General features: G+C 60.1%; 53 protein-coding genes and 2 tRNA genes (2 of these 55 running past the window's edge). 29 read left to right on the top strand and 26 right to left on the bottom strand.

Going from position 1 to position 57,671, the window contains the following annotated elements; genetic code table 11:
• The 3 genes in view from CGS49_RS07980 to CGS49_RS07970 are tightly spaced (at most 52 nt apart) and all read right to left on the bottom strand, a layout consistent with a single transcriptional unit that may run on beyond the window.
• Positions 1–361 carry the 5' end (the start) of a CPBP family intramembrane glutamic endopeptidase gene (locus CGS49_RS07980; protein WP_097801330.1) on the bottom strand. Its footprint begins 479 nt before the window's first position, so 361 of the gene's 840 nt are visible here — the first part of the coding sequence; it begins with the start codon at positions 359–361; its stop codon lies off the left edge, out of view.
• A gap of 52 nt (positions 362–413) precedes the next feature.
• Positions 414–818 carry a hypothetical protein gene (locus CGS49_RS07975; protein WP_097801329.1) on the bottom strand — a complete coding sequence of 135 codons (405 nt, stop codon included), beginning with the start codon at positions 816–818 and terminating at the stop codon, positions 414–416.
• Entirely contained in the window at positions 818–2,041 is a 1,224-nt protein-coding gene (locus CGS49_RS07970) for a glycosyltransferase family 39 protein (RefSeq protein WP_179859054.1), read from the bottom strand. Before CGS49_RS07970 ends, CGS49_RS07975 begins: the two co-directional genes overlap by 1 nt.
• A 261-nt stretch (positions 2,042–2,302) precedes the next feature.
• On the opposite strand from CGS49_RS07970, the gene CGS49_RS07965 reads away from it, so the two are divergent.
• From CGS49_RS07965 to CGS49_RS07955, 3 genes are all read left to right on the top strand, one after another.
• Positions 2,303–2,938, top strand: coding sequence for a TetR/AcrR family transcriptional regulator (locus CGS49_RS07965; protein WP_097801327.1), 636 nt, complete (start codon positions 2,303–2,305; stop codon positions 2,936–2,938).
• 103 nt (positions 2,939–3,041) lie between these two features.
• Positions 3,042–3,791 (top strand): ABC transporter ATP-binding protein, encoded by a 750-nt coding sequence (locus tag CGS49_RS07960; protein WP_097801326.1) that lies wholly within the window; start codon positions 3,042–3,044, stop codon positions 3,789–3,791.
• Entirely contained in the window at positions 3,776–4,972 is a 1,197-nt protein-coding gene (locus CGS49_RS07955) for an ABC transporter permease (protein ID WP_143405838.1), read from the top strand. The genes CGS49_RS07960 and CGS49_RS07955 overlap by 16 nt, the downstream gene beginning before the upstream one ends.
• Positions 4,973–5,046: 74 nt before the next feature.
• Here the strand turns inward: CGS49_RS07955 and CGS49_RS07950 are convergent, their stop codons facing one another.
• Entirely contained in the window at positions 5,047–6,363 is a 1,317-nt protein-coding gene (locus CGS49_RS07950; RefSeq protein WP_097801324.1) for a sensor histidine kinase, read from the bottom strand.
• 21 nt (positions 6,364–6,384) lie between these two features.
• Entirely contained in the window at positions 6,385–7,101 is a 717-nt protein-coding gene (locus tag CGS49_RS07945; RefSeq protein WP_097801323.1) for a LytR/AlgR family response regulator transcription factor, read from the bottom strand.
• 623 nt (positions 7,102–7,724) lie between these two features.
• Here CGS49_RS07945 and CGS49_RS07940 point away from each other — a divergent pair.
• The 13 genes from CGS49_RS07940 to CGS49_RS07880 all read left to right on the top strand — a co-directional run bounded on the left by CGS49_RS07940 (position 7,725) and on the right by CGS49_RS07880 (position 22,466).
• Positions 7,725–9,191 (top strand): aminotransferase class I/II-fold pyridoxal phosphate-dependent enzyme, encoded by a 1,467-nt coding sequence (locus CGS49_RS07940; RefSeq protein WP_097801322.1) that lies wholly within the window; start codon positions 7,725–7,727, stop codon positions 9,189–9,191.
• Between the two features lie 13 nt (positions 9,192–9,204).
• Positions 9,205–10,062, top strand: a complete 858-nt coding sequence (gene speE / locus CGS49_RS07935) for a polyamine aminopropyltransferase (protein ID WP_097801321.1) — start codon at positions 9,205–9,207, stop codon at positions 10,060–10,062.
• Positions 10,062–10,937 (top strand): agmatinase, encoded by an 876-nt coding sequence (speB, locus tag CGS49_RS07930; RefSeq protein WP_097801320.1) that lies wholly within the window; start codon positions 10,062–10,064, stop codon positions 10,935–10,937. The genes speE and speB overlap by 1 nt, the downstream gene beginning before the upstream one ends.
• 84 nt (positions 10,938–11,021) lie before the next feature.
• Positions 11,022–12,281, top strand: coding sequence for a saccharopine dehydrogenase family protein (locus CGS49_RS07925; protein ID WP_097801319.1), 1,260 nt, complete (start codon positions 11,022–11,024; stop codon positions 12,279–12,281).
• Positions 12,281–13,498, top strand: a complete 1,218-nt coding sequence (locus tag CGS49_RS07920) for a carboxynorspermidine decarboxylase (RefSeq protein WP_097801318.1) — start codon at positions 12,281–12,283, stop codon at positions 13,496–13,498. Before CGS49_RS07925 ends, CGS49_RS07920 begins: the two co-directional genes overlap by 1 nt.
• Positions 13,499–13,767: 269 nt before the next feature.
• On the top strand, positions 13,768–14,985 hold the full coding sequence (locus tag CGS49_RS07915) for an ABC transporter substrate-binding protein (protein ID WP_097801317.1): 1,218 nt from the start codon (positions 13,768–13,770) through the stop codon (positions 14,983–14,985).
• 95 nt (positions 14,986–15,080) lie between these two features.
• Positions 15,081–15,959 (top strand): branched-chain amino acid ABC transporter permease, encoded by an 879-nt coding sequence (locus CGS49_RS07910; protein WP_097801316.1) that lies wholly within the window; start codon positions 15,081–15,083, stop codon positions 15,957–15,959.
• Positions 15,959–17,119 carry a branched-chain amino acid ABC transporter permease gene (locus tag CGS49_RS07905; protein ID WP_097801315.1) on the top strand — a complete coding sequence of 387 codons (1,161 nt, stop codon included), beginning with the start codon at positions 15,959–15,961 and terminating at the stop codon, positions 17,117–17,119. Before CGS49_RS07910 ends, CGS49_RS07905 begins: the two co-directional genes overlap by 1 nt.
• Positions 17,116–17,958 (top strand): ABC transporter ATP-binding protein, encoded by an 843-nt coding sequence (locus CGS49_RS07900; protein ID WP_097801314.1) that lies wholly within the window; start codon positions 17,116–17,118, stop codon positions 17,956–17,958. The genes CGS49_RS07905 and CGS49_RS07900 overlap by 4 nt, the downstream gene beginning before the upstream one ends.
• Positions 17,951–18,673, top strand: coding sequence for an ABC transporter ATP-binding protein (locus CGS49_RS07895; protein WP_097801313.1), 723 nt, complete (start codon positions 17,951–17,953; stop codon positions 18,671–18,673). Before CGS49_RS07900 ends, CGS49_RS07895 begins: the two co-directional genes overlap by 8 nt.
• A 148-nt stretch (positions 18,674–18,821) precedes the next feature.
• Positions 18,822–20,477 (top strand): acetolactate synthase large subunit, encoded by a 1,656-nt coding sequence (locus CGS49_RS07890; RefSeq protein ID WP_097801312.1) that lies wholly within the window; start codon positions 18,822–18,824, stop codon positions 20,475–20,477.
• Positions 20,478–20,635: 158 nt separating this feature from the next.
• Positions 20,636–21,469, top strand: a complete 834-nt coding sequence (locus CGS49_RS07885; protein ID WP_097801311.1) for a hypothetical protein — start codon at positions 20,636–20,638, stop codon at positions 21,467–21,469.
• A gap of 52 nt (positions 21,470–21,521) precedes the next feature.
• Entirely contained in the window at positions 21,522–22,466 is a 945-nt protein-coding gene (locus CGS49_RS07880) for a glycosyltransferase family 2 protein (RefSeq protein ID WP_097801310.1), read from the top strand.
• Between the two features lie 123 nt (positions 22,467–22,589).
• Here the strand turns inward: CGS49_RS07880 and CGS49_RS07875 are convergent, their stop codons facing one another.
• The 4 genes from CGS49_RS07875 to CGS49_RS07860 form a co-directional block, all read right to left on the bottom strand.
• Complete coding sequence (locus tag CGS49_RS07875; RefSeq protein WP_097801309.1) at positions 22,590–23,363, bottom strand: amino acid ABC transporter permease; 774 nt, start codon at positions 23,361–23,363, stop codon at positions 22,590–22,592.
• Between the two features lies 1 nt (position 23,364).
• Entirely contained in the window at positions 23,365–24,102 is a 738-nt protein-coding gene (locus CGS49_RS07870; protein ID WP_097801308.1) for an amino acid ABC transporter permease, read from the bottom strand.
• Between the two features lie 43 nt (positions 24,103–24,145).
• Positions 24,146–25,057, bottom strand: coding sequence for a substrate-binding domain-containing protein (locus tag CGS49_RS07865; protein WP_097801307.1), 912 nt, complete (start codon positions 25,055–25,057; stop codon positions 24,146–24,148).
• Positions 25,058–25,178: 121 nt separating this feature from the next.
• Positions 25,179–25,904 (bottom strand): amino acid ABC transporter ATP-binding protein, encoded by a 726-nt coding sequence (locus CGS49_RS07860; protein ID WP_097801306.1) that lies wholly within the window; start codon positions 25,902–25,904, stop codon positions 25,179–25,181.
• Positions 25,905–26,259: 355 nt separating this feature from the next.
• Here CGS49_RS07860 and CGS49_RS07855 point away from each other — a divergent pair, with 355 nt between their 5' ends.
• Positions 26,260–27,057, top strand: coding sequence for a YoaK family protein (locus tag CGS49_RS07855; protein ID WP_097801305.1), 798 nt, complete (start codon positions 26,260–26,262; stop codon positions 27,055–27,057).
• 52 nt (positions 27,058–27,109) lie between these two features.
• Here CGS49_RS07855 and CGS49_RS07850 read toward each other — a convergent pair whose 3' ends face one another.
• On the bottom strand, positions 27,110–28,012 hold the full coding sequence (locus CGS49_RS07850; protein WP_097801304.1) for a LysR family transcriptional regulator: 903 nt from the start codon (positions 28,010–28,012) through the stop codon (positions 27,110–27,112).
• Positions 28,013–28,171: 159 nt separating this feature from the next.
• On the opposite strand from CGS49_RS07850, the gene CGS49_RS07845 reads away from it, so the two are divergent.
• The 3 genes from CGS49_RS07845 to pyrB are packed head-to-tail and all read left to right on the top strand — an operon-like array spanning position 28,172 to position 31,647.
• Positions 28,172–29,395: an argininosuccinate synthase gene (locus tag CGS49_RS07845; protein ID WP_097801303.1), complete on the top strand. Its 1,224-nt coding sequence runs from the start codon at positions 28,172–28,174 to the stop codon at positions 29,393–29,395.
• A gap of 6 nt (positions 29,396–29,401) precedes the next feature.
• A complete protein-coding gene (locus CGS49_RS07840; RefSeq protein WP_097801302.1) occupies positions 29,402–30,703 on the top strand; it encodes an adenylosuccinate synthase in 1,302 nt (433 codons plus the stop codon).
• Positions 30,694–31,647, top strand: a complete 954-nt coding sequence (gene pyrB / locus CGS49_RS07835) for an aspartate carbamoyltransferase (protein ID WP_097801301.1) — start codon at positions 30,694–30,696, stop codon at positions 31,645–31,647. The genes CGS49_RS07840 and pyrB overlap by 10 nt, the downstream gene beginning before the upstream one ends.
• An 84-nt stretch (positions 31,648–31,731) precedes the next feature.
• Here pyrB and CGS49_RS14015 read toward each other — a convergent pair whose 3' ends face one another.
• The 5 genes from CGS49_RS14015 to CGS49_RS07815 all read right to left on the bottom strand — a co-directional run bounded on the left by CGS49_RS14015 (position 31,732) and on the right by CGS49_RS07815 (position 35,757).
• Positions 31,732–31,923, bottom strand: a complete 192-nt coding sequence (locus tag CGS49_RS14015) for a hypothetical protein (protein ID WP_143405837.1) — start codon at positions 31,921–31,923, stop codon at positions 31,732–31,734.
• Between the two features lie 411 nt (positions 31,924–32,334).
• Positions 32,335–32,421 (bottom strand) — tRNA-Leu (locus CGS49_RS07830).
• A 207-nt stretch (positions 32,422–32,628) separates the two neighbouring features.
• Positions 32,629–33,951, bottom strand: a complete 1,323-nt coding sequence (locus CGS49_RS07825) for an ArsB/NhaD family transporter (protein WP_097801300.1) — start codon at positions 33,949–33,951, stop codon at positions 32,629–32,631.
• Positions 33,948–34,685, bottom strand: coding sequence for a response regulator transcription factor (locus CGS49_RS07820; RefSeq protein WP_097801299.1), 738 nt, complete (start codon positions 34,683–34,685; stop codon positions 33,948–33,950). The genes CGS49_RS07825 and CGS49_RS07820 overlap by 4 nt, the downstream gene beginning before the upstream one ends.
• On the bottom strand, positions 34,675–35,757 hold the full coding sequence (locus tag CGS49_RS07815; protein ID WP_097801298.1) for a sensor histidine kinase: 1,083 nt from the start codon (positions 35,755–35,757) through the stop codon (positions 34,675–34,677). Before CGS49_RS07815 ends, CGS49_RS07820 begins: the two co-directional genes overlap by 11 nt.
• Before the next feature lie 162 nt (positions 35,758–35,919).
• Between CGS49_RS07815 and CGS49_RS07810 the strand changes: the two genes are divergently transcribed.
• From CGS49_RS07810 to CGS49_RS07800, 3 genes are all read left to right on the top strand, one after another.
• A complete protein-coding gene (locus tag CGS49_RS07810; protein WP_097801297.1) occupies positions 35,920–36,885 on the top strand; it encodes a helix-turn-helix domain-containing protein in 966 nt (321 codons plus the stop codon).
• 179 nt (positions 36,886–37,064) lie between these two features.
• Positions 37,065–38,087, top strand: coding sequence for a threonine aldolase family protein (locus CGS49_RS07805; RefSeq protein WP_097801296.1), 1,023 nt, complete (start codon positions 37,065–37,067; stop codon positions 38,085–38,087).
• 170 nt (positions 38,088–38,257) lie between these two features.
• Positions 38,258–38,773, top strand: a complete 516-nt coding sequence (locus CGS49_RS07800) for a PTS sugar transporter subunit IIA (RefSeq protein WP_097801295.1) — start codon at positions 38,258–38,260, stop codon at positions 38,771–38,773.
• Between the two features lie 316 nt (positions 38,774–39,089).
• Here CGS49_RS07800 and CGS49_RS07795 read toward each other — a convergent pair whose 3' ends face one another.
• Positions 39,090–39,734: a YczE/YyaS/YitT family protein gene (locus tag CGS49_RS07795; protein WP_097801294.1), complete on the bottom strand. Its 645-nt coding sequence runs from the start codon at positions 39,732–39,734 to the stop codon at positions 39,090–39,092.
• Positions 39,735–39,780: 46 nt separating this feature from the next.
• Positions 39,781–40,725, bottom strand: coding sequence for a GTP-binding protein (locus CGS49_RS07790; protein ID WP_097801293.1), 945 nt, complete (start codon positions 40,723–40,725; stop codon positions 39,781–39,783).
• Positions 40,726–40,923: 198 nt separating this feature from the next.
• Here CGS49_RS07790 and CGS49_RS07785 point away from each other — a divergent pair, with 198 nt between their 5' ends.
• The gene (locus CGS49_RS07785; protein WP_097801292.1) at positions 40,924–42,138 is read left to right on the top strand and encodes a MalY/PatB family protein; all 1,215 of its coding nucleotides are present in this window, start codon (positions 40,924–40,926) and stop codon (positions 42,136–42,138) included.
• A gap of 76 nt (positions 42,139–42,214) precedes the next feature.
• Here the strand turns inward: CGS49_RS07785 and CGS49_RS07780 are convergent, their stop codons facing one another.
• The 6 genes from CGS49_RS07780 to CGS49_RS07755 all read right to left on the bottom strand — a co-directional run bounded on the left by CGS49_RS07780 (position 42,215) and on the right by CGS49_RS07755 (position 45,327).
• Positions 42,215–42,487: a type II toxin-antitoxin system YafQ family toxin gene (locus tag CGS49_RS07780; RefSeq protein ID WP_097801291.1), complete on the bottom strand. Its 273-nt coding sequence runs from the start codon at positions 42,485–42,487 to the stop codon at positions 42,215–42,217.
• Positions 42,480–42,704: a hypothetical protein gene (locus CGS49_RS07775; protein WP_097801290.1), complete on the bottom strand. Its 225-nt coding sequence runs from the start codon at positions 42,702–42,704 to the stop codon at positions 42,480–42,482. Before CGS49_RS07775 ends, CGS49_RS07780 begins: the two co-directional genes overlap by 8 nt.
• Positions 42,705–42,859: 155 nt before the next feature.
• Positions 42,860–42,936 (bottom strand) — tRNA-Met (locus tag CGS49_RS07770).
• An 87-nt stretch (positions 42,937–43,023) separates the two neighbouring features.
• The gene (locus tag CGS49_RS07765) at positions 43,024–44,172 is read right to left on the bottom strand and encodes a DUF4349 domain-containing protein (RefSeq protein ID WP_097801289.1); all 1,149 of its coding nucleotides are present in this window, start codon (positions 44,170–44,172) and stop codon (positions 43,024–43,026) included.
• Entirely contained in the window at positions 44,159–44,650 is a 492-nt protein-coding gene (locus CGS49_RS07760; RefSeq protein ID WP_097801288.1) for an RNA polymerase sigma factor, read from the bottom strand. Before CGS49_RS07760 ends, CGS49_RS07765 begins: the two co-directional genes overlap by 14 nt.
• Positions 44,651–44,751: 101 nt before the next feature.
• Entirely contained in the window at positions 44,752–45,327 is a 576-nt protein-coding gene (locus CGS49_RS07755) for a hypothetical protein (RefSeq protein WP_242975413.1), read from the bottom strand.
• 191 nt (positions 45,328–45,518) lie between these two features.
• Between CGS49_RS07755 and CGS49_RS07750 the strand changes: the two genes are divergently transcribed.
• Positions 45,519–46,082 carry a biotin transporter BioY gene (locus CGS49_RS07750; RefSeq protein WP_097801287.1) on the top strand — a complete coding sequence of 188 codons (564 nt, stop codon included), beginning with the start codon at positions 45,519–45,521 and terminating at the stop codon, positions 46,080–46,082.
• 268 nt (positions 46,083–46,350) lie between these two features.
• On the opposite strand, the gene argF is transcribed toward CGS49_RS07750, so the two are convergent.
• The 3 genes from argF to CGS49_RS07735 form a co-directional block, all read right to left on the bottom strand.
• Entirely contained in the window at positions 46,351–47,349 is a 999-nt protein-coding gene (gene argF / locus CGS49_RS07745; RefSeq protein ID WP_097801286.1) for an ornithine carbamoyltransferase, read from the bottom strand.
• A 93-nt stretch (positions 47,350–47,442) separates the two neighbouring features.
• On the bottom strand, positions 47,443–47,922 hold the full coding sequence (locus tag CGS49_RS07740; protein ID WP_097801285.1) for a deoxycytidylate deaminase: 480 nt from the start codon (positions 47,920–47,922) through the stop codon (positions 47,443–47,445).
• A 151-nt stretch (positions 47,923–48,073) separates the two neighbouring features.
• Positions 48,074–49,996: a hypothetical protein gene (locus tag CGS49_RS07735; protein WP_143405836.1), complete on the bottom strand. Its 1,923-nt coding sequence runs from the start codon at positions 49,994–49,996 to the stop codon at positions 48,074–48,076.
• Positions 49,997–50,168: 172 nt separating this feature from the next.
• On the opposite strand from CGS49_RS07735, the gene CGS49_RS14550 reads away from it, so the two are divergent.
• The 4 genes from CGS49_RS14550 to CGS49_RS07720 all read left to right on the top strand — a co-directional run.
• Positions 50,169–50,300 carry a hypothetical protein gene (locus CGS49_RS14550; RefSeq protein ID WP_275542719.1) on the top strand — a complete coding sequence of 44 codons (132 nt, stop codon included), beginning with the start codon at positions 50,169–50,171 and terminating at the stop codon, positions 50,298–50,300.
• 384 nt (positions 50,301–50,684) lie between these two features.
• On the top strand, positions 50,685–52,769 hold the full coding sequence (locus CGS49_RS07730; RefSeq protein ID WP_097801283.1) for an elongation factor G: 2,085 nt from the start codon (positions 50,685–50,687) through the stop codon (positions 52,767–52,769).
• 368 nt (positions 52,770–53,137) lie between these two features.
• Entirely contained in the window at positions 53,138–55,429 is a 2,292-nt protein-coding gene (locus CGS49_RS07725) for a hypothetical protein (RefSeq protein ID WP_097801282.1), read from the top strand.
• 405 nt (positions 55,430–55,834) lie between these two features.
• Positions 55,835–57,671 carry the 5' portion of a hypothetical protein gene (locus CGS49_RS07720; protein ID WP_097801281.1) on the top strand. It continues 587 nt past the right edge of the window, so the window shows 1,837 of its 2,424 coding nt (coding positions 1–1,837); it begins with the start codon at positions 55,835–55,837; the stop codon falls past the right edge of the window.

Genomic DNA, 57,671 nt, shown 5'->3' with positions numbered 1-57,671 from the left:
TGCGCGGCAGCGGCAGCAGCGCCCGGTCGTCCGGCCGCTCGAACATCAGCGAGCCCGCCAGGCTGTAGCCGATCATCACCAGCGGGTACATGCCCACCAGCAGGCCATTGAAAAAACCGCTGCCGCGCCGCCGCAGCAGCCCGAGGCGGCCAGTCTTTTGCAGCACCAGCACCACCACCAGCGTGCCCACAAGCTCCTGCAGGCCGCTGTAAAGATAGCCGTCCAGGGCGGAAAAATCTGCCCGGGCAAAGAGCAGTACAAAGGTAAAGACCAGGTCCGATACGAACAGGCTGCCGAGGAACAGCACCTCGACCAGGATGCAGAACAGGACCGGGTGCGCGTTGCGCAGTCGTTTGAGCATGAGGGAGACCTCCTGAGCGATCGTTTGATTTTTTATTGATGGTGCCGCATACTTATTTTTTCAGCACCCAGATCTGAGAAAATTCCTGCGTATCCAGCATTTCAACGGATGTATATCCGCCCAGCCGTGCGATTTTCTCTGCTGACACCTGATTTTCCTGCGTGATCTGCTCCACTTCGCCTGGAGTGACGAATTGCCACAGGCCGCGCCCGCAAATGAACACCACCATGGAATCACTCTCACCGGTGCAATATTCCCGGAGCAGCGTGCTGGAAGTGTCCTGCACCGCACAAATCTCTTTGAAGTGCAGATACTCCGGGAGCTCCGATGTGAATGCCGTCATATCTCCGATCAGCGACACACACTGCGCGTCGCTGTACTGTTCCAGTTCTTCATTCACCTTCCGGTTACCAATGTACATCCGCTCCGGCGTCAACACAAAGGCCAGCACAAGCATCAGTGCACACACACAGCCTGTGTGATTTTCTTTCGTGCATTCTGTCCCAGCGTATCCAGCACAGCAAAAAAGCCACAGCCGCAAAAGAGTGCTTCCAGCGGCTGCAGATGGTATACATACCGCAGGGATTTATACGGCGAGATCACTGCAATCACGATGAACGCAGCCAGCGCCGGGATCGTTATTAGTTTTGCGCGGGGTGCAATCAGCACAGTCTGCCGCAGTTTTCCCGGAAGAAATCTTTTCGTCAATGCCACAAGGAGCAGCAGCGCCATGATCCCCGCGCCCACGCCAAACTCCACAATGCTCCATCCCGTCAATTCCAACGGGCCCTTGGGGTACTGGCTCAAGTTCAGGATATTATCCGTTGTAGTGTCCAGCGAGACCGTCGATTGGGAGTGCAGCTGCGCAAGCCAACAGGGGAATGTAAGCATCATTCCGCCAACACCAGCCAAAGCCGCCGCTGAAAACTGCACCACATGTTTCCACTCCCGCCGCAGCATGAGGTAAAAATCATACACTGCACACAATAAAAATGCATAGATCACATAGAAATACTGCGTGAGCATTCCAAGATAAATGACGATGCCGATCAACAGATACCGGACAAGCGTCGGCCTGCGCAGAGCCTTTGCCAGCAGCAGCGCCAACATGGTGGTAAACAGGGTCAGAAGCATATACATTCGTATCATCGTTGCATTTGAGATTGCCTCTCCACTGAATGCATACAGCGCGCAGACGAACAGCGACTTTTTCCAACTGTTCTCCCCTTCAAAAATCTCCATGCCAAGTGCATACAATGCCGCAATGGTGCCGCCGAACAGTGCAAAATTCAGACCAAGGCCAGTCCATTTTGTAAAGCTGCCCGGGAACAGCGAGCAAACCGTGTGCAATAAAAAGTAGAATACCGGCGGGTGGACATCCTGCGTCTGATTATAATAAACCGACGCATAGTCGAAGCGTTGGCCCTCCTGCACAGCAACATAGGACATAAAGTCCTCCCGACTGTAAATGTGTTCGGCGCTCGTGCCGCTGTACGCGCGTTCACCGTTATAATACCAACTCAAAAACGGCGCATAATCGCTGTTTGAAAGTCCATAAGAATAAAGTTCATCCGCAAAAAATCCTTCTTTGCGCACTGCCCACCAGCCACAAAAGCAGACCAACATGGCAAGGAACACAAGGATCCACCGCGTTTTCATTCTCTGTTCTGTCTGTTTCATACTGTTCCTCATTTTTCCCGTCCGGCTCTCTTTCCGCATTTCACGCTGCATCCGGGCTCTTTGCAAAACCGATATGCGCTGCCCAGCCATTGCCGTTCGATGTTTGTTTTGTGTCTATTCTAGCACACTTTTGGCAAAAACGATAGGGGGCAGCGGAAGTGCAGCCACCCGCTCCGCCCTGTCCGGGCAAGTTTGCTCTTGACAAGGTCCGTTCGTTTATGCTAACATAACGGTGTTATCCAGCTTGATACAGGAGACTGCATGAAAGACGAACGCGAAACCAAAGAAAAGCTGCTGCAGAGCGCCCGGGCCGAGTTTCTGGCCAAGGGGTACCAGGGCGCTTCCCTGCGCAGCATCTGCAAAGCCTCCGGCGTGACCACCGGTGCGCTGTATTTCTTTTTTAAGGATAAGGACGATCTGTTCACCTCGCTGGTGGCCCCGCAGCTGAACACCCTCAAAGCCATGCTCACCGAGCACATGCGGCAGGAGCTGCTGGTGCTGGACAGCGGCGAGGACGCGGCGGAGAACGATTTCCGCGACGATGCCTATGCGTCCCAGCAGGTGCTGCACCTGCTGTACCAGAACTACGACCTGTTTCTGCTGCTGCTCACCGGCAGCTACGGCTCCAGCCTGGAACACTTTGTGGACGAGCTGGTGGCCATCTCGGAGGAGCACTACCGCAAGCTGGCCGACCGGCAGGCCGCGCTGCTGGGCGTGACCCCGCCGCAGGACTACACCATCCACTGGCTGGCCCACATGCAGATCGACGCCTTTGTGCACCTGCTCACCCACGAGCCGGACGAGCAGAAGGCCCTGGCCCACCTGCAGGACATCCTGCAGTATATGCTCAGCGGCTGGAACGGCCTGTTCCAGCCCCCCGTCAGCCCCGGCCCCTGAATCCGCCGCTTTTTCCATGGCGCATTTGCTGCGTCATGGTTTTTATAAGCCCTTTTACATAACAGTGTTATGCTGTGTAAACTTTTTGAGGAGGAACGGAATCATGTATCTGGAAGTAAACGACCTGTGCAAGAGCTACGGCGAAGGCGGCAGCTACACGCAGGTGCTGAAAAATGTCTCATTGGAGGTGCATCAGGGTGACATGTGCGTCATTCAGGGCACCAGCGGCTCAGGCAAATCCACCCTGCTCAACTGCATCGGCGGGCTGGACACGGTGGACAGCGGCTCCATCGTGGTGGACGGCAAGGAGATCGTGGGCCTGAACGCAAAGCAGCTCTCGGATTACCGCCGGGAGGAGCTGGGCTTCGTGTTCCAGTTCTACGATCTCGTGCCGGACCTGACCGTGCAGGAGAACATTCAGGTGTGCCAGTACCTCACCCGCAGCCCGCTGGACCTCGGCGAGCTTTTGCAGGTGCTTGGCCTGACCGAGCACAAGAACAAGTTCCCGGCCCAGCTTTCGGGCGGCCAGCAGCAGCGCTGCGCCATCGCCCGGGCCCTCATCAAAAATCCGCGCCTGCTGCTCTGCGACGAGCCCACCGGCGCGCTGGACAGCAAGACCTCGCGGGAGATCCTCACCCTGCTGGAGCGGGTGAACGCCCAGTACGGCACCACCATGCTCATCGTCACCCACAACAACGCCATCAAGAACATGGTGCATCAGGTGGTCCTCCTGAAGGACGGCCAGATCCACAAGAACTACCGCAACGAGGTGCGCACCCCCGCTGCCTGTATTACTCCCTGCCGCAGCTGGGCGTCCGGCTGCCGGGCCTGCTGCTGGTGTATGCACTGGTGATGCCGCCGGTGATCGCGGCTGCCGTCAACTGCATCGTCATCCGCAAGTCGCTCAGCCGCACCGCCCTTTCACTGCTGCGCAGTGAGCAGAAGGCCAGCCACGCCAGCAGGATCTCCCGCATCGACCTGGGGCACCTGAGCTTCCTGCCCCGGTTCCAGCTGCGCCAGCTGCTGCGGGAGCTGCGCTCGGCCTTTGCGGTGCTGGGCGGCATGTTCATCTGCCTGCTGGTGCTGATGATCGCGCTGGACTGCTATGTTTACTGCGACAACTTCAACCGGCGCAGCATTCTGGAGACCACCTACGAATACTGCTACACCTACAAATACCCCACCGAGGAGGTGCCGGAGGGCGGCACCCCGGCCTACGCTGAGACCCTCCGCCAGACTTCCTACGGCTACGATCTGGATGTGACCATGCTGGGCATCGACCCGGGCTGCCCCTATTTCCCGGAGGTGGCCCCCACCGCCAAAAAGAGCGAGGTGGTCATTGCCAGCTCTGTGGCCCAGAAATTCGGTGTGGGCAAGGGCGATGTGCTGGTGCTGCGGGACGAAGTGAACGACGTGAACTACGCCTTCACGGTGACGGACGTGGTCCATTACGCCAGCGAGCTCTATATCTTCATGGACCGTGACGCCATGCAGGAGCTGTTCGGCCGCAGCGACGACTACTACAACACGGTGTTCTCCGACCACGCGCTGGACATCGACACCGGGCTGCTGTACGCCACCGTCAGCCGCCAGAACATCGAGCAGGCCTCGGCGGTGTTCACCGACCTGATGATGCCCATGGTCATCCTGGTCAGCGTGCTCTCGGTGGTCATCTTCCTGGTGGTGCTGTACCTGATGATCAAGGTGATGATCGACCGCGCATCCTATTCCATCTCGCTGCTGAAGGTGTTCGGCTACTGCACCGGCGAAGTGCGGCGGCTGTATCTGGACGGCAACTTTGTGGTGGTGGCGCTGGGCGCGCTGGTGTGCATCCCGGCCGCAAAGGGGCTGATGGACATCATCTACCCCTACTTCGTGTCCAACGTTGCCGCCGGGCTGGAGCTGAGCTTCCCGCCGCAGCTGTACGCCGTCATCTACGCAGGCGTGCTGGCGTGCTACCTGCTCATCGACCTGGTGCTGGTGCGCAGGCTCGACCGCATGACCCCTGCCGAAGTGCTCAAGAACCGGGAGTAACTCTCCCACATACAAAAAGACCTCCGCAGCCGCCCGAAACGGACGAAACTGCGGAGGTTTTTGTCTTATTTGTCTTACAGGTTCAGCAGCACATTCACCCGGAACACATGGTTCTGGGTCTCGATGTTCAGGCTGCCGCTGTATTTGTGCACTGCCGTCTCGATGGACACCAGCCCGACGCCCACGCCCTCGTGCTTGGTGGAGTGCAAAATGCCGCTCTGCTTTTTCAGCACGCCGTCGTAGTTGTTCTCCACCACAATGCCCAGCATGGCGGGGCTCAGCATCCGGGCCATCACCCGCACCTGCCGCTGCTCGGGCGGCAGCCGCTGGCTGGCGTGCAGGGCGTTCTCCAGCAGATTGCCCAGCATCGTGCACAGGTCGGCTTCCGGCAGCGGCAGCTGGCGGGGCAGCTCCAGCTTCCACTCGATGGGCGTTGCCTGCTGCTTTGCCTCGTTGTCGTAGTGCCCGGCCAGGGCATCCACGGCGGCGTTGGCACACAGCGCAGACCGCTGTTCGCTCAGCTCGCTCTCATACTGGTGCAGGTAGCTTTTCAGCTCCTCCAGCTGCCCGGCCTCGGTCAGGCCCGCAATGACGTGCAGGTGCTGGCGGAAGTCGTGCCGCAGGCGGCGGGTGTTTTCCATGTAGGTCCGCAGCTCAGTATACCGGCGGGCTTCCATGCCCAGCAGCTGGTTTTCGCGGTCCAGCTGGGAACTGCGGGTAAACTCCTTCGCCACGCGGTACATCTCGTACAGCAGCAGAAAGATGCCGAACAGCGAGATGGACACCGCCAGCACCGCGATGATCATCACCCGGTTCATCAGCACAATGGCAGAGTCCTTCGGCATACAGTACATCAGGTAGACGGCATAGATGGCGGGCAGCGGCCAGGCCGACTGCCAGAACGCTTCGCCGCGGTACTCCCGCAGCAGCCACCGGCTCCACTTGACCACGGTGAACCAGAACAGGGTGCACAGCACTGCCGCCAGCACCATGCGCAGCAGCGAAGTGGAAAGCAGGCAGACCGTCCCGGGGTTGTCCGCCTCCGCCCGAGCGTTCAGGATGCTGGAAAGCAGCGAACACACGGCCATCATCACGGCAGAGATGGAGAACAGAAAGGCCGTCTGGCTCACGGTCACTTCCGCGTTCATGCGCCAGCGCAAAAGCCAGAAGGTGCACAGCACGATGGGCAGAAGCAAAAAGTTGCTGTCCAGCTCAAAGATCGTGCACAGCGCAGCGCACACCAGGCACACGGCCGTGATGCCGACCGCCGCGATGCAGGCGGTGCGCCTGGGGCTGCGCACCTTTTCCCACAGGCAGGCCAGGCACAGAAAGCCGCTGGGGTACAGCAGGGCATAATCCAGAAAATAACGTCCGAAGATGGCAGCGTTCACGGCGGCGGCTCCTTTCCTGGCTCACAGTTCCCGCCGCATGTGGCGGAACTGGTACTGGGTAAAATGGGCGAACAGGGCGTTTTTGTCTTTCTGCCGCACGGGCAGGCGGGTGCCGTCCAGCATTTCAATGCAGTCGTCCTCAAAGCGCAGCACCTTATCCATGTTGATGACGATGCCGCGGTTGCAGCTCATAAAATTTTCTTCGGTGCGCAGTTTTTCTTCCACCTGCGCAAAGCCGCACGCGGCCCGGCACTCGCCGTCCTCGCTCACCACCCGGACGAAATGGTTCTGCGCCATGGCGTACAGCACCTTGCGCAGCGGCAGCTGCACGGTCTGGCGGGCAATGCGCACTTCCAGCTCCGGCTCGGTGCGGCAGAGCACCCGCCGCAGCTCGGCAGCAAGTTTGCGGAACTTTTCTTCCTCATAGGGTTTGAGCAGGTAATCGAACGGGTGCACCGGGAAGGCGTCCCACACATATTCCGGCGAGGAGGTCACGAACACGATGAGCACTTCTGGGTCTGCCCGGCGCAGCTGCTGGGCGGTCTCGATGCCGCTGGTGCCCTCCATACAGATATCCAGAAACACAAGGTCATCCTTCCGGGCGGGCATCTGCTGCAGGTAGGCATCCCCGCTGGGGAAAATGCCGCACTCCACTGCCCCAAGCTCCTGCCGGACCAATGCCTGCAGCCGCTGCGCATCCGGCTGCAGGTCCTCCACGATGGCGATCTGCAATGCCACGTTTTTCCCTCACTTTCCACTTCTTGTCATTTTTATTATAGCACACTTCCCGGGGAAAAGAACCTGCCGTTTGCGCACAAAACGACGCCATTCGCGCACAAAACCGAGCAAAGATCCAGCAAAGAAAAAGTGATACTTTGTGAAAAATCTTTGACATTTTTTGTAAAACGCCTTGACAAGCAAAAAACGGCATGGTATGCTAACACACGATTTTGAGAGGCGACGTAGAACAGGGTCTTTTCAAAGCAATTTACTCAAGGACCGCCCAGCGGGGCTAAGGCCATACGGACAGCCGGGTCCACTGCCGACCGGCGGCGCAAGCTGCCATTATTGATTGAGTTGAAAGCTCAAATTTTATAAGTTGGTTCCTTTACAACCATGAAATTGCGCACCCGGTGCGCAGACTTGTGAAACGGTCAATAAGAGTAGTAAAAGTGTAATTGCTATATAGACTCTCGTCATCCCGTCTTTTTGAATCATGCGAAGTGGGCGTTCTCCGGCGCAATGGCCGGGGGGATTCTGCCCGCGCCTTCAAATGATCGTTCAAAGCGCAGGTCTGCACCTTTGTGTGCGGCCTGCGCTTTTTGTTTTGCGCCGAAGGGACCAGGGACGGAGGAAAAAGCATGAGTGAAAATCGTACACGGTTCCGGCTGAACCAGAACCGTGCGCCCATCTACGAAGCACTGGAACGCTTCCGCCAGATGCGTGTGGTGCCCTTTGACGTGCCCGGCCACAAGCGGGGCCGCGGCAACCCGGAGCTGACGGCCTTTCTGGGCCAGCAGTGCGTGGGCGTGGACGTGAACAGCATGAAGCCGTTGGACAACCTCTGCCACCCGGTATCGGTTATCCGGGAAGCAGAAGAACTGGCGGCCGACGCCTTTGGCGCGGCCCACGCCTTTCTGATGGTGGGCGGCACCACCAGCAGTGTGCAGAGCATGGTGCTCACCGCCTGCAAGCGGGGCGATGAGATCATCCTGCCCCGCAACGTGCACCGCAGCGTGCTGAACGCGCTGGTGCTGTGCGGTGCCATCCCGGTGTATGTGAACCCCGAGGTGGACAAGCGCCTGGGCATCTCGCTGGGCATGAAGCGCGAGCAGGTGGAAAAGGCCATCAAAGAGCACCCCAACGCCGTGGCCGTGCTGGTGAACAATCCCACCTACTACGGCATCTGCTCAGACCTGCGCGCCATCGTCAAGATGGCCCACGATGCGGGCATGCTCTGCCTTGCCGACGAAGCCCACGGCACCCACTTCTACTTTGGCGGCGGCCTGCCCGTTTCTGCCATGGCAGCAGGCGCGGATATGGCCTCCGTCTCCATGCACAAGAGCGGCGGCAGCCTGACCCAGTCCAGCCTGCTGCTCATCGGGCCCAACGTGCACCCGGGCTATGTGCGGCAGATCATCAACCTGACCCAGACCACCTCCGGCAGCTACCTGCTGATGTCCAGTCTGGACATTTCCCGCCGCAATCTGGCGCTGCGGGGTCGGCAGGTCTTTCATCAGGTGGCCGACATGGCCGAGTATGCCCGCGAGGAGATCAACGCCGTGGGCGGCTACTACGCCTTTGGCAAGGAGCTGTGCAACGGCAACTCTGTCTTTGATTTTGACACCACCAAGCTCAGCGTCCACACGCTGGACATCGGCCTTGCCGGTATTGAGGTGTACGATATCCTCCGCGACGAGTACGATATCCAGATCGAGTTCGGCGATATCGGCAACATTCTGGCCTATCTCTCCATCGGCGACCGCCCGCAGGAGATCGAGCGGCTGGTGAGCGCGCTGGCCGAGATCAAGCGCCGCTACCACACCGACGGCACCGGCCTGCTGAGTCAGGAATACATTGACCCCGTGGTGGCCGCCAGCCCACAGGAGGCCTTCTATGCCCCCAAAAAGAGCCTGCCGCTGCGCGAGACCGAGGGCATGGTGTGCAGCGAGTTCGTCATGTGCTACCCGCCGGGAATCCCCATTCTGGCCCCGGGCGAGCGCATCACCAAAGAAATTCTCAACTACATTGAGTACGCCAAGGCCAAGGGCTGCAGCATGACCGGCCCCGAGGACCCCGACATTTTACACCTGAACGTTCTGGCGTAAAGGAGGAACCTTTATGGAATTCTGGTTTTCCGAGTTTCACACCCCGGACGTGAAGCACAGCATCCGGGTGAATAAACAGCTCTACTCCAAGCAGAGCGACTACCAGCGCATCGATATCTTTGAGACGCCCGAGTTCGGCCGGGTGCTCACACTGGACGGCAACGTGATGCTCACCGAGCGCGACGAGTTCATCTACGATGAAATGATCGTCCATGTGCCCATGGCGGTGCACAAGGAGGCCAAGGATATCCTCGTCATCGGTGCCGGGGACGGCGGCGTGGTGCGGGAGCTGACCCGCTACGACCGGGTGGAGCGCATCGACCTGGTGGAGATGGACCCGCAGGTGGTGGAAGCCTGCCGTGCCTACCTGCCCGGCAATGCCTGCCGCATGGATGACCGCCGGGTGCACATCTACTTTGAGAACGCCCTGAAGTTCATCCGCCGCTGTGAGGAGGAATACGACCTGATCATCGTGGATTCCTCGGACCCCTTCGGCCCCAGCGAAGGCCTGTTCACCCGCGAGTTCTACGGCTGCTGCTTCAACGCCCTGAAAGACGACGGCATCATGGTCAACCAGCAGGGCAGCCCCTTCTACGCCGAGGACGCCAGCGCCATGCAGCGCAGCCACAAGCGCATCGCGTCCACCTTTCCCATCAGCCGCGTGTATCAGGCCCACATCCCCACCTTTGCCGCAGGCTACTGGCTATTCGGCTTTGCCAGCAAGAAGTACCACCCCATCGACGACCTGGATGCCGCAGCGTGGAAAGCGCTGAACATGCGCACCCGCTATTACACCACCCGGCTGCACGTCGGGGCATTCTACCTGCCGGCATTCCTTGAGGAAATGCTGCGGGAAGTGGAGGAACACTGATGCAACCCAATGTTGAGACCTTCATCGGCTGCGACAGCAGCTACCGTGCCGCCAGCATCGTGCTGTACGGCGCGCCTTACGATTCCACCACCAGCTACCGCCCGGGTGCACGCTTTGGCCCGGCGGCCATCCGGCACGAAAGCTATGGTCTGGAGACCTACAGTCCCTACCAGAACGCCGACCTGACCGATTTTGACGTCTTCGACAGCGGCGACTTGGAGCTGTGCTTCGGCTCCAGTGAGAGCGCCCTTGCGGACATCGAGGCCCGGGCAGAGGAAATTTTGCACGACGGCAAGTTCCCGCTGCTGCTGGGCGGCGAACATCTGGTGACCCTGGGTGCCGTGCGGGCCGCCGTGAAGAAATACCCGGACCTGCACATCGTCCACTTTGATGCCCACGCTGACCTGCGGGACGACTACCTTGGTGCAAAGCTGAGCCATGCCTGTGTGCTGCGCCGCTGCCACGAGCTGGTGGGCGACGGGCATATCCACCAGTTCTGCATCCGCAGCGGTGACCGCGCCGAGTTTGAGTTCGCGGCCCAGCACACCGAGATGCACAAATTCGACTTTACCGGCCTTGCCGAGCTGACCGAACAGCTGTGTGCAAGCAAGGTGCCGGTGTATCTCACCATTGACCTGGACTGCCTGGACCCCTCCTGCTTCCCCGGCACCGGTACTCCGGAGGCTGGCGGCGTCAGCTTTTTGCAGCTGCTGGACGCCATCCGCACCGTGACCAAAGCAAACATCGTGGCGGCTGACCTCAACGAGCTGGCTCCCACGCTGGACACCACCGGCGTTTCCACCGCCACCGCCTGCAAGGTGCTGCGAGAGACCCTCATTGCCCTCGACAAGGGCTGGCCCGGGTTTCAGGTCTAAACTGTAACTGTATGCAGAGTCCGGGCCGCAGGCCCCAGGTCTGCTTTTCTGAATTCACTGTAAAAAATCAAAGGAGAACCCAACATGAGCAAAGTTCTGATCATCGGCTGCGGCGGCGTGGCCTCCGTTGCCATCCACAAGTGCTGCCAGGTGCCCGAAGTGTTTACCGAGATCTGCATTGCCAGCCGCACCAAGGCAAAGTGCGACAAGCTGGCTGCAGAGCTGGCCCCGAAGACCACGACTAAAATCACCACCGCTCAGGTGGACGCCGACAAGACTGAGGAAGTGATCGCCCTCATCAAGGCGTATCAGCCCGACCTCGTGATGAACATCGCCCTGCCCTATCAGGACCTGACCATCATGGACGCCTGCCTTGCCTGCGGCGTCAACTACATGGACACCGCCAACTATGAGCCCGAGAACACCGACGACCCCGAATGGCGTGCCATCTATGAGAAGCGCTGCAAGGAAGCCGGCTTCTCCGCTTACTTTGACTACAGCTGGCAGTGGGCCTATGCCAAAAAGTTTGAGGAAGCCGGCCTGACTGCTCTGCTGGGCAGCGGCTTTGACCCGGGCGTGACCCAGGCTTACTGCGCTTATGCCAAGAAGCACGAGTTCGATACCATTGACACCATCGACATTCTGGACTGCAACGGCGGCGACCATGGCTATGCCTTTGCCACCAACTTCAACCCCGAGATCAACCTGCGCGAAGTGTCCGCACCCGGCAGCTACTGGGAGAACGGCCACTGGGTGGAGATCCCGGCCATGAGCATCAAGCGGGAATACAACTTCGACAAAGTGGGCCAGAAGGATATGTACCTGCTGCACCACGAGGAGATCGAGTCGCTGGCAAAGAACATCCCGGAGGCAAAGCGCATCCGCTTCTTTATGACCTTTGGTCAGAGCTATCTGGATCACATGCGCTGTCTGGAGGACGTGGGCATGCTGTCCACCACCCCGGTCAACTTCAATGGGCAGGAGATCGTGCCCATCCAGTTCCTGAAGGCTCTGCTGCCGGACCCCGCAAGCCTTGGCCCCCGCACCAAGGGCAAGACCAACATCGGCTGCATCTTCACCGGCAAAAAGGACGGCAAGGAAAAGACCTACTACATCTACAACGTCTGCGACCATCAGGAGTGCTACAAGGAAGTCGGCTCTCAGGCTATCAGCTACACCACCGGCGTGCCTGCCATGTGCGGCGCGCTGATGCTGCTGACCGGCAAGTGGACCACCAAGGGCGTGCACACCGTGGAGGAGTTTGATCCGGACCCGTATCTGGACGCTCTGGACAAGTACGGCCTGCCCCGCTCCGAGAGCCACAGCCCGGCTCTGGTGGACTGATGCGGGTGCGCGACAGCCGCCCGCCCTTTGCGGGGCTGGCAAACCTGTCCGAGGAGCAGCTGCACCGCCTGCCCACCCCCTGCTACCTGCTGGACGAAGGGCAGCTGCGCCGCAATGGTGAGATTCTGTTTGGCGTGCAGCAGCGCACCGGCTGCAAGATTCTGCTGGCGCAGAAGGCGTTCTCCAACTTTGACGTCTACCCGGTGCTGGCCCCTTACCTTGCGGGCACCGAGGCCAGCGGCCTGTACGAGAGCCGTTTGGGCAGAGAAGAACTGCCGGAGAAAGAGAATCATGTGTTCTGCGCCGCCTACCGGGCAGACGAGTTCACCGAGCTGCTGCACTACGCGGACCACATCGTGTTCAACTCGCCCCGGCAGCTGGCAAAGTTCGGCCCGGCGGCAAAGGCAGCGGGCAAAAGCATTGGTCTGCGCATCAACCCGGAGTGTTCCACGCAGGAGGGCCACGCCATCTATGACCCCTGCGCCCCCGGCAGTCGTCTGGGTACCACCCGCGCCCAGTGGGACGCCGCCGTGGCGGCGCACCCGGAGCTGACCGCCCTGCTGGACGGTCTGCACTTTCATACCCTGTGCGAGCAGGACGCGGATGCACTGGCCACGACACTGGCGGCGGTGGAGGAGAAGTTCAGGGACCTGCTGCCCCGGATGAAGTGGCTCAACTTCGGCGGCGGGCACCACATCACCCGCCCCGGTTACGACCTTGCCACGCTGGAACAGTGCATCACTGAGACGCAGAAAAAGTACGGTGTGCAGGTGTATCTGGAACCGGGTGAAGCCTGGGCGCTGAACGCCGGGTATCTGGTCACCACGGTGCTGGACACCCTGTGCAATGGCGAGACGAACCTTGCCATTCTGGACATGTCCGCTGCCTGCCACACGCCGGATGTCATTGAGATGCCCTACCGCCCGCCCCTGCTGGACGCAGGTGAGCCGGAAGAAAAGCCGTGCACCATCCGCTTGGGTGGGCCCACCTGTCTTGCCGGAGATGTCATCGGGGACTACAGCTTTGACGCTCCTCTTACCGAGGGGGATAAGCTCATCTTTGGCGATATGGCCATTTACACCACCTGCAAGAACAACACCTTCAACGGCATGCCCCTGCCGCCCATCTGGGCACTGGCCGAGGACGGCTCCTGCCGGGAGCTGGTGCGGTTCGGCTACCGCGATTTTAAAATGCGCCTCGGGAACGCGGCTAGATAAAGTCCGACCTTTTGTGCGAAACTGTATTTGTAGCAAGGGCAGTTTGTATCAAAACCGCCCAAAATGCACGCTATTCAAGTACAGTTTCTTTTTATCATCTGACGAAAATTTGAAAAAAATCAAATTTAGCCTAGACAAGTTCCTTTTCATGTGCTAAAACATTGCTAAGAAACCCGCAACGATGCAGGATCTGAGGATCACTGCGCCGCTGCGGGTTTTTCTTGTTTTATCTGGGAAAGTGTTAAGAAATAATAGAGGAGGCATTTCTTATGAAGGCATTCATTTCTCGTCGTGATTTCCTGAAGGCGGCAGGCGTCACCGCTGCGGCCGCAGCTCTGGCAGGCTGCTCGTCTTCGAGTGGCTCCGCCAGCGGTTCTGCTGCAGGCGGCAAGACCATCAAGATCGGTGTGTTTGAGCCGGCTTCCGGTGATAACGGCGCAGGCGGCAAGCAGGAAGTGCTGGCCATCGAGTACGCCAACAGCATTGCGCCCACCGTGGACATCGGCGGCGAGACCTACAATGTGGAGCTGGTGGAAGTGGATAACCAGTCCAGCACCGACAAGGCCGTGACCGCCGCACAGGAACTGGTCTCCAAGAAGGTCTCCATCGTGCTGGGCAACTACGGTTCCGGCTGCTCCATCGCAGCAGCCCCCACCTTCCAGGCTGCTTCCATCCCGGCCATCGGCTGCTCCTGCACCAACCCCGCCGTGACCGAGGCAAACCCCTATTACTTCCGTGTCTGCTTCCTGGACCCGTTCCAGGGTTCCGTTATGGCCAGCTTTGCCAAGGATCAGTTTGGTGCTTCCAACGCTTATGTGCTGAGTATGCTGGGCGAGGATTACGGTTCCGGCCTTGCCACCTACTTTGTGAACGCCTTTGAAGCACTGGGCGGCACCGTGACCAACGAGCAGTTCCCCGAGGGCACCTCCGACTTCTCCGCTTACATCCAGAACGCCATCAACGCCGGTGCGGATGTCATCTTTGCCCCCTGCGCCACCACCTATGCGGCACAGATCATCACCCAGGCGGCTTCGGCAGGCTTCGATAAGCCCATCACCGCAGGCGACACCTGGGAGTCCAGCGTCATTCTGGATGCCCAGAAGGGCACCGATGTGCAGGTGTACTGCTCCACCTTCTTTGATGAGAACGATGACTCCGGCATTGCCAAGGAGTTCGTCACCGGCTTCAAGGAGTGGCTGAACGCCGACAGCCAGAAGCTGACCAACAACGGCGGCAACGACATCGTGGCCGCTGTCTCGGCACTGGGCTACGACGGTTACATGGTGGCTCTGGAAGCCATCAAGGCCGCAGGCAGCACCGACGGCACCGCCATCCGGGACGCTTTGTACGGTGTGAACTACGACGGCGTGACCGGCAGCATCACCTTTGACCAGACCACCGGCGACGCCAACAAGGACATGGCCTACATCAAGAAGGCCGCTGACGGTGCCTTCGAGTTCGTCAAGACCCAAAGCGTGGAAGACTGATAAGCTTTTAAAACAGCAGAACGCAGGCAGGAAAACTCCTGTCTGCGCTTTGCTTGTATCCTGATAAAAGATGTAAGAAATGGAGGGTTCCCCTTATGGCTGCAAAGTTTCTGCCCTATCTGCTGGCGGGCATCTCGGTGGGCGGCCAGTATGCGCTGATCGCCATCGGCTACACGATGGTGTACGGCATCCTGCGCCTCATCAACTTTGCCCACGGCGATATCTTTACGGTGGCAGGCTTTCTGATGGTGTACGCCACCGCTTCCCTGCCGCTGACCGTTTCCATCCCGCTGGTCATTGCGGCCACCGTGCTGCTGGGCATCGCGGTGGAGAAAGTGGCTTACAAGCCCCTGCGCACCGCACCGCGCATGTCCGTTATGATCTCCGCCATCGGCATGTCTTACCTGCTGCAAAACCTGATGTGGTACGTCACCGGCGGCCTGGCCAAGCAGTACCCCGCCCTGCCCTGGATCAGTGACACCGTCACGGTGCTTGGCTGCCAGACCAAGCGGGTGACGGTCATCACGCCGTTCCTCGTCATCGTGCTGGTGGCGGCCCTTGTTACCCTGATCCAGAAGACCAAGATCGGCATGGCCATGCGTGCCGCTTCCCGCGATTTTGAGACCGCCCAGCTCATGGGCATCAAGATCAACAACGTCATCTCCTTTACCTTTGCGGTGGGCAGCTTCCTGGCGGCCATCGGCTCCATGATGTACTTCTCGAACTACACCGCCGTCACCCCCACCGTGGGTGCCATGCCGGGCCTGAAAGCCTTTGTGGCCGCCGTGTTCGGCGGCATCGGCTCCATCCCGGGTGCCGTCATCGGCGGCTTCCTCATTGGCATCTGCGAAAGTCTTATCAAGGGTGCCGGTGCCACCACCTTCAGTGATGCCTTCACCTTTGCTTTGCTGATCGTGGTGCTGGCCGTCAAGCCCACCGGCCTGTTCAGTGAAAACCTGACCGAGAAAGTGTGATGACCATGAAACAAGAGAAAAAACGCATCTATCTCCGGGCGGCGCTGGGCCTCATCGCTCTGCTGGCCGTGCTGCTGGCGCTGGATAACCTGAGCTTTGTGCCCTCCATGCTGCTGACGGTGCTGCGCAAAGGCGCCATTTACGCACTGGTGGCCGTCTCCATGAACCTGCTGAACGGCTTTACCGGCCTGTTCAGCTTGGGCCAGGCAGGCTTTATGCTGCTGGGTGCCTACACCTACGCCATCCTCACCATCCCTGCCGCATCGCAGAAGTCCATCTACCAGCGCTACGCAAACGGCGGCATCGGCTTTTCCATCCCGGAACTGCTCTCGAAGCCCCTGGGCGGTTTCGGCCTGCTGCTGGGCGTCATCTTCTGCCTGATCCTTGCGGGATGCATCGCAGCGCTGTTCGCCTTCCTCATCGGCCTGCCGGTGCTGAAGCTGAAAAGCGACTACCTTGCCATCGCCACCCTGGGCTTTGCGGAGATCATCCGCGCCGCCGTGGTGTACGAGGGCTTTGGCCCGCTGACCAACGGCTCCAACCTGCTGTACGGCTTCACCAGCTTTTCCAATTTCAACATCACACTGGGCGGCTTCACCCTGCATCTGGAAACGGTGATGCCCTTCCTGTTCTCGGGCATCTGCATTGCCATCATCCTGCTGCTCATCAACTCCACCTACGGCCGCGCCTTCAAGGCCATCCGTGACGATGAGATCGCCGCCGAGGCCATGGGCATCAACCTTGCCAGCCACAAGCGCATGAGCTTTATCATTAGCAGCTTCTTTGCCGGCATCTCCGGCGCGATGCTGGCCATGTATCAGGCCAGCGTGCAGGCCACCACCTTCAAGTCCAGCATGACCTATGAGATTTTGCTCATCGTGGTCATCGGCGGCATCGGCTCGGTGTCCGGCTCCATCATCGCGTCCTTCCTGTTCATTGCAAGCTCCGAATGGCTGCTGCGCTTTTTGGACAACGAGACCTGGATCGGCGGCTTCCGGGTGCCGCTGCTGCGCTCCGGCTTCCGCATGGTGGTGTTCAGCGTCATCATTATGGCGGTGGTGCTGTTCTTCCGCAAGGGCATCATGGGCGACCGGGAACTGTTCCAGAAAAAGCCTGCATCCGCGGCAAAGGCTGCCAAGAAGGAGGTGCGTTCCAAATGAGTGAAAATGTATTGACCATTGAAAACGCCACCATGCAGTTTGGCGGCGTGGTGGCCGTGGACAACCTGAACCTGAAAGTAGACAAGAACCAGATCGTCTCCCTGATCGGCCCCAACGGTGCGGGCAAGACCACGGCGTTCAACGTTGTGACGGGCGTGTATGCCCCCACCAACGGCGCGGTGTGGTTCGAGGGACGCAAGATCATCGAGAACACGCCCCACGGCAAGATGAAAAAGCTCTACAAGGGCCAGAACGCGGGCCAGTATTCCCACATCATTGCGCCCACGCCGGATAAGATCACCCAGATGGGCATTGCCCGCACCTTCCAGAACATCCGTCTGTGGAAAAGCCAGACCGTGTTCGAGAACGTGCTCATCGCCAAGCACTGCCGCCGGTCGGCGAACCTGCTCAGCGCCACCTTCCGGCTGAACGCCGACGAGGAAAAGCGCCAGCGCGAGGAGTGCGAGGAGCTTTTGAAGGTGCTGGGCCTTGAGGATGTGCGGGACGAGCTGGCCACCGGCCTGCCCTACGGCCTGCAGCGCCGGGTGGAGATCGCACGCGCACTGGCCACTCAGCCGAAGCTGCTGCTGCTGGACGAGCCCGCCGCCGGTATGAACCCGCAGGAGACCGAAGAACTGACCGCGTTCATCGACCGCATCCGCACCGATTTCAACCTGACCGTGTTCATGATCGAGCACCACATGGATCTGGTCATGGATATTTCCGACCGGGTGTATGTGCTGGACTTTGGCCGCCTGATCGCCGAGGGCACACCGGCCGAGGTGCAGAACGATCCGCGGGTCATTGATGCTTATCTGGGGGTGGACGAAGATGCTTGAGATCAAGGATTTACATGTTTCCTACGGCGGCATTCAGGCCCTGCGCGGTGTGTCGCTGAATGTACCCGATGACAAAATCGTCACCCTGATCGGTGCCAACGGCGCGGGCAAATCCACCCTGATGCGCACCATCTCCGGCCTTGTCAAGGCGCAGAGCGGTTCCATCCTGTGGAACGGGCAGGAGCTGCTGGGCAAGCCCATTGACCAGATCGTGGCCAGCGGCATTGCCATGTCGCCGGAGGGCCGCCGGGTGTTCGCCGACCTGACCGTCGTCGAAAACCTGAAGATCGGTGCCTACCTGCGCAAGGACAAGGCCGAGACCGAAAAAGACCTGGAGTGGGTCTACAGCCTGTTCCCCCGCCTGAAGGAGCGCAGCTGGCAGAGCGCCGGCACCCTTTCCGGCGGCGAGCAGCAGATGCTGGCCGTGGGCCGCGCCCTGATGAGCAAGCCCAAACTCCTGATGCTGGACGAGCCCAGCCTGGGCCTTGCGCCCATCGTAGTGCGGGAGATCTTTGACATCATCCGCACTGTGAATCAGCAGGGCATCACCGTGCTGCTGAACGAGCAGAACGCCAACATGGCTCTGAAAGTGGCCGACTACGCCTATGTGCTGGAGACCGGCACCCTGACCCTCTCCGGCACCGGTGCCGAGCTGCTGGCCGACGAAAACGTCAAGGCCGCTTACCTCGGCAAAAAGCGCGCCGACCGCGCCTGAATTTCCCCTGGGCAGCAGCGTATTTTTGTGGAAGTTTGCTCTTGTGGAAACCGCGCAAAAAAGGTAGAATAATAGCTGCAAAGGCAGTGTGGCCCAGACGGGCTGCACTGCCTTTTTTCTTTTTTGAATGATAGGAGTAATCGTAAAAATGCAGGAAAAACAGAAAACCACCGCCCAGGTCCTTGTGGACTGTCTGGAAGCGGAAGGTGTGGACGTGATGTTCGGAATCCCCGGCGAGGAAACGCTGGACCTGATGTTTGCCATCCGGGACAGCCATATCCGCTTTATCCCGGTGCGCCACGAGCAGGGCGCGGCCTTTATGGCGGATGTCTACGGCCGTCTGACCGGCCGGGCAGGCGTGTGCCTGTCCACCCTGGGCCCCGGTGCAACGAACCTTGTCACTGGCGTAGCCGACGCCTATCTGGACGGCGCACCGCTGGTGGCCATCACCGGGCAGGTGGGCACCGACCGGATGCAGCTGACCAGCCACCAGTACCTGGACCTGACCGCCATGTTCGAGCCGATCACCAAGCGCTCCAAGCAGATCATCCGGCCCGACACGGTGGGTGAGATCGTGCGGCTGGCCTTCAAGCACGCCGAAAAAGGCAAGCCTGGTGCCACCCACATCGACCTGCCCCAGAACATTGCCAAGATGCCAGCCGACGCCGTACCGCTGAAGCGCCAGCAGCTGCACGACCTTTACGCCGACCCCACCCACATTGCCGCTGCGGGCAAGATCATCAGCGAGGCCAAGAACCCGGTCATTCTGGCCGGTGTGGGCGCGGTGCGCGGCCACGCCGCCGCTGCCGTCACCGAGTTGGCCGACCGGCTGCACATCCCGGTGGTGAACACCATGATGGCCAAGGGCATCATCCCCATGGACGACAAGTACAGCCTGTGGACCATCGGCATCCCCCAGAAAGATTATGTGAACCAGCTGTTCGACCGGGCCGATCTGGTCATTGCCATCGGCTACGACATCGTGGAGTGTGCTCCCGCCAAGTGGGGCGCACGGCCGGATATGACCATCCTGCACATCGACAATGCCCCGGCCGACGTCAACAAGCGGTATCAGCCCGCTGTGGAAGTGGTGGGCGATATCTCCGAGAGCCTTTACGAAATTCTGCGCTGCGCCCACCGGGACAGCGAACCGGAGTTTGCGCTCCAGCTGCGCGAGACCATGGTGGCCGAACACGCCGCCATGGCCGACGACGACAGCTGCCCCATGAAGCCTGCCCGCATCCTTGCCGACGTGCGCAAGGTGATGGGCCGGGAGGATATCCTCGTCAGCGACGTGGGTGCCCACAAGATGTGGATCGCCCGCCACTATGACTGCTACGAGCCCAACACCTGCCTGATCTCCAACGGTTTTGCCAGCATGGGCTTTTCCATCCCCGGTGCCTTTGCGGCCAAGCTGCTGAACCCGGACAAGAAGGTTCTGGCCGTCTGCGGCGACGGCGGCTTCATGATGAACAGTCAGGAGCTTGAGACTGCCGTGCGCGAGAAGGTGCCCTTCGTCACCCTCATCTGGGAGGATTCCAGCTACGGCCTGATCAAGTGGAAGGAGCAGGAGCAGTTCGGCGGAGAGCACTGCTATGTGGACTTCTCGAACCCGGACTTCAAGCTGCTGGCCGAGGCCATGCACTGCAAGGGCTACCGGGTGGAAAAGGCCGCCGACCTCATCCCCACGCTGGAAGAAGCGTTCCGGCAGACCGTGCCCAGCGTCATTGTGGTGCCGGTGGATTACAGCGAGAACATGAAGCTTTCCGCCCACCTGAAAGAAGTGTATCAGCAGAGCAACTGATAAACCCTCTCAGTCTGCTCACTTCGTTCGCATCCAGCTCCCTACGGGGGGCTTTTTGCGTAAAAATTTGATTTTTCCATACTTTATGATATCATAGGGCTATATTCACCTGTTATAATCTGCGCGATCCACGGAAAGGGGATGCCATTCCGGTCCTTTTGGCTTTTGTCGCATTCAAAACCGTATTCAGTGGCACAAGGCTCCAGACAGAATTTCATCTTCTTGCCAACCTGAAAGAATTCTTCGGCGGGCTCTGGGTGTGCGATATGGAAACTTTCGACATTTTGCCGCACTTTGCTTTTTTGCTACTTGTCTTCCTTGTGTTTCTGGCGGCTGTGGTCTCCACCCGCAATTCCGAAAAAAATGCGCATTTTAAAATGCTGAATCTCTTTGTCCTTTTTGCTTCTGCATGCGTTTTCTCAGCCGCAACCATTTTACAGGGTTCCGGCTGGTGGGCGCCGCGGACAGTCTATCCTCTGGCAAGTGTCGTCGGAGTGCTGACGATCAACACACTGGTCAATCACCGCAGCTCGCCCGGTGCTGCGGCCATCGCTCACACCGCAAAGGTCCTCTCTGTCGCCGCTGTTGCCACATTGCTGGTCGTGCAGTATTTCGGCTTCCACAAGCTTTATATTGATAAGTACAAGCTGAACGCACTGGACGAGAACCGCTGTTACTATGTCGGGCAGGCCATTGCCGAGTACGAAGCGACCAGCGGCATCAAGGTCCGAAAGATTGCATTTTATGCCGACGCTGAATCCGCTGTACCGGCCTACCCGAACCTGTACAGTCACTCAGGCGATTTGATCTGCAGTTCTTTCAACCAGGATTGGAGCGACCTCAACGCGCTGAACTATTACCTCGGGGACAATTATTCGCGTGCTGAGCCATCGGAAACCTACCGTACCTACTTTGCGGGCCGGAACTGGGATGCCTTATCTGCGCAGCAATTGATCTTTGACGGTGATACGCTGCATCTTTGCATTTACTGACCCTCCGGCCCAATTTCCAACAACATCTGAAAACAGCGAGGCGTTTTATCTTATGAGTATTTCAATCATTGTTCCGTGCTATAACGAAGAAGCTTCCATTCCTCTGTTCTATCAGGAGGCCACCCGCGTTCTGCAGACCATGGATACCCCTTATGAGATTTTGTTCGTCAACGACGGCTCCTCGGATCAGACATTGCCGGTGATCCGCCAGCTTGCACAGAGGGACCCTCACATTACCTATTTGTCCTTTTCCCGCAATTTTGGAAAAGAATCCGCTCTTTTGGCGGGGCTTTGCAACATGAACGGCGATTATGTCGCGGTGATGGACGCCGACCTGCAGGATCCTCCTGCCCTTCTGCCCCAAATGCTCCACATTCTCGAGACCGAAGACTACGACTGTGTTGCAACGCGCCGTGCAGACCGGAAAGGCGAACCTCCGGTACGCAGCTGGTTTGCCCACCTGTTCTATAAGATCATCAACCTGATCTCGGATGCCGACATCATGGACGGTGCCCGTGATTTCCGGCTCATGCGGCGGAACATGGTGGACGCCATCCTTTCCATGAATGAGTATAATCGCTTCTCAAAGGGCATTTTCGGCTGGGTCGGCTTCAAGACCTTCTGGCTTTCTTACGAAAATATTGAGCGTGCCGCAGGCCAAACCAAGTGGAGCTTCTGGAAGCTTTCCCGCTACGCCATTGACGGCATCATCAATTTTTCGCAGGCACCACTGAGTATCGCCTCCTGGTTCGGTATCCTTATGACGCTAGTCTCTTTCCTTGGTCTTCTTTTTGTGGTGGTCCGTCGGCTGATTTTTGGCGACCCGGTTGCGGGCTGGGCATCCACTATCTGCATTCTTCTGTTCGTTTCCGGCCTGCAGTTGTTCTGCCTGGGCATTATCGGCCAATACATTGCCAAAATCTACGCAGAGACCAAACACCGCCCGCACTTCATCATCTCCGAGAGCAACAAAGATTCCATTGTGAACATTCATTGATTCCCACTTTTTACCGCACAAAACACCCGCCCCCAGCAGCTATGTGCAGCTTGCCGGGGGCGGGCGTTTTGTGGGGGTAAGAAAGTCGGAAAAAGGAAAAGAAGGTAAAAGAGAATTGGCTTTTTATGCGGCCTTTGCCGGGGCAAAGACCAGTGCTTTCTTCCGCCGGGCCTGCATCGCGCGGACGATGCAGCTCAGCGTGAAGTTGATGATAAAGTAGATGACACATGCCGTGCCGAACAGCACCATCACGTCCGAGACATTCACCGTGCCAAGGCCGTTGTAGGTGCCTGCGGCGCTCAGCAGCTGACGGATGCGGGCCATCAGCTCAATGGTGGCCACATTGGCAAGGTAAGAAGAATCCTTGATGGTGGTGATGACCTGGCTCAGCAGAGTAGGCACGATGTTGCGGTAGGCCTGCGGCAGGATGATGTAGAGCAGCACCTCGGCGGTGTTGAAGCCCTGTGCATAACCGGCTTCGAACTGGCCCTTGGCCACGCCGTTCAGGCCGCCGCGGACGATCTCGGCAATGACCGAGGAGTTGAACAAAATCAGCGCCAGTGCCGCCTTGAACAGCAGCTTCATCTCCACGCTGGTCAGGCCGAACATCTTGCGGGCAAAGAAGGCCGGGCAGGGGCAGAACACGACACACACGAAGATCCACAAAAGATACGGCGTATTGCGGAACAGCTCGATGTATGCCGCCGAGAGCCAGCCCAGAATGCGGGCCGGGCCTTTTTTGCAGTAGGTGCGGGCCAGCGCCAGCAGAGAGCCCAAAATCAGGCCGAGGATGACGCCCAGCACCGAGATGATGCAGGTAAAGGCCACGCCCCGCAGCAGGTACACGAACACGCCCGGCTGCGCAAGGATGGAAAAGCTGGAAGCAAGTGTGCTCATCTTATGCCGCCTCCTTCAGAGCCGTGCGCTTCACGGCACGCAGGGCCGGGTCTGCCTTGCCCTTGCGCTCCTTGAGGGAAGCTTCCCAGCGGGTGGCCAGCGTAGACAGCGGGAAGCACACCACAAAGAAGATCGCACCGCAGACGATATAGGCCGGTGCATAGGCACCGCCGGTGGAAGCACCGGTGACAAAGCTGTAAGTCACACTGATGAGGTCCGCACCGCCCACGATGTACAGGCAGGAGGTGTTTTTGAACAGGTTGACCACCTGATTGACCATGGGAGGCAGCATGACCGGGATGCTCTGGGGCAGGATGATGTAGCCCATGCGCTGCAGGTAGTTGAAACCCTGCGCCTGTGCGGCTTCAAACTGTCCCTTGGGCACCGACTCGATGGCAGCGCGGACGACCTCGCCCATATAGGCACCGGTGTAAACACCCAGTGCAATGATGCCGGTGCGGATGACGCCCAGACTCAGGCCCGCAAAGGCCAGCGCGTAGTACAAAAAGCACAGCTGCAGCAGCAGCGGCGTATTCTGAATGAACTCCACATACACCCGGGCGATGAACTTGAGCGGTTTCTTGCCGCTGGTGGCCATCAGGCCGATGACCGCGCCAATGGCAAACGCCAGCACCAGCGCACTGAATGCCGTGAGCAGTGTGTTGCCCAGCCCCAGCAGAAAACTTTCCCGGTGGTTCCACACCGTTGCCCATGCGTCCCACGAAAACAGACCAGACATGGTGAACTCCCCTTTCCTACAACCCGTTTGGCTGCGATCAAATTTAATCCAGGCCGTTGTCCTTGATCAGGCCGTCAATGGTGCCGTCGGCCAGCCAGCCGGTCACCAGCTCGTCACACAATGCGGAGAAACCGCTGCCCTTCTTGGTGGCGATGCCGTACTCCTGCGGGCTGAACTCGGCGTCGATGTAGCTGCGGCCATCGGTCTTGTAGATGGCCAGGATGGACTTATCCACGCAGAAGCCGTCCACTTCACCGGCGCTCAGAGCCGTGCTGATGGCGGGGTAGTCATCGTACTGACGGAAGGAGATGCCGTCCTTCCAGGTATCGGCATTGAAGGTGTCGGCGTCAAAGCCGTCGCCGGAGATGACGCTGGCGTCGATCATGGCCTGCACCAGTGCACGGGCGGAGGTAGAACCGGAGGAAACGCCCACGACCTTATCCTTCAGGTCGGCCAGCTCCTTGATGCCGGAAGCATCCTCCACCAGCACGCTGACGTAGTCGGTGTAGTAGGGGGTGGAGAAATCCCAACTCTTGCGGCGCTCGTCGGTGATGGTAAAGGTGGCCAGCACGCAGTCGATGTCGCCGGAATCCAGCAGTTCGCCGCGGGTGGCGGCGGTGACGGTGGTGAACTCCACGTCCACACCCAGGTGTTCGGCGATCATCTCAGCCAGGCTGTCCTCAAGGCCGGTGTACTCGCCGGTGAGGGTATCCTGGAAGCTGAAGCCCTTGACGGCGTTCTTGACGCCGACCTTCAGCACACCGCGGTCCACGATGGCCTGCACGTCGGCAGACAGTGCTTCGGAGGAAGCGGCTGCGCTGCCGGAGGCGGCAGAAGATGCCGTGCTGCCGGAAGCAGCCGTGGAGCCGGCCGAGCCGCCGCAGGCGGTCAGAGCGGTGAGAGCAAGGACCGTGCCAGCGGCCTTGACGAAACTACGACGCGAGATCTTTTTCATAAGTATCCACTCCTCTATCAATTTTGCAGCCGGGCGGCTTTCCCTTCCGCCCCTCGTGGCTGCGCTATCAGCAGCGGTGTGCCGCCCACATTTGCGGCATCCCCCGCGTTGACCAATGTTTTTACCGGATGATCTTGCCCAGAAACTGGCGCACACGCTCGTTCTTGGGGTTGGTGAAGAAGTGCTCCGGTGTGCCTTCCTCAATGATCTGGCCGTCGGCCATGAACACCACCCGGTCCGCCACCTGACGGGCAAAGCCCATCTCGTGGGTGACCACCACCATCGTGATGTTCTTCTCGTGGGCCAGGTTCACCATGACATCCAGCACTTCCTGAATGGTCTCCGGGTCCAGCGCACTGGTGGGCTCATCAAACAGGATGATCTTGGTCTGTGCACACAATGCCCGCGCAATGGCGATGCGCTGCTGCTGGCCGCCGGAAAGCTGGGTGGGGTAGACATTTGCCTTATCCCGCAGCCCCACGACCTCAAGGTAATGATAAGCCAGCTCCTCGGCCTCCTGCTTTGTCTTGTGGTGCAGCTTCATGGGGGCCAGGGTCAGGTTCTTCAGCACCGTCATGTGCGGGTAGAGGTTGAACTGCTGGAACACCATGCTGGTGGTCTCGCGCACGAGCTTTGTCTTGTTCTTGCTGGTCAGCTCCTGGCCGTCGATGTAGACGTGGCCGCTGGTGGGCTCCTCCAGAAAGTTCATGCAGCGCACGGTGGTGGACTTGCCCGAACCGGACGGCCCAATGATGACCAGCTTTTCGCCCTCGGCCACTTCCAGGTTGATATCCTTCAAAACGTGCAGATCACCGAAGTATTTTTCCACATGTTCCAGCTTGATCACGGTACATTCCCCTTTTCCTCTTGCATCTCGTCCCCGGGGCCGCATTGCCCCGCAGGAAACGAAAAAAGGCGCTCGGTGATCTCTCACCAAGCGCCTTTGCCTTCGATGCTTAAAGTATAGCGTTTTCTCCGTTTGCTTTCAATCCGAAAACTGCAACAACTTTTGCCCTCCGTTTTTCCATGTTTTGTAAAGTTATACAAAGTTATCACTTCATTTTTGTCAAATCAGCCGTTTTGGGAAAGTGCTACTTTTTCCAAGCGTTCCTTCTGCGCTGCGCACATATCTGCCATGTAAAACGGATATCAGCAAACCCGCCGAAATGGATTATAATAGGGTGTGCAAAGAGGGTGTATCTATGAAACCGAATCATCACGGGCAAATGTCCGAGTCCTTCCTCACCGCCGTGTTCCTTTCGCTGTCCGGCGGCCTGCAGGATGCCTATACCTATCTGTTCCGGGGCAAGGTGTTCGCCAACGCCCAGACCGGCAACATCGTGCTGCTGAGCGCAAACCTCATGGATGGCAATTGGGGGCGGGCGGTGCACTATCTGGTGCCGCTGTGCGCCTTTGCGCTGGGCGTGCTCACCGCCGAAAAGATGCGGGAGCGCTTCCGCGACATGCAGCGGCTGCACTGGCGGCAGCTGGTGGTGCTGGGCGAAGTGCTGCTGCTGTTCCTCGTGGGCTTTCTGCCGCCCGCGCTGGACCTGCTGGCCAACGCCATCGTCTCTTTCTCCTGTGCCATGCAGGTGCAGGCCTTCCGCAAGGTGGACGGCTACGCCTTTGCCAGCACCATGTGCATCGGCGACCTGCGCAGCGGCATGGAAGCGTTGTGCATCTGGCGCAAGACCCGGGACGCCAAAGCCCGGGACCGGATGCTGCGCTATTTCGGCATCATCCTGCTGTTCGCCATTGGTGCCGGCATCGGCAGCAAGAGCGCTGCAGCCTTTGGCGACAAAGCCATCTGGCTCTCCTGCGGGCTGCTGCTGGTGAGCTTTGCGCTGATGTTCATCCGCGAAGACCTGGAGGAAAACCCCGTCATCGAAAAAGACCTTGTCGAGATCCGGCAGGAGACCAGAGAGATCGACCACGCTTTAAAGCAGGAGCTGGAAGAAGAACACCGCGAATTGAAGGAAAGCACGCACCCGGAAAAATAAGGGCCGGGGTGCGCAAAGGGGCCGCTGCAGTGTGCAGCGGCCCCTTTTGTATTCACGCGTGCTTTGGCAGCGTTTTGGTCAGCATCTGCTGGAACTTGCGCGCCGCCGTGTTCAGCGGGCGATGATGGTCGTAGACAAGGCAGACCGAGCGCTGCGGGATGATCTCCTGCAAATGCAGCTGCACGATCTCGCCCCGGGCCAGCGGTTCTCCGGCCATGGGCTGGGGCAGAAAGGCAAGGCCCAGCTCGCTTTTCACCAGCGTGAGCATCTGGTCGGTGGTGGCGGCCTCGGTGTCGGGCTTGAGCACCGCGCCGTGGTCCAGGAAGAACTGCCGGTAAAAGCTGCGGGTCATGCTCTCCTCGCTCAGGCTGATGAGGGGGTAGCTGCCCAGCTCCTTCAGGGTCAGGCTCTGGCTGGCCAGCGCCGTGAAGTTCCGGCCGCCCACCAGCACCTCATAAAAGGGCATCAGCTCCACCATTTTCAGGCCGACATCCACCTCGGCGGGGGTGGTCACGATGGCAAAATCCACCTCGCCGTTCTTCACGGCCTGCACCGCCTGCGGGGTGGAGTGGTTGGAGATGCGCAGCCGGATGCCGGGGTACTCGGTGTGGAAGGCCCGCAGTTTTTCCGAAAGATAGATGTTCAGCGCGGTCTCGGTGGCACTGATGCTGATGGCACCGTGTTCCAGCGTGGCGCTGGCGCTCAGTTCTTCCTCCGCATCCTGGATCTGTACCGCCGCCGATGCGATGCGGGAATAGAGCATCGCACCCTCGGGCGTCAGGGTCACGCCCCGGTTGGAGCGGATGAACAGCACGCAGTTCAGCTGGCTTTCCAGCCGGTTCATGGCGTGGGTGATGTTGGGCTGGTTGTTGCCCAGCACCCGGGCGGCTTTGGTAAAATTCTGATACTTCGCAACATAATAGAAGATTTTGTAGTATTCCCAGTCCACATACATGGCAGCAGGCCCTCTTTCATATCAAAATCATATTGTGACCATGTGCAGGATACTTTTTACACATTCTCTTGCTGCTCGTATAATAGCAACTGCAATCGAGAATTGCAAGAGGGAAATTCAAAAAGAGTATATCAAGTGGTTTGAACGGAGGACGTTATCATGTCTGAGATCAAAAAAGTCGTGCTGGCTTATTCCGGTGGTCTGGATACGTCCATCATCATCCCGTGGCTGAAAGAGCATTACAACAACTGCGAGGTCATTGCAGTCTGCGGCAATGTGGGCCAGAAGGGTGAGCTGGAAGGTCTGGAGGAGCGCGCCAAGGCAAGCGGCGCTTCCAAGCTGTATGTGGAAGATCTGACCGATGAATTCGTGGAGGATTACGTCATCCCCACCATGCAGGCCGGTGCCGACTATGAGGGCTACCTGCTGGGCACCAGCTTCGCGCGGCCCATCCTGGCAAAGCGCGTGGTGGAGATCGCCCGCGCCGAGGGTGCCGACGCCGTCTGCCACGGCAGCACCGGCAAGGGCAACGACCAGGTGCGTTTCGAGCTGGCCATCATGCACTTTGCCCCGGACCTGAAGATCATCACCCCGTGGCGCGAGTGGGATATCCAGAGCCGCGATGAGGAGATCGACTACGCCGAGGCCCACCACATCCCGCTGAAGATCAGCCGCGAGACCAACTACTCCAAGGACAAGAACCTGTGGCACCTGAGCCACGAGGGCCTGGACCTCGAAGACCCGGGCAACGAGCCCCAGTACGACAAGCCGGGCTTCCTCGAACTGGGCGTCAGCCCCAAGACCGCGCCAGACAAGTCCGAGTTCGTGGAGCTGGAATTCGAGCAGGGCGTACCCGTTGCCCTGAACGGCGAGAAGATGAAGCCCGCCGCCATCATTGCGGGCCTGAACGAGATCGGCGGACGCAACGGCATCGGCCTGTACGATGTGGTGGAGAACCGCCTTGTGGGCATGAAAAGCCGCGGCGTGTACGAGACGCCGGGCGGCACCATCCTCTACAAGGCCCATGAAGTGCTGGAGACCCTGACGCTGGACAAGCTCACTGCCCACAAGAAGCGTGAACTTGCCATCACCTTTGGCGAGCTGGTCTATGACGGCCAGTGGTTCAGCCCGCTGCGTAAGGCCCTGAGCGCCTTCGTCACCTCCACGCAGGAGCACGTCACCGGCAAGGTGCGTCTGGAGCTGTACAAGGGCAACCTGATCAATGCAGGCGTCTGGTCGCCCTACTCCCTGTACCGCGAGGACATCGCCACCTTTGCCGCAGGCGGCGACTACAAGCAGAGCGATGCCACCGGCTTCATCAGCATCTACGGTCTGCCCACCAAGGTGCAGGCCATCATAAACAGCGAAAAAGAAGGGTTATAAGAAGTTATGCTTACCGCAGTTACTGGTATCAATTGGGGCGATGAAGGCAAGGGCCGCGTCATCGACCTGCTGGCGGAAAACGCCGATGTGGTGGCCCGCTATCAGGGTGGCAACAACGCCGGGCACACCGTCGTCACCGCGCAGGGCAAGTTCATCCTGAACCTGCTGCCCTCCGGCATCCTGCACCCGGACGTTGTCTGTGTGCTGGGCGCGGGCATGGTCATCGACCTGGACCATCTGGCGGGCGAGATGGACGCCATCGAGCAGCGCGGCGTGAAGGTGGGCCCCGAGAACCTCAAGCTCTCGGATAAGGCCACCATCTCCATGCCGTGGCACAAGGTGCAGGACGAGCTGGAAGAAGACCGCCTTGCCAAAAAGGGCACCGCCTTCGGCTCCACCCGCCGCGGCATCGCCTATGCCTACAGCGACAAATACCGCAAGAAGACCCTGCGTCTGGGCGATCTGCTGCATCTGGATGAAAAGCGGGTGCAGGACCGTCTGCACATGATCCTGGACTCCAAGAACATGGAGCTGGCGGGCTGCTACCGCCAGGAGCCCATGAGCTATGACGCCCTGTTGGAGTGGTGCCGGATGCAGGCCGGGCAGTTTGCACCGTACATCTGCGATGCAGGCGCGTTTTTGCAGCAGGCCCACGATGCCGGCAAGCGCATCGTGCTGGAAGCCCAGCTGGGTGCCATGCGCGACATCGACTACGGCATCTTCCCCTTCACGTCCAGCTCCAACACGCTGGCAGCCTATGCGCCGCTGGGTGCAGGCATCCCGAACTGCAGGCTCGACCATGTGGTGGGCGTGCTGAAAGCTTACTCCACCTGTGTGGGTGCAGGCCCCTTTGCCGCCGAGAATGCCATGGGCGAAGCGTGGAACGAGCAGCTGCGCCGGGCGGGCGGTGAATACGGTGCCGCCACCGGCCGTCCCCGCCGGGTGGGCCCCTTTGACTGCGTGGCCAGCCGCTACGGTCTGGCCTGCCAGGGTGCAGATAAGATTGCCCTGACCAAGCTGGACGTGCTGAGCAGCATGAAGGAGATCCCGGTCATCACCGGCTACAAGCTGGACGGCAAGGAAGTCCCCCGCTTCGACCCGCTGTCCGATCTGGAACGTGTGCAGCCGGTGGTCACCATGCTGCCCGGCTGGAACAAGGATATCTCCGGCTGCGCCAGCTGGGACGCGCTGCCCAAAGAGGCAAAGGCCTATGTGGCGTTCCTGGAAAAGCAGCTGGGCCACGAAATTCAGTTCGTCTCCACCGGGGCCGAGCGCGAGAAGTTTGTGCTGAAGGGAGAATGGCTGTGAGACATTTCATTGAGCCGAACAGCTTTTCTCTGGACGAGCAGCTGCGCCTGCTGAACCTTGCTGACCGCATGGAAGCAGACCCCGCCCCCTACGCCCACCTGTGCGACGGACGCATTCTGGCAACGCTGTTCTACGAGCCCTCCACCCGCACCCGCCTTTCGTTCGAGTCCGCCATGCTGCGGCTGGGCGGCAAGACACTGGGCTTTGCAGGGGCCCAGCTGTCCTCGGCCAGCAAGGGCGAGACCGTGGAGGACACCGCCCGTGTGGTGAGCAACTACGCCGACGTCATCGCCATGCGCCACCCCAAAGAGGGCGCGCCGCTGCGGGCGTCGCTGTCTGCCCGGGTGCCCGTCATCAATGCAGGCGACGGCGGCCACGCCCACCCCAGCCAGACCATGATCGACCTGATGACCATCCGTCAGCGCAAAGGGCGGCTGGATCATCTGACCATCGGCTTTTGCGGCGACCTCAAGTTTGGCCGCACGGTCCACTCCCTGACCGCAGCGCTGAGCCAGTTTGAGGGCAACCGGTTCGTGTTCATCTCGCCGGAAGACCTGCGCCTGCCGCAGTATGTAAAGGCGGAATCGCTGGCCCCGACCCATCAGGTGTACAAGGAGACGGCCGACCTGGAAGCCGAGCTGCCGCACCTCGACGTGTTGTACATGACCCGCATCCAGCAGGAACGCTTTTTCAACGAAGAAGAATATCTGCGGCTGAAAGGCTGCTACCAGCTGGACGAAGCGCTGCTGCAGAAGGCCCCGGCCGACATGCCGGTGCTGCACCCGCTGCCCCGCATCGACGAGATCAAAAAGGACGTGGACGACGACCCCCGTGCAGCCTATTTTGATCAGGTGCACAACGGCGTGTATATCCGCATGGCCATCATCCTGGCTGTGCTGGGCATCCCGGACCCCGTGACCGGCAAAAAGGTGCTGGACCACTGAACAAAGCAAAGAAACAAACCCGGCAGGGCCTTTCGAAAAGGGCTCTGCCGGGTTTTGTTTGTGATGGAAAATGAACGCGGGAACTTACCTGCCCAGAAGCACCGTGATGCCGCCGCAGACAGCCGACAAAAGCAGGCTGGAAACAAGCCCGATGAAGAGCCACTTCCAGTGGAAGGCATAGTCGTGGTAAGCTTCGGTCATGTCCTCGGTGCCGGGGATGACCCACCACCTGGAGTGGCAGAACCATTGGTTGGAACTTCGGGTTAAGTATAACATACTCAGGCACCAAATTCCACCTCTGTGCAAAAATCCCATGCCGGACACATTGCGATGCGGCATGGGATCTTTTGCTGTTTTCGGGGAGAGCGATACAGACAGTCAAAACCACCGGCTGAGCCGGTGGCTTGAGTAAGCCCTAGAAGGGCACTTTACTAGCAAAGCCCCTGCAAGGGGCCACGAGCAAGCTTCTTTCATCTGCATTACCTGCCCTACCGCTCTAACGAGCTATGTTGCAAAATGCATCTTCTAGGATGACAATTTCTTTGTCATCTCGCTTCGCTCGAATCTTATAGCTAAAGCATTTTCTACTCCACCAGCGGAGCTGGTGGTTGTCGCTCGCTCAAGCTACCCAAAATAAAAAATCCGAACCCTTCTCCTATCGAGAAAAAGGTTCGGATTTTCATTGTTTGGTGCGGATAAGAGGACTTGAACCTCCACCGAGTTGCCCCGATTAGAACCTGAATCTAACGCGTCTGCCAATTCCGCCATATCCGCATATTCTGTTTTGTTCGTGAGCCGTGTCGCTCGGAACGATAGTAATTATACCAGATATGCGGGAATTGTCAAGCATTTTTTGCAAAAAACTTTTGCCTTTTCGCAAAACGTCATACTTTCGTGAAAAAGCCCGCCGCGAAGCCGGTTTCCCGGGCCCTGCGGCGGGCAGAAGTTTCTTGTTTTCGTGTCCCCATGGGTACCCGCCGGTCACGCCCGGCCCCACACCAGCCACAGATACGCCGCCCCGGCCAGCACGGCTGCCAGCGTGAAGGGCACACCGATGCGCAGAAAGTCCTTCGTGGCCACGGCCTCGCCGTTCTTGCGCAGGATGCCAATGGCGGCGATGTTGGCCGAAGCGCCGATGGGCGTCAGGTTGCCGCCCAGGGTCGCGCCGGTGAGCAGGCCGAAGTAGAACACATAGGGCTCCATGCCCGCACCGTTGTTCATGAGCCCGGCAATGCCCTGCACCACCGGCAGCATGGCGGCCACATAGGGGATGTTGTCAATGAAGGCAGACAGCACCACCGACACCGCCACCAGCAGCAGGTACAGCCGGAAGGGGTCCTCTCCGGCGATGGCGTGGAACAGCGCTGCCGCCGCGTCGATGACGCCCGCCGCGCGGACGCCCGCAATGACGATGAACAGCCCGAACAGCAGCAGCAGGGTGTCCCGGTCCAGCTCCCGCACCACGCGGCCCAGCGGCTTTGCACTGCGGGCCCGCAGGCAGGCGCGCACAACGCCGAACAGGCACAGCCCCATGCACACAAGCCCGCTGCGAAGTTCATACAACGCGCGCAGCACATCGCCGCCCGGCTGGGGCAGGAAGGATGCCGCGATGAGCAGGCCCACCGTCAGCAGCATGAGGGCGGCGGGCACGTCGTCCTCCACCTCGGTCTCCACTTTGGCGGTCACGGGCTGCGTTTCGCGCCGGAACAGCCACAGCAGCACCGCCATCGACGCCAGCGCGCCCAGCTCCACGCCCCAGAAGATGCCCGGGCGACCCCGCATCCAGAAGAAATCGAAGAAGTTCATGTCCGCAAAGCTGCCCAGCAGGATGCTGGTGGTATCGCCCACCAGGGTGGCCGCGCCCTGCAGGTTGGAGGACACCGCAATGGCGATGAGCACCGGCACCGGCGAAATTTTCAGCTTGCGAGCAATGGCAAGGCCCACCGGGGCCACCATGAGCACCGTGGCCACATTGTCCACAAAGGCGCTGACGAACCCCGCGAACAGCGCCAGCGCGCACACCGCCCAGCGCACGTCCGGCACCCGAACGATGAGCATCTCGGCCAGGCGGGCGGGCATCTTGCTCTCAATGAACAGCGACACCGTGCCCATGGTGCCCGCCATCATCAGCAGGACGTTGTAATCCACGGCCCGCAGCGCTGCGCCCAGCGAGAAATCATAAATTCCCACTTCGCCCAGCGCAATGAACACCGCCGCGCTGCACAGCGCCACCCAGGGCCGCTCCTGCGGCAGGCGCAGCATCAGCACATAGGTCAGCGCGAACAGCGCAAGGGCCGGGATCATTCCAGGCCCTCGCTGCGGGGGCCGGAGTCCTCGTCGAGCATCCGGTAGCCAACGCCCAGTTCGTTGAGGATGTAGGAATTGCTGCCCGGGCGGCTGCCCAGCTTTTTGCGGATGTTGGCCATGTTCACCTGCAGCTTCTTGGTGCTGCCGATGTCGGTGTCGCCCCAGATGGCCTTGACGATGGCCGCATAGGTCATCACCCGGCCTGCGTGCTGGGAAAGGAAGGCCACGATGTTGTACTCGGTCTGGGTCAGCTTGACCTCCTCGCCTTCCACGAACACCTTGCGGCGGTCGTAGTTGATGCGCAGGCCCTGGGCGCAGAACTCGCCGTTGGGGGCCGCACCGCCCAGCGGGGCACCGTAGCGGTTCAGCCGCAGCGCCGCGCGCACCCGGGCCAGCAGCTCGCCGGTGCCGAAGGGCTTTGTGATGTAATCGTTGGCCCCCAGATCCAGCGCTTCGATCTTGTCCATCTCGTCGGTGCGGGCCGACAGCACGATGATGGGGGTCATGTACTTCTGCCGCACGGTGCGGATCAGCTCCAGGCCGTCCCGGTCCGGCAGGCCCAGGTCCAGAATGACCAGGTCCGGATTGTGGGAGGCGAACAAAGTCAGGCCCATGGTGCAGGTGTGGGCCACCAGCGCCTGATAATCATTGGTGGTCAGCAGCGTTTCGATAAAGCTGCAGATATTCGCTTCGTCCTCCACGATGAGGACCTTGAACTTGTTATTGCTCATCTTCTGCATCCTCCAGTTCAATTTCTTCGGTCTTCAGCCAGAAGCGGATGGTGGTGCCCTCGCCGGGGCGGCTCTCGGCCCGGATCTCGCCGCCGTGGGCCTTGATGATGGCCGCGCACACCGACAGGCCGATGCCCATGCCGTGCTTGCGGCTGTCCGCCGGGGCGTCCGGGTCGGTGCCGCCGGTGCCGGAGAACAGGTTCTTCAGCCGTTCCTTCGGGATGCCGCAGCCGTCGTCCGTCACCTCGAACACCGCGCGGTCGTCCACCGTGAACACCTTCAAAACCAGCTTCGTCATGCCCTTGGCGTGGAGGGCGGCGTTCTCCAGCAGGTTCATCAGCACCTGCTGGATCAGCATGGAGTCCATGGGGATCACGATGAAGGCATCCGGCAGGTCCAGCTGCACCGGCACGGCGGGATAGCGCTTTTTGAACTTGACCACCACGGCATCCACCAGTTCGTCCAACACGGTGGGGGTCTTCTGCACGGTGACCTTCTCGCTGTCGATGCGGGTGACGGAAAGCAGGTTCTCCACCATGCGGTTCAGCCACTGGGCGTCCGAGCAGGCCTCGCCGAGGAGTTTTATCGTTTTGGTTTTATCCAGCGAGTCATAGTTTTCAATGACGGTGGAGCACGCGCCGTAAATGGAAGTCAGCGGCGTGCGCAGGTCGTGGGAGACCGCGCGCAGCAGGTTCGCGCGCATTTTTTCCTTCTCGCTCTCCATGCGCAGCTGCTCCTGCCGCTTGATGCGGGTGGTGAGGGTGCTGGTCATGATGGACACCACCAGCATCACCAAGCCGGAGAACAGGTTTTCCGACAGGGTAAAGTTGAAGGCAAAATACGGCGAGAGGAAGGCGAAGTTCACCGCCAGCACGCTGATGACCGACGCCGCCGCGCCCCAGAAGTAACCCTCTGTATACATCGACGTGATAAATACTGCCAGCATAAAGATGAGCATGGCAACGCCGTCGATGCGGCCCATGACCACCTGGGTCAGCAGCACCATGGCATAGGCCCCGCACAGCGCTCCGGCCATGACCAGCGCATCGTGCAGCAACATTTTCTTTTTCATTCGGCCGCTCCCTTTCCAAAGGATATTCTTGTTCGAGTATAAATTATACCACAGTCCCTGTTAAAGAATCAGCAAAAATCCTTTGCCGCAAACGGGGCCGGTCCGATTTGACTTTTCCCTCCCCCTCGAATTATACTGAACGTGCGAAGGGAGGCAACGTTCATGCTCACGATCCGTTCTTCAGACATCGACCTCTACCCCGGCAGTCAGGAAGAACGCCTGCCCGGGTTCTCGGCACAGTTCCCCCACATCTGCAGCCATGTGCTGCTGCCGGACGGCCCCGCCGGGGCCTGCACCTGGCACTGGCACAAAAGCATGGAGCTGTTCTATGTGGAGAAGGGTGCCCTCGTCTACCATACGCCCGGCGGGCAGCGGCTGTTCCGGGCGGGCAGCGGCGGCATGGTGAACAGCAACGTGCTGCACCGCACCCAGTCGCTGAAAAACGGCACCGCCCTCCGGCTGCATCTGTTCGAGGCGGAACTCTTGGCCGGTGTGCCGGGCGGCACGGTGCAGCAGCGCTATATCACCCCGCTGGTGCAGCGGCCCGGGCTGGAACTGCTGGCCCTTTCGCCGGAGGTGCCCGGACAGGCGGCAGCGCTGGACCTGCTGCGCCAGAGCCTGTATCTGGACGATGATGCCTTTGGCTACGAGCTGCGGCTGCAGGCTTTGCTGAGCGAAGTGTGGCTGGCCTTTGTGCAGCAGCTGCCGCAGCTTGCCCCTGCCGCACCGGAACGCAGCACTGCCAGCGACAAGGTGAAGCAGATGATCCTGTTCATGACGGCTCATGCTGCCGAAAAGCTCTCGGTGGCCGACATCGCAGCCGCAGCGTTTTGCAGCGAACGGGAATGTTACCGCTGCTTTGGCACCTGCCTGCACACCACCCCCTCGGACTGCCTGCAGAACATCCGGCTGCAGATGGCAAGCCAGCTGCTCCTCCAGACAAAGCTTGCCGTCACCGACATCGCCCAGCGCTGCGGCCTTGGCAGCAGCAGCTACTTTGGGGCGCAATTCCGACAGCATTTCGGCTGTTCGCCCACCGCCTACCGGGCAAAATGGCAGGATATTGATACGCCCGGGCACAAATCCGATAGCAGGACTGCCGCTTCGGATGCTACAATGGAGCCGTAAAAAGACATCCTCATACTTCATCATAAACCAAAGCAGGGCCTGTTCCTTCGGGGGCAGGCCCTGCTTTGGTATGGTGGTTACCGGCACGCTGGCCCAGATGCCGCCATTTGACAGCACTTCTCCCCTGTAGTAAAATAGCCTCATCGACACTTTACACCACTGAATCAGGAGTTTTTGCCATGCTGTATTTTGAAAACGACTACTGCGAGGGTGCACACCCCGCTATTTTACAGAAACTGACCGAGACCAACTTTGAAAAGGTGCCCGGCTACGGCACCGACCCCTACTGCGCCAGCGCGAAGGAGAAGATCCGCGCCGCCTGCGCCTGCCCGGAGGCGGACGTGTTCTTCATCTCCGGCGGCACCCAGACCAACGCCATCGTCATTGCGTCCATGCTGCAGCGCTGGCAGGGCGTGATGGCCGCCGCCACCGGCCATGTGGCCGCCCACGAAGCTGGTGCCATCGAGTACACCGGCCACAAGGTCATCGCCCTGCCCGCCCACGAGGGCAAGGTGTGCGCCGACGATGTGCGCAGCTGGTGCGCCACCTTCTACGCCGATGAGAACCACGACCACATGGTGTTCCCCGGCATGGTGTACATCTCCCATCCATCCGAGTACGGCACCCTGTACACGAAAGCTGAGCTGGAAGAACTGCACGCCGTGTGTCAGCAGTACCACATGCCCCTGTTCATGGACGGCGCGCGGCTGGGCTACGGCCTGATGGCCAAGGGCACCGACGTGACCCTGGCCGACATCGCAAAGCTCACCGACGTGTTCTACATCGGCGGCACCAAGGTGGGTGCCCTGTGCGGCGAAGCCGTGGTGTTCCCCAAGGGTGCCCCGGCCCACTTCATGACCATGGTCAAGCAGCAGGGCGCTTTGCTTGCCAAAGGCCGCCTGATGGGCCTGCAGTTCGATGTGCTGTTCACCGACGACCTCTACACCCGCATCAGCAAGAACGCCATCGACACCGCCGACCGGCTGAAGGAGGGCCTTGCCGCCAAGGGCTACCGCTTCTATATGGATTCGCCCACGAACCAGGTGTTCCCCATCCTGGAAAACAGCCAGCTGGCCGCGCTGGAAGGCAAGGCCAAGTTCGGCTTCTGGGAAAAATACAACGACACCCACACCGTCATGCGCATCGCCACCAGCTGGGCCACCCGCATGGAGGAGATCGAGCAGCTCATTGCCCTGATGTGAGCTGTGACAGGGAAACGGCCCAGACTTTATGCAGGATAGCAATTGAATTTTTCGGCACAGTATGATATCTTTTGGATAGAGCGAATTGCGAACCGGGCCCGGCAGGCCCTGCGGGGCTGTCCCGCATCCGCCGCGCCCGGATGAAGTGATCGGAAGGAAGGTATTTTGATATGGGATTTTTTGACAAGCTGTTCGGCGGCAAGGCAGAGCAGGAGGAGACCGCAAAGTTCTTCGGCCAGAGCAAGACCGTGCTGACCCCCATCCGCGGCAAGGTGCTGGCGCAGGCCGACATCCCCGACGAGACCTTTGCACAGGGCATCCTGGGCCCCGGCTGCGGCATCGAGCCCACCGGCAAGACCGTCTATGCCCCCTTTGACGGCACCGTGAACCAGGTGGCTTCCACCCTGCACGCCGTGGGCCTGACCAGCGACGACGGCATCGAGGTGCTCATCCACGTCGGCATGGACACCGTGGAGATGAACGGCAAGGGCTTCAAGGCTCTGGTGAAGGAAGGCGACAAGGTCAAGGCAGGCACCCCGCTGCTGAAGGTCGATCTGGACGCCATCAAGGCTGCAGGCCACCCCACCGCCACCGCCATCATCGTGACCAACGGCGACGACCTGGGCGAGCTGAAGATGCTGGCCGAGGGCGATGTGCTGGCAGGCACCCCGCTGTTCAAGTTCTGAGTTTAAATGCCCTCCGCTTCGCTCTGGGCATATTCAGAGGAAAAATTATTTTTTAATTTGTAAATCCGAAAAGCCTGCGAGCTTTTCGGATTTACTTTTTCACGGGAAAGGTCGTTAAGATCAACGGCATTTGCTGTCGCTGGCTCCCTGCGGGAGTATCCGCGTCAGCATGAAAATATGCCGTTGACAATTACGGCCCCTCCGGGTGAAAAAGCAAACAAGCCAGCCCCGCAGGGCTGGCTTTGTTTGCAATCTAAAAAATAATATTTCCGCTATTTATGGCGCAGCGCACGCGGAGCCATTTAAAATCAGAAACTTACTCTTTGTCCGGCTGATACTGCAGCACCTTCCGGGAGAAGCGGCCATCAAAGAACTGGATGAAGGGTCCAAGGCAGAAGGCGCAGAGGAGGGTGCCCAGGCCCACAAGGCCGCCCAGCAGCCAGCACAGCAGCGCACACAGGGCGTCCGTGAACACGCGGCACCCAAAGTACGGGAAGGGGGTGTGGTCCCGCAGGCCGAGGGAGAGGTAGTCATAAGGCGCGACGCCGAGGTCGGCGGTCTGGTAGAGCGAAACACCCAGCGCCGTCACCGGCACGGCCACGGCCATCCACAGCAGCTGCACCGGCAGGCCCAGCGCTTCCGCCGGGCCGAAGGCGGCGGCGATGGGGTCATAGAACGCCGTGACGATATACCCCATGCCAAGGCCGTTGACGAAGGTGCCAAGGCCGATGTACTTGCGTCCGAACCAGAACTCGACCACGAAGAACAGCACGTTGATGCCGATGTTCATCGCGCCCAGCGAGATGCCCAGCAGCTCTGCCAGGCGCATGTTCAGCGCACTGATGGAGTCGTTGCCGAGGTGGGACTGCTTGAACAGCGCGATGCCGAGGCCGATGATGATGACGCCAACCACCATGCCGAGGATGCGTCGTGCCGAGGGGGTCTGCCGGGTCTTTTCCATGTTCCTTCTCCTTTTTTCACCGTGTTGTGTCCGCGCTGTGGAAAACTCAGCCGTGCAGGCGGGCCTCGATGGCCGCCTTGTCCAGCCCTTCGCCGATGACGATGAGCACGTCCTGCCCCTGCGGGATGGGGGCCAGCGTTTTTCCGGCAGCGGTGGCGTTCAGCTCCAGCCAGCCGGTTTCGCCTTGGGGGTCCGGAGCAAAGCCCTTCACCCGCAGCACATGGCCGCAGGCAGCATCCGCAAACAGGCGGTCGGCGGCGGCCTGCAGCTGGGCCAACGTCAGGTGCTGCTCCAGGAAGCACAGGGAGCTGAAGGCCTCGTGCTCGTCGAAGTGCAGCTTTTCGCAGCTGGCCTGCCGGGTGCCGCAGGCGGCAATGGCGGCCAGGTCTTCGTCGGTCAGGTCGGCCCAGTCCTTTGTGATGATCTCCTCCGGCGCGAACCGGCGGGAGCACTTGCAGCCTTCCAGCGCACGGGTCAGGTGGGCAGCGGCGGCCTTGCACCGCTCCGGCCCGGCCTGCTTTGTGCGGCTGAGCAGCACCCGGCCCGCGTTGGCTGTCTCAGAGGCCAGAATGTACTCTGCCTGGGGCGAGAGGGTCTCTGGCAGCATGGCGTCCACGATGGCGATGACGTTGCCGATCTGATACCAGCGGTCCAACGGGTCGTCCCGCAGCACGTCAAAGAACTCGTCCACATCAAAGATGCCGCTGGGCTCCACCACCACCCGGTCGAACCCGCGCATGGCCATGGCGATGAGCTTGGTGCGCATCCGGCGCTGGTGGGTGTCGCAGTCGCACCCGCCGCTGATGGTCTCCAGGTCGCACCGGTCGCCCAGCAGGTCCTGCACCAGCATGGCGTCCACATTCACCGCGCCAAAGTCGTTTTCCAGAATGCAGACGTTGTGGCCCTGCGCCACCAGATACCGGACATACTGCCGCAGGAACGTGGTTTTGCCTGCGCCCAGAAAGCCGGTGATAAGATCTACCTGTACCATATCAAAAAGCACCTCCCGTGCCGAACATTCATTCCGCTTCCCAGTATACCGCATCGCGGCGCTGTGCGCCAGTGGGCGATGAAAATTTTGGGGTGTGCCCTGCCCGCACCGTCTTGCCCTCGGCCGCCGGTTGTGCTATGCTTGCTGCAGAAAAAACACCGACCACTGCCCGGCCCACGCCGGAAAAGGAGCATTTGTATGAAATACGATTTCACTTCCATCATGGACCGCCGCGGCATGGACGCCATCGCCGTGGACGGCCTGGGCCACGGCTTTGCGCCGGACCCGCCCAAAGAAGGCTGGGACGTCATCCCCATGTGGGTGGCGGACATGAACTTCCCCACCGTGCCCACCATCCCGGAGGCCATCATCGAGCGCGCAAAGCACCCGGCCTACGGCTACTTTGACGCCGCCGACGAATACTATGACTCCATCATCCGGTGGCACGAAAAGCGCAACGGCGTCACCGGCCTGACGAAGGAATGCATCGGCTACGAGAACGGCGTGCTGGGCGGTGTCATCTCCGCCCTGACCTGCTTTGCCGCCCCCGGCGACGCGGTGCTGGTGCACAGCCCCACCTACATCGGCTTCACCTTCAGCCTGGAAAACAACGGCTACAAGATCGTCCACAGCCCGCTGGTGAAGGACGCAGACGGCGTCTGGCGCATGGACTACGATGACATGGACAAAAAGCTCAAGGCAAACCACATCCATGCGGCCATCTTCTGCAGCCCCCACAACCCCTGCGGCCGTGTGTGGGAGCGCTGGGAGATCGAGAAGGCCATGGAGGTCTACAAGGCCAACGACTGCATCGTGATCTCGGACGAGATCTGGTCCGACATCATTCTGGCGGGCCACAGGCACACGCCCACCCAGATGGTGAGCGAGGACGCCCGGATGCGCACCGTGGCCCTCTACGCCCCCAGCAAGACCTTCAACCTGGCGGGCCTTGTGGGCAGCTACCACATTATTTATGATCCCGCCCTGCGGGACCGCGTGGTAGCCAAGAGCTCAAAGCCCCACTACAACGACATGAACGTGCTGTCCATGCACGCCCTGATCGGTGCCTACAAGCCCGAAGGGCATGAATGGGCGGACGAGCTGTGCCAGACCATCACCAGCAACGTGGATTACGCCTGCCGCTACATCGCAGAGCACTTCCCGGGCGTGGAAGTGGCAAAGCCCCAGGGCACCTACATGCTGTTCGTGGACTGCACCCAGTGGTGCAAAGCCCACGGCAGAACCATCGCGGAAGTGGAAAAGGCCTGCTGGAACGTGGGCGTGGCCGTGCAGGACGGCCGCATGTTCCACGGCCCCTGCTCCATCCGCATGAACCTGGCCCTGCCGCTTTCCCGCGTGCAGGAAGCCTTTGACCGGCTGGACAGGCACGTGTTCAACGGCGCGTGGGTGTAAAAGAACGAAAAAGTGCGCAAAAGGCCGCTCCCCGTATCAAAACCGGGGAGCGGCCTTTCCTGTTTATGGTTTGTTTTTACAGCCCGAACAGGTCTGCGTGGGTGCCGGTGCGATACAGATAAAGTTCTGTATCCGTCTGGTAATAGATCAGCAGCCAATCCGGCTGAATGCGGCACTCGCGGTGCGGAACATAACTGCCTGTTAAACAGTGGTCTTTGTTCTTTGGCGGAAGCACCGCCGGGGCGGCCAACACGTTAATGACCTGCTGAAGCAAGGTCATATTGCAGTGCCGCTTCTGACACGTCTTCAAGTCCTTCTTGAACTTCGTGGAATATTTTACTTCAAGCACTTTCGTCCCCCAGCAGCGAGTCGATCAGGTTTTCGACCGGGCCATTGTATGTGTGCCCGCCGCCGTTATCCAGTTCTTCAAAGGCTTCCAGCGTTTCCGCATTGGGCGTCTCATCGTCTTCCGGGGTGGTCACGCCCTGCAGATATGCGACCACATAGAGCAGCTTGCTTTCCGGCACCTGGTCAAGCAGGCTTCTGGCCAATTCTCTGGTACTCATATTACCACCTTCCTTTCCTGTGCAGTTTACAGCCCGGCTGTCTCAGTGTATGCGGGCGTTTCTTTTTCTCTATTATATCACATCGCTCCCCTGCTTACAACGCCAGGGAACGCAGAGATAAGAAAAAGCACCTTGAATCACTTCAAGATGCTTGGTGGTTGCGGGGGCCGGATTTGAACCAACGACCTTCGGGTTATGAGCCCGACGAGCTACCAGACTGCTCCACCCCGCGATATTTACTTTTTGCATCTCAGCGGTTCTCGCTGACTGCTCAAGTATAATACCACAGGGCGGGGCAGATGTCAATAGTTTTTTCGAATTATTTTTTCTTCTTTTTCCAGACGACCACACCGGCTGCGACCGCTGCCGCGATCACCACCACCGGCCAGGCACCGGCGAGGGTGACGGCCAGCTGCTGCACGCCGTCCACAAAGTTCTGCCAGCCGTCGGCAAAGGCGCTGGCGATGCGGCTGCCAAAACCCTCGCTGGGCGGCGAGTAGGTGCTCACCTCGCTCAGGCTCACGTAGACCGTGCACTGTTCCACCTGATCGCTGTACCAGTCCATCTGGCTCTGCCAGCTCTCGATCTGGCTCTGCACGTCGGTCAGGCTGGACTCGATTTCCAAAAGGTCCGAGAGGCTGTCGGCCTGCTGCTGCAGCTGCTGCAGACGGGTGCGCTGGGCCTTGAGGTTCTCGAGCCGGGTCTCCACGTCCAGATACTGGGCGGTGACGTCGTCGGCCTGCTGGTTTTTGTAGGTCACGTTGCCCGCCTCGGCAATGGCGGCGAGGAAGCTGTCGTAGTTCTCCTGCGGCACCCGGTAAGTCAGGCTGACGCTGCGGCTGTCGTCGGTGCCCGAGTACTCGCTGCTGGACTCCAGATAGCCGCCCGCCGCCTGCAGGGCAGCGTCCAGCGCGGCGCGTGCCGCGTCGTAGTCCTTGCTTTCGAGGCTGAGGTTCGCGGTATAGATAATCTTCGCACTGGCGCTGTCGGTGCTGTGGGTACCCTCGGCTGCGGCGGCATCATCCGCAGAGAAGGTGGAGACGCCGATATCCGCGCTGCTTTCCAGCGCCATGGTATCCAGGCTGTAATCGGCTGCCATGGGGCTGTCCACCGCGGCGCGGTCCACGCCGCCTGCCGCCATCACCGCCGCAGTGCTGTCCGCCGAATAATAGGCCGCCGGGCTGCTGCTCTTTGCACCAAGGCCGATCTGGCCGGTGGCAAAGGCACCATAGCCCACCACGCACACGGCAAGGCAGGCGGCCAGCATGCCCACCTGCTTGCGCGGGAAGTGGATGAGCTTGCCCTTTTTCTTTTTCTCTGGGGCAGGCTGTGCCGGGGCAGCGGCCTGCATCATGGGCTGGTTCTTTTCTTCTTCGGTCAGCTGGCTTGTCATGGCCAGCAGCTTCGCTTTGAGGTCGTCCGGGGCGGCCAGGTCATCGGCCTCCATCTTGTACTCATACCACCTCATCTTCGATCTCCTCCTTCAGCATCGTCTGCAGCTGTGCGCGGCCCCGCCGCAGCCAGCTCAGCACCGTGTTGGCCGGTGCACCCAGCATCCGCCCGATCTCTGCCGCCGTGTAGCCTTCATAATAATGTAAGTAAATAGCGTTGCGGTAGTTCTCCGGCAGAGCGCGCACCGCGTCCATCACACTGCCATCCGGGAAGGCATCCGGCGCGGGCAGATTCTCGTCCAGCTCGGTGTCCTTCTGGTGGGCTGCGCGGGTCAGGTCCCGGCAGCGGTTGATGGCCACCCGCAGCAGCCACGCTTTGAGATGCTCCTCATTCTCAAAGGTGCCGGTGTAGTGCAGGAGCTTCTCGTACACGTCTTGCACCACATCCTCGGCGTCTGCGGCACATCGGCAGTTGTGCATGGCGGCACGGTACACAGCATCGCTGTATTTCTGCACAGCCAGCGTAAACAATTCGTTTCTGGTCAGCTGTCCCATAGTTTCTAGCTCTCCTTTAAAGCAGTGGAATGGGGGACATTCACCCTATACACGGCTGAGCGGCCCCGAAGATTGCACGGCTGGAAAAATTTATGGAAAAATCACCGGCGGTAGACCCGCTGCAGCACGGCCACCTTCTCCGCAAGGAAGGTGTCGGCCCTGGGGTGGTGCAGCCAGCGCTTGCCCGCGGCGGTGTGCACCAGCCTGCGGCCCAGGGCGGCCGGGTCGGTGTCGGCCAGCAGCACATCCTGCCCGGTCAGCTGCAGCGTCAGCGCCGCCGGGGTGTCCGGCAAAGGCGGCAGCGGGTCCTCCCACACGAAGGGCGGCAGCAGCTGCACCGCCACGGTGGTGCGGGTGCACTCCTCGGTGAGCAGCAGGGCCGCAGGCGTGCCGTCCGGCTGCACATGCAGGGTGCTGTATAAAAGCTGCAGGCTGCCCTCGGCCAGCAGCCGGGTGCTGCCCTCGGCTGCGGTGGGCGAAAGGGTGAGGTAGTCCCGCGCCTCGTCCAGATAGATGTGCCGGGCCGGGGCCTGCAGGGCCGCATACAAGGCCGGCAGCGCAAAGCAGCCCGCTGCATCCAGCGCGCGCTGCAGCAGCAGATAGAACTCGGTCAGCGGGTAAGCTGGGTCCGGCTGCGGCATGCCGAAGTCCGGCCGGGAAACGTGTCCTCCGCCCATGGGGTGGTCCCTCCTTGTCTGTGTTTATACGTCCATTCAAGTTTTTTTATTGTATCATGGTTCCCGCCGCATTACAACCGGTTCTCCGATTGTAAACCCCTTTGCAAATTTCCTGTTGACCAGCTGCAGCCCGGTGCGCTATACTCGGGCACAGATGCCTTGCTTCATTTTTTAAGAGGGGAATTACGATTATGAAAAACAAAAAACTGACCACTTACCAGATGGCCGTCACTGCACTGATGGCCGCCGTGCTGTGTGTGCTGGGCCCGCTGAGCGTGCCCATCGGGGCCATCCCCATCTCGCTGTCCAACTTTGTCATCTGCCTTGCCGCATGGCTGCTGGGAGCCAGGTTCGGCACCCTGAGCGTCGCCATCTATCTGGCCATCGGTCTGGTGGGCGTGCCGGTGTTCTCCGGCTACGGCGCGGGCATTGCCAAGCTGGCCGGCCCCACCGGCGGCTATCTGGTGGGCTACCTGCTCATGGCCTTCATCGGCGGCCTGTTCATTGAAAAGAGCAAAGGCCAGCCGGTGGTCTCTGCCGTGGGCCTCATTCTGGGCGACGCCGCCTGCTATGTGCTGGGCACGGCATGGTTCGTGTTCCAGATGAAGTGCGAGCTGGGCTATGCGCTGGCCGTGTGCGTGTACCCGTTCATCGTCTGGGACCTGGCCAAGATCGTGGTCGCCTGCCTGCTGGGCACCCTGCTGCGCAAGCGGCTGGAGCAGGCCGGTGTGCTGAAGCTGAAAGAAGCCGCCTGACAGCGGCATGATGTGTTCCCTGCTTCGCGGAACATGATGTGCCTGCGGCATGATGCTGCTTCGCAATGATGTTGTGCGCTTTGCGCACAAATGTTCGGTTCAGGCAGCTGCTGCTATAAAACAAGCCCTGCATGGGAGTTTTTCCATGCAGGGCTTTGCTGTTTCTATCGGTTTGGTTCATGCCTGCGCAGCAGGCACATCATTGCTCCGCAGGAGCAGCATCATTTCTGCGCTGGCAGAACATCATGTCCCGCGCACGCGGGATGCATCATTTCTCGTACCCCAGCGTGGCCGCCATGACGGCCTTGATGGTGTGCATCCGGTTCTCGGCTTCGTCGAACACGATGCTCTGGGGGCCCTCGAAGACCTCATCGGTCACTTCCATGGCGTCGCGGCCAAAGCGCTCGCCCATCTCCTTGCCCACGGTGGTCTTGTGGTCGTGGAAGGCGGGCAGGCAGTGCATGAACACGGCATGCGGACCGGCGATGTCCATCAGCTGCTGGTTGATCTGGTAGGCGGCGAGGTCGTTGATGCGCTCGGCCCAGACCTCCACCGGCTCGCCCATGGACACCCACACGTCGGTGTAGAGCACGTCGGCACCCTTGGCAGCCTTGGCGGGGTCCTCCTCAAAGGAGATGGTCGCGCCGGTCTCGGCGGCGATGGCCTGGCACTGGGCCACGAGGGCCGGGTCCGGCTGGTACTTCTTGGGGGCGCAGGCGGTGAAGTGCAGGCCCATCTTGGCACAGCCCACCATCAGGCTGTTGCCCATGTTGTAGCGGGCGTCGCCGAAGTAGACGAAGTGGATGCCCTTCAGCTTGCCGAAGTGCTCCCGGATGGTGAGGAAGTCGGCCAAAATCTGGGTGGGGTGGAACTCGTTGGTCAGGCCGTTCCACACGGGCACCCCGGCGTAGTGGGCCAGGTCTTCCACGATCTGCTGGCCGTAGCCGCGGTACTCGATGCCGTCAAACATGCGGCCCAGCACCCGGGCGGTGTCGGCGATGGACTCCTTCTTGCCGATCTGGCTGCCCGAGGGGTCCAGGTAGGTCACTTCCATGCCCAGATCGTGGGCAGCCACCTCGAAGCTGCAGCGGGTGCGGGTGGAGGTCTTTTCAAAGATCAGGGCGATGTTCTTGCCCGCCAGCTGGTCGTTGTGGCGGATGCCGGCCTTTTTTTGGGCCTTGAGGTCGGCGGCGAGGTCCAGCAGCTGCTCGATCTCGGCAGGGGTGTAGTCCAATAGCTTCAGAAAGCTGCGATTTTTCAGTTCCATTGTATATTTCCCTCTCTATGCAAACATTCTTGAATATTTATTCGAATCATGATTCTATTATAGTACGTTGCATCGGGAAGGTCAAGAGGAAGCTTACAGCTCCAGCTCTGCCCGGCGTCCGGTGGGCCGGTAGGCGGTCAGCTTCACGCCCGCCTTCTTGAACATGAACCGCGCGGCCACGCTGGAATCGCTGTCGTGGTACTTGTCGCCGTAGTACACCACCTCGGCGATGCCGCTTTGGATGATCGCCTTGGTGCACTCGTTGCAGGGGAACAGGGTCACATACACCCGGGCGCCTTTCAGGTTGTTGTGGGCGCTGTTGAGGATGGCGTTGAGCTCCGCGTGGCAGACGTACATATACTTGGTGTCCAGCGGGGCACCCTCGCGCTCCCAGGGCATCTCGTCGTCGTTGCAGCCAATGGGCATACCGTTGTAGCCCAGGGAGAGGATCTTGTTCTCCGGGCTGACGATGCACGCGCCCACCTGGCTGTTGGGGTCCTTGGAGCGCATGGCCGTGAGCAGGGCGATACCCATAAAATATTCATCCCAGTTGATATAGTCGGTACGTTTCATCGCGGGAGACCTCTTTCCGAGAAATGGTTCAGCGGGCGGCACACGGCCGTCTGCGCGGCGCTTTCAGTATACCACAGCCCTGCCCCGTTTGCAATGAAAAGAGCCGCCGCACAGTGTCCCTCGTGCGGCGGCTCTCGTTGGTTTTCAGGGGTTATGCTTCGGTGTTCTGGTCAAACAGGCCCTTCTGCTTTGCCTTTTCCCAGGTCAGGCAGACGCGCAGTTTGCTCACGGGGAAAGCCGGGTGGAACTTCTGCTCATCCTCGTTGGTGTCATCCTTCAGCAGTTCCTGCTCCACGGCCCAGCGGGCGGCCTTCTGAGCATCGGTATCCTCAGCGTCAATGTCGCTGTAGAGGGCCGTGCTCTCTGGCTCCGGCTTGCCTGCGCGCTCCCACATCAGCTTTGCCAGAGCAATGCGGTTCGTGGGCATGGCCACGTCGTCCATCTGGGTAATGCGGTACAGGCCGGTGCCCACTTCGTAAGCACCCACAGCCGCGATGCCGCCAATGACCACACCGGCCACGATATCGCCGCTGCCGTCGTCGGTGACGACCGGCTGGTCCAGGTCAGGCCCGGAGTCATCGTCAAAGCGCGCTTCAATGGTCACGTTCGCGCCGGGCATGGTCAGCTCTGCAATGGTCATGCCGTTCTGGCTGACGTCGCGCAGCTCGTCGGTGATGTCCACTTCCACGCCGTTGACGGTCTTGGTCACCGTCCAGCCCGTGAACTTCTTGCCGGGGCCCTGCTCGTTCGGGGTGGCAGTGATCACATCGCCCTTTGCGGCGGCGTCCACTTCTACGTTGTTCCGGGTCACGGTGCAGTTCACGGGGTTCACGTCATACAGAATATCTGCGTAGTCCGGCACGGCCTTCACGTTATAGGCGGGCACGGTCAGGGTCACCACGCGGACACTGCCGCTCAGCAGGCCGGTCGTATCCGTAATTTCGGTCTCGGTGCCGTCTGCGGCCACCTTATACAGTTTCCAACCGGCGAATGCCTTACCTTCGGGGTCGTTTCCAGCGATCAAAGCCACTTCAGTGCCTGCGGCTACAGGTGCATTCAGCACTTCGTCATCAAGTTCTGCGGTAACATTCTCACCGGTGGTCACAGTGTACATCGGGCGCACATAGCCGCAGGTGTTGCAGTCAATGTCTTTTGCGTTGGTGTAGATATGGGGGCCTTCGGCCTCCTGGTCTGCCGTCAGGCCCGGGCAGTTTGCGGTGGTGCACACCTTCCAGTGTTCGGTGCCATCATGTTCCCACTGGTAGTTGTGCCAATGCACATCCAGGTTAAAGGTTTTACGGCCGGTATAGGTGTTGCCGGTATCGTACTTATAAGTAACTGTGGTGCTGCCCGGGGTAACTCTCAGCACAGTTCCGTTCTGCTCGCCATTCGTCCAGTCGCTGGTCTTGCTGACATCAAAATTTCCCGGCAGCTGACTCAGGTCGTAGATGCCATCTGCATCCACGGCAATCTGGTAATGGTTGTTGCTTGTATAAATATCAGCATACGGAGCCATTACCGCATTTTCATTGAAACTCAGCGAGGTCAGTTTATTATCGTTGCACCTCAGATAAGACCACCTTGTGTTCTGACTTACATCCAATTCTGTCAGCAGATTTTCACTGCAATCCATTGAGCTCACTGCTGAATCAAACTTTAGTGAAGTCAGTCCACACCCTTTGCAATCCAGGCTTGTCAGCTTATCGTTCTTGCTCACGTCCAGCTCAGTCAGCGGGTTTTTATCACAAACCAGCCGTTCCAATGCTTCATTACTGCTTACATCCAATGATGTAAGACCATTCTTCATGCACTCCAAGTGTTTTAGTGCTTTATTGTAACTCACATCCAGCGAGTTCAGCTTACTTCGCATATCATTCGTGCTCAGATGTTCCAGTGCTTCATTTTGGCTCACATTCAACGTCGTCAGGTAGTTGTAACCACACCGCAGATCTTTCAATGCCTTATTCTTGCTGACATCAAGCTGCTTCAGGCTGTTCCAAAAGCACCACAGCGTTTCCAGTTTCAGGTTCTTGCTCACGTCCAGCGAGCGCACATTGGCATTAGGGCATTTCAATGTGACTAGTTCCGGGAAATACTCAATACCCTTCATTGTCGGGCAATATAAGCCATCTGGCAATTCGATCGTTGTTACCTTATTTCGCTCCTCCAGGCTGAGGCTGCCATTTCCATCTGTGTCATACCGTTTGACATAGTTTTGGAAGTTCATATCCTGGAAGTTTGTGCTATTGATTTCAACAGACTCCGGCTGTACAAATTCTTCCTCCGCCTGCGTGCTCACTGCGCTTTCTGTGCTGGCCGCAGCCGGTGCCGCTGCAAATGCGCCCACCGGCAGGGTGGATGCCATCATGCACGGCTAAAGCGCTGCACTGAGAAATCGCGTTTTTTTTTTTCTCATTGTTTATCCCTCGCTCTCTTTGTTGTCCGGGTGCCCCCCCGAAGGCATGGCACCTCATTTTCATTATACCCCCCCCCCCCCCCCCCTTATTCAGTTGCAATAGTTTCGGACTTTTTCGCCCCACCAAAGTTTTTCGCCATTTTTCGGCACAATGCACAACCGTACCGTTTTGCGCCGCCCCTCACGTCAACTTGCACAAAACAACGCCGCGAAGTTTGGCGGCCGATTCGCCAGAATTTTCAAACGAAATATTTAAAATTCGTTTTGAGTGTGGTATTATCTTTGTAAAATATGCCACAAAAGCGGAGAGAATGCTCCGTGCGGCGGAAATGAGGGAAAAACCGATATGAAATACGCAAGCAACAACATCCGCAATATCTTGATTGCCGGTCATGCCGGCAGCGGCAAGACCACGCTCACCGAGGCGCTGGTCTATTTTTCGGGCGCTGCCGAGCGTATGGGCCGTGTGGAAGACGGCACCACGATTTCGGACTTTGACCCCGAGGAAGCAAAGCGCAAGGCCAGCCTGTCGGCATCCGTGGTGCCCGTGGAGTACGAGGGTATCAAGTACAACCTGATCGACGCGCCGGGCCTGTTCGACTTCGAGGCCGGTGAGTACGAGGGCATCCGCGCCGCCGAGAGCGTGCTGGTGGTAGTGTCCGGCCGCAGCGGCGTCACCGTGGGTGCCGAGAAGGCCTTCCAGCTGGCCCGCAAAAACAACAAGGCAACGATGGTCTTTGTCTCCAAGTGCGATCTGGAGAACGCGAACTACTTCAAGATCCTCGAGGACATGAAGATCAAGTTCGGCTCCACCGTCTGCCCCTGCGTCGTGCCGGCAAAGCTCGACGACGGCACCCCCGTGTACATCAACCTGTTCAGCCAGAAGGCCTTCAAGTACGAGGGCGGCAAGCAGATCCAGGTGGACCTGCCCGACATCGGCCACCGCTTCCAGGGCCTGATCGAGGCCATGAGCGAGGCCATTGCCGAGACCGACGATGAGCTGATGGAGAAATTCTTCGGCGGTGAGCCCTTCACCACCGAGGAGATCGTCGAGGGTATGCGCAAGGGCGTCAAGGACGGCCTGATCACCCCCGTGTTCTGCGGCAGCGCCGTGAACCAGCAGGCACTGGATATGCTGCTGTTCAACATGCATAAGCTCTTGCCCAGCCCGGAGCACGAAGCCAGCACCCTGGCCGAGGATGCAAACGGCGAGCCCGTGGAGCTGCACTGCACCGTGGACGAACCCACCGCCGCCTACGTCTTCAAGACCGTGGCCGACCCGTTTGTGGGCAAGCTGAGCTATCTGCGCGTGGTCAGCGGCAAGGTGACGGCCGGTGAGCCCCTCACCAACGCCCGCACCGGCGACGTGGAGAAAATTTCCAAGCCCCTCACCGTCATCGGCAAAAAGCAGGTGGACTCCGACGGCATCATCGCCGGTGACATCGGCGCCGTGGCAAAGCTGGTGAGCGCCAAGACCGGCGACACCCTGTGCGACGCCGAGCGTGTGGTGAAGCTGCCCGCGCCCGTGTTCCCGCAGCCCAGCCTGTTCATGGCCGTCACCGTGGCCAAGAAGGGCGACGAGGGCAAGATTTCCAGCGCGCTGGCCCGCCTGATGGAGGAAGACCCCACCCTGAGCTACCAGAACAACGCCGAGACCCATCAGCAGGTCATCGGCGGCCTGGGCGAGCAGCATCTGGACGTGGTGAAGGCCAAGCTCAAGAACAAGTTCGGCGTGGAGATCGGGCTGGAAGCACCCCGCATCGCCTACCGCGAGTCCATCCGCAAGGCCTGCCAGAAGCAGGGCCGCCACAAGAAGCAGACCGGCGGCCACGGCCAGTTCGGCGACGTCGTCATCAACTTTGAGCCCTGCGACAGCGAGCAGGTGGTGTTCGAGGAGAAGGTGTTCGGCGGCAGCGTGCCCAAGAACTTCTTCCCCGCCGTGGAAAAGGGCGTGCGCCTTGCCGCTGAAAAGGGCGTGCTGGCCGGTTACCCCGTGGTGGGCCTGAAAGCCACCCTGCTGGACGGCAGCTACCACCCCGTAGACAGCTCGGAGATGGCCTTCATCATGGCCGCCAAGCTGGCTTACAAGGCCGCCATGCCGGAGGCCGGCCCGGTCATTCTGGAGCCCATCCACACCCTGAAGGCCCATGTGCCGGGCGACAACACCGGCGACATCATGGGCGATGTGACCAAGCGCCGCGGCCGCGTGCTGGGCATGGAGCCCGACGAAGACGGCCTGCAGACCATCATCGCCGAAGTGCCGCTGGCAGAGCTGGCCAACTTTACCACCTTCATCCGGCAGACCACCCAGGGCCGCGGCTGGTTCACCACCGAGTTTGCCCGCTACGAGACTCTGCCCGAGATGCTGGTGCCCGCCGTGGTGGAGCAGGCCAAGAAGCTGGGCAATCTGGACGAAGCCGCAGACGACTGAGCGCGCCAACTCCCCCAGCCGCCTGACCGGCGGCAGCCCCCTCCGCCATTGCCGCGCAGCGGCACATCATTGCGCAGGCACATCATTTGTTCCGCAGGAACAACCTCATTGCGCAAGCACATCATTTTAGACATCACCCCGGCCCCCGTTGACACTTTTCCCTCTGTCAGCGGGGGTTTTTGTTGCGGAAAAAAGCGAGAAGTTCCTGCGGCCGCTGTCCGCTCTGCCTTTGCCCGCCATTCGCGCATATTTCGCCCCCATTCGCGCGGGTTTGCACAAATGGCTCGCCGCTTTATGGTATACTTGGGCCGGAAATACTGCGGGAGGGCACAGCGTGCGCTTCCTGCCCGGACAAGGAGGAACTTTGCATGAAACTGTACACGCTCACCCGGCGCTTCACGGCGGCCGTACTGACGGCGGCCATGGCTCTCAGCTTCTGCGCGCCGGCGCTGGCAGAAGCCCCCAGCGCCGCAGCGGACCCCGCCGCGCCCGCGGCCACAGCGTCCACCGCCGAGAACAGCACCGCGGACACCATCGTCTTTGACAAGCTCTATTTTGGCACGCAGGAGGACTGGGACTGGACCATTGTGGGCGCCCCCAGCGGCGACGTTGTGCTGCAATACACCGCCGCAGACCGCACCCTCACCGTCACCGGAACCTACTTCCAGGCGCTCACCATCTCCGCGCCCGGCGTGAACGTGGTGCTGAACGGCACCACCGGCCCGGCCGTGAAGGGCGACTTGACCATCACGGACAGCGCCAGCGTCGCCGTCACCAGCAGTGCCGCCGAAGCACAGGCTGTCACCGGCAGCACGGACATCACCAGCGACGGCGCTGTGAGCATCACCGGCGCCGACCGTGCCGTGGGCGGCGAAAAACTCACCGTGAATGCGGGCGGCGACGTGACCATTACCGGCGGCACGGTCAACCAGCCCACCGTCAACGACGCAACCGTCCGCTGCGGCGGCGAGTTCGAGTTGCGCAACCCTGCAGGCGGTTTGGTGCTGTGTGATAAGACCAGCGACGGCAAGTCCGGCAACCTGCACTACTATAACACCGGTGCCACCGAGCTCGTATTCCGCGCATCTTCCATGGGTGCCACCTGCGATGTGTTCCAGCCGGGCGACAGCACCGTGTTCGGCACGTTTGGCAATCCCAGCTGGATCACAGCAAAACACGAGCAAGACTATCAGCTCACCCTGACCGGCTGCGCGCCGGCAGATTCCGCCCAGGGCCGAACGGTGTTCTATGCGGACGAAGAAGTGCGTCTGGTCTTGAAGCGCCCGGTGGACGGCACCACCTTTACGGACTGGACCGTGACCAAAGAGGACGGCACCGCCGTGCAGTTTAACCGGAAGGGCGACGGCATCCGCTTCACGATGCCTGCCTGCGCTGTGACGGCCGCCGCCAACTGGGACCGGGAGCAGGCCACAGGTCAGGCTCTGTGGCTCAGCACGGGACAGGATTCGTTCATCGTCAGCAAGGCTTCGCTGGAAGCTGCCCCCATAAACGGCATCACCTATGAAGACGGTGCTTTTGTCGTGGACGGCTTCATCGTGGACGACATAAAAGCAGCCAGGCCCCTCCGCGTTCTGGGCCTTGCCCCCACCGAAGACGAGCTCCCGGACGTGGTGCTGAAGAACCTGACCGTCGATACGCTCATCGTGGACGGCGTGCGGGACGTGACCCTTGACGCGTGCCGCATCGGGGAGCTGGACGGTCACGACCACCTTGATACCGTCTACTCGCTGCAGATCACCAATGCCCGCGACGTGGTGCTGGCAAACACATCCAGCCGTTATTCCGACATCTCCGGTGTGCGGAACGTGACGGCCAAAACCGACGGCACGCTCTGCGACCGGCTCAACATCGACTGCACCGGCGACATTGCACTTTCCACCGCCGCCGACACCCTCGGTGTGGCCTGTTATCTTCGGGCGGGCGGCAGCATCCGGCTCATCGGTGCCCCGTGGTACGCTTTGCGGGTGAGCAGCGCCCAGAATGTGACCGTGGACGCGAACGCACTGCCCCAGCGCGCCTTTTTCACCTGCAGCGGCATCGTAGATATCACCCAGCGCGACGGCAGTGCCATCGGGGATTCCGACGCTGCCTGGTATCTTCTGGAATACTACCCGGAGACCGAGCAGCCCTACGTCGTCACCCTGAACGGGGAGACCGGCGAGGTGCGGAGCGATCTTTACCAACTGGACGCGCTGGACGACCTGCGCGCGGTGCAGCACCTGCTCATCACTCCGGCGTCGTTGCTGCCGGGTGATGTGGACTCGGACGCAGTCGGGCAGTTCATCACCGACGCCAGCGGCGTGCTGGTCAGCGCAGCCCTCGCGGGGGCCGCCGTGTGGGGCGGCTATGAGGTGACGACCCGCGTCATGCTGAAAAACCTGCTGCCGGAAGGCACCGCCATCCCCGCCACCCGCGGCGAACTGGCCCAGCTGCTGTGGAACGCCGCAGGCCGCCCGGAAGCCGGTGCCGTCGTGACCGTGTACCCGGACATCACGGACGCCGACCAGCAGGCTGCGGCCCGCTGGTGCACCGAGCAGGGCCTGCTCACCGCCCGCAGCGACGGCACCTTTGCCCCCGACGGCCGGGTGCCCAAGTGGCGGGTCATCGAAGTGTGGAATAAGGCTTTCGCCCGCAAATAAATACAAAAGCGCCCTCTCGGAGCTGCAACTCCGAGGGGGCGCTTTTTTGTGCGTGGATACAATGGAATGTTCCAACCAACTTCTTCGTGGCTGTCGCTGCACAGGTAGCAGGCGGTTATCTGTGCTGCAACGGCCACGATAAAATCAATCAGGACTTGAATCATCCTGTGACTCACCTCCCTTCTGTTGCCAGAATGGAGAAGGGCAGCACCGCCAGTATAACACACCTTTCCGCACAACTCAACAAAAAGCGACAGCGTACCACTCACCGTACCGCTGCCGCTTTTTTCACGCTGTTTTCCGGGCGATTCGCGCAGGTTTGCACCCGCAGCGGGCCGCCGTATGGTATACTTTGGGCAGAAGCATATCCCCCCCTGTCATTTTCATTCAAAGGAGGAACGCAGCATGAAACAACGCAACCTCATCCGACGCCTGACGGCGGCGCTGGTGTCCGGTGCCATGGCCCTGAGCCTGTGTGCGCCTGCGCTGGCCGCGGCAGACGAGCCCGCCGCAACGCTGCAGCCCGGCACCTACCCCGAGGGCAGCATCGCCGTGGTGTACAAGGATAAGGAAAATCCCATCGTGGTGAAAGAGAACACCGACGACATCCTTGGCGACGGCACCCTTGCCTACAAGGACGGCGTGCTGAGCAGCACAAAGACCATCGAGGGCCTTTACATCGATGTGAACCCCGAAAAGACCGTGGACCTCGACATCACGGTGGCAGACGGCCCGGCGGTGAAAACCGTGCTGAACACGGCAAACGTCCACAACATGACGCTCTCGGGCTATGTGCCGGACGGCCCAGCGGTGAATATTGTTTACCCCGGCTGCACTGGCAGCCTGACCGTGGAAAACACCGCTGCGCAGGGCGATGCGGCGCAGGAAGTAGTGTTCATAAACCAGTCCAGCAGCGAGATGGTGCTGCGCCTGTCAGACTACCTTGAAGGTGTGCTTGCGCCGGGCGAGATGTACCGCTACAGCAAGACGGACGGCCACATAACCACTCTGACCCGCAGCATTACGATCAAAGCAGAACCCACCTACACCCTGACCGTGAAAAACGGCTGCGCCATCAGCGACCGCACCGGGCAGGTCAGCACCCGCTTCTACCGGGGCGAGTTGGTGGAGGTGCATGTGGAGCGCCCCGCCGATGCGCTGGAACTGGACCACTGGGTCCTGCCGGAAGGGCTGAAACTTGAGGGCAATGACCCGCCGGAATGCCTTTTCCACATGCCGGACGAGGATATCACCGTGGGGGCCAACTGGAAAAAGGCCGAGAACACGGAAATGGAACTCCACGTCACCTATAACGATTACACCGAGGTCTTTACACCGCAGCATCTGAAAAACAATTCGAACGCGGATGTGACCTTTGCCAACGACACCTTCACCATCCGCTTTGATTTCACGATGGACCATAAGGACGTGAAGATACAGGGTCTGGCCGACCCCAAGACCGGCACGGTGCCCAGCGTGGTGCTGAACGGCATCGTGATGGGCAGTGTGTACGCGGACGGCGTAAAAAATGTGACCCTGCAGGGAGATTATGATGGTAACCTTGTGCACGATGACGTTGTGGTCAGCGCCAGCGGCGATGTGACCATCACGAACGAGAGCGGCTCATGCGTGCGCTATGACCTGACCGTGTACAATGCGCAGAACGTGACCGTGACGGCCAACACCCCGGAAAGCGAGGACAGCGATTCCGACGATTATGCCGTTAACGGCGATGCCAAGATCACCTGCACCGGTGATGCAGTCCTGACGAACACCGGCGGCGGTGTGGTGGGCGACAGCCTGCTAGTGCACGACGCACAGGATGTGACCCTGGACGGCCGTTATGACTCCTATCTCGTTTACAATGATGCCGACATCGCCTGCCGCGGCAATGTGGAGATCACGAATCCCATCGGCGGCGGTGTGTGGGAAGGTCTGACCGTGTACGCCGCGCAGGACGTGACCGTGCGTGCGGATTCGGAGGAGCGGTGTGCCGTGGAAGGCGCAGCGAACATTACTTGCACGGGTGATGTGACCCTGACCAACACCAGCGGTCAGGCTCTGAATTACCTGCTGACCATTGCAGGTGCCCGGAATGTGACCATCACCGGCAAAACGGATGGCGATAAACTGATCGGCGACAATAACGACGATGAACACATCATCCAGTGTTCCGGTACCGTGACCCTGCGCAACGAGGGCACCGGCGGCCTGTTCACCAACCAGCTGACCTACACGCCGG

This window comes from Faecalibacterium langellae (genome assembly GCF_002549775.1).
Lineage (GTDB): Bacteria > Bacillota > Clostridia > Oscillospirales > Ruminococcaceae > Faecalibacterium > Faecalibacterium langellae.
This window is presented reverse-complemented; position numbering and strand designations above follow the sequence as displayed.

Bases quoted from the DNA above. Each gene is read 5' to 3' on its own strand.
- CGS49_RS07975 (WP_097801329.1), bottom strand. From the start codon at position 818: ATGCTTGTGCTGGCCTTTGTGTTGACGCCGGAGCGGATGTACATTGGT.
- CGS49_RS07970 (WP_179859054.1), bottom strand. From the start codon at position 2,041: ATGAAACAGACAGAACAGAGAATGAAAACGCGGTGGATCCTTGTGTTC.
- CGS49_RS07965 (WP_097801327.1), top strand. From the start codon at position 2,303: ATGAAAGACGAACGCGAAACCAAAGAAAAGCTGCTGCAGAGCGCCCGG.
- CGS49_RS07960 (WP_097801326.1), top strand. From the start codon at position 3,042: ATGTATCTGGAAGTAAACGACCTGTGCAAGAGCTACGGCGAAGGCGGC.
- CGS49_RS07940 (WP_097801322.1), top strand. From the start codon at position 7,725: ATGAGTGAAAATCGTACACGGTTCCGGCTGAACCAGAACCGTGCGCCC.
- speE (WP_097801321.1), top strand. From the start codon at position 9,205: ATGGAATTCTGGTTTTCCGAGTTTCACACCCCGGACGTGAAGCACAGC.
- speB (WP_097801320.1), top strand. From the start codon at position 10,062: ATGCAACCCAATGTTGAGACCTTCATCGGCTGCGACAGCAGCTACCGT.
- CGS49_RS07925 (WP_097801319.1), top strand. From the start codon at position 11,022: ATGAGCAAAGTTCTGATCATCGGCTGCGGCGGCGTGGCCTCCGTTGCC.
- CGS49_RS07920 (WP_097801318.1), top strand. From the start codon at position 12,281: ATGCGGGTGCGCGACAGCCGCCCGCCCTTTGCGGGGCTGGCAAACCTG.
- CGS49_RS07915 (WP_097801317.1), top strand. From the start codon at position 13,768: ATGAAGGCATTCATTTCTCGTCGTGATTTCCTGAAGGCGGCAGGCGTC.
- CGS49_RS07910 (WP_097801316.1), top strand. From the start codon at position 15,081: ATGGCTGCAAAGTTTCTGCCCTATCTGCTGGCGGGCATCTCGGTGGGC.
- CGS49_RS07905 (WP_097801315.1), top strand. From the start codon at position 15,959: ATGACCATGAAACAAGAGAAAAAACGCATCTATCTCCGGGCGGCGCTG.
- CGS49_RS07900 (WP_097801314.1), top strand. From the start codon at position 17,116: ATGAGTGAAAATGTATTGACCATTGAAAACGCCACCATGCAGTTTGGC.
- CGS49_RS07895 (WP_097801313.1), top strand. From the start codon at position 17,951: ATGCTTGAGATCAAGGATTTACATGTTTCCTACGGCGGCATTCAGGCC.
- CGS49_RS07890 (WP_097801312.1), top strand. From the start codon at position 18,822: ATGCAGGAAAAACAGAAAACCACCGCCCAGGTCCTTGTGGACTGTCTG.
- CGS49_RS07880 (WP_097801310.1), top strand. From the start codon at position 21,522: ATGAGTATTTCAATCATTGTTCCGTGCTATAACGAAGAAGCTTCCATT.
- CGS49_RS07875 (WP_097801309.1), bottom strand. From the start codon at position 23,363: ATGAGCACACTTGCTTCCAGCTTTTCCATCCTTGCGCAGCCGGGCGTG.
- CGS49_RS07870 (WP_097801308.1), bottom strand. From the start codon at position 24,102: ATGTCTGGTCTGTTTTCGTGGGACGCATGGGCAACGGTGTGGAACCAC.
- CGS49_RS07865 (WP_097801307.1), bottom strand. From the start codon at position 25,057: ATGAAAAAGATCTCGCGTCGTAGTTTCGTCAAGGCCGCTGGCACGGTC.
- CGS49_RS07855 (WP_097801305.1), top strand. From the start codon at position 26,260: ATGAAACCGAATCATCACGGGCAAATGTCCGAGTCCTTCCTCACCGCC.
- CGS49_RS07850 (WP_097801304.1), bottom strand. From the start codon at position 28,012: ATGTATGTGGACTGGGAATACTACAAAATCTTCTATTATGTTGCGAAG.
- CGS49_RS07845 (WP_097801303.1), top strand. From the start codon at position 28,172: ATGTCTGAGATCAAAAAAGTCGTGCTGGCTTATTCCGGTGGTCTGGAT.
- CGS49_RS07840 (WP_097801302.1), top strand. From the start codon at position 29,402: ATGCTTACCGCAGTTACTGGTATCAATTGGGGCGATGAAGGCAAGGGC.
- pyrB (WP_097801301.1), top strand. From the start codon at position 30,694: ATGGCTGTGAGACATTTCATTGAGCCGAACAGCTTTTCTCTGGACGAG.
- CGS49_RS14015 (WP_143405837.1), bottom strand. From the start codon at position 31,923: ATGTTATACTTAACCCGAAGTTCCAACCAATGGTTCTGCCACTCCAGG.
- CGS49_RS07825 (WP_097801300.1), bottom strand. From the start codon at position 33,951: ATGATCCCGGCCCTTGCGCTGTTCGCGCTGACCTATGTGCTGATGCTG.
- CGS49_RS07820 (WP_097801299.1), bottom strand. From the start codon at position 34,685: ATGAGCAATAACAAGTTCAAGGTCCTCATCGTGGAGGACGAAGCGAAT.
- CGS49_RS07815 (WP_097801298.1), bottom strand. From the start codon at position 35,757: ATGAAAAAGAAAATGTTGCTGCACGATGCGCTGGTCATGGCCGGAGCG.
- CGS49_RS07810 (WP_097801297.1), top strand. From the start codon at position 35,920: ATGCTCACGATCCGTTCTTCAGACATCGACCTCTACCCCGGCAGTCAG.
- CGS49_RS07805 (WP_097801296.1), top strand. From the start codon at position 37,065: ATGCTGTATTTTGAAAACGACTACTGCGAGGGTGCACACCCCGCTATT.
- CGS49_RS07800 (WP_097801295.1), top strand. From the start codon at position 38,258: ATGGGATTTTTTGACAAGCTGTTCGGCGGCAAGGCAGAGCAGGAGGAG.
- CGS49_RS07795 (WP_097801294.1), bottom strand. From the start codon at position 39,734: ATGGAAAAGACCCGGCAGACCCCCTCGGCACGACGCATCCTCGGCATG.
- CGS49_RS07790 (WP_097801293.1), bottom strand. From the start codon at position 40,725: ATGGTACAGGTAGATCTTATCACCGGCTTTCTGGGCGCAGGCAAAACC.
- CGS49_RS07785 (WP_097801292.1), top strand. From the start codon at position 40,924: ATGAAATACGATTTCACTTCCATCATGGACCGCCGCGGCATGGACGCC.
- CGS49_RS07775 (WP_097801290.1), bottom strand. From the start codon at position 42,704: ATGAGTACCAGAGAATTGGCCAGAAGCCTGCTTGACCAGGTGCCGGAA.
- CGS49_RS07765 (WP_097801289.1), bottom strand. From the start codon at position 44,172: ATGAGGTGGTATGAGTACAAGATGGAGGCCGATGACCTGGCCGCCCCG.
- CGS49_RS07760 (WP_097801288.1), bottom strand. From the start codon at position 44,650: ATGGGACAGCTGACCAGAAACGAATTGTTTACGCTGGCTGTGCAGAAA.
- CGS49_RS07755 (WP_242975413.1), bottom strand. From the start codon at position 45,327: ATGGGCGGAGGACACGTTTCCCGGCCGGACTTCGGCATGCCGCAGCCG.
- CGS49_RS07750 (WP_097801287.1), top strand. From the start codon at position 45,519: ATGAAAAACAAAAAACTGACCACTTACCAGATGGCCGTCACTGCACTG.
- argF (WP_097801286.1), bottom strand. From the start codon at position 47,349: ATGGAACTGAAAAATCGCAGCTTTCTGAAGCTATTGGACTACACCCCT.
- CGS49_RS07740 (WP_097801285.1), bottom strand. From the start codon at position 47,922: ATGAAACGTACCGACTATATCAACTGGGATGAATATTTTATGGGTATC.
- CGS49_RS07730 (WP_097801283.1), top strand. From the start codon at position 50,685: ATGAAATACGCAAGCAACAACATCCGCAATATCTTGATTGCCGGTCAT.
- CGS49_RS07725 (WP_097801282.1), top strand. From the start codon at position 53,138: ATGAAACTGTACACGCTCACCCGGCGCTTCACGGCGGCCGTACTGACG.